The organism is Phenylobacterium terrae (assembly GCF_042681205.1).
Taxonomy (GTDB): Bacteria; Pseudomonadota; Alphaproteobacteria; order Caulobacterales; family Caulobacteraceae; genus Phenylobacterium; species Phenylobacterium terrae.
The window spans coordinates 1819189-1873126 of the sequence record NZ_JBHUEY010000001.1 but is presented as its reverse complement, the minus strand read 5'-3'; the positions used below and the strand labels follow the sequence as shown (position 1 = coordinate 1873126).

Sequence of the window (53938 nt, the reverse complement as noted above, 5' to 3'; positions counted from 1 at the left end):
CAAGATCGGCGGCAAGCCGGCCGCCGAGGTGATCGGCGACGAGGCCTGGCTGAAGAACGAGTTCCTGCCCACCGTCGGCAAGCGCGGCGCGGCGATCATCGAGGCCCGCGGCCAGAGCTCGGCCGCCTCGGCCGCCAACGCCCTGATCGACCACGTCCGCGATCTGGCGACCCCGGGCGTGGTGCACGCCGTGGCCGTCCCGTCGACCGGCCAGTACGGCTTCGCCGAAGGGGTCTGGGCCGGCATGCCGGTGCGCTCCACGGCGAGCGGCTACGAGATCGTCACCAGCTACGAGATGGACGATTTCGCCAAGTCGAAGATCGCCATCACCAACGACGAGCTGGTCGGCGAGCGCGACACCGTCAAGGAGATGCTGGGCTAAGGGGCTCGGTTCACCCCACAGACCGCTCACCCCGGCGAAGGCCGGGGCCCAGATGGCGGGCGCGGACGCGGGCTCCAGCTGGCTCTGCGCTCGTCCATCCGAATCTGAGTCTGGGATCTGGATCCCGGCCTTCGCCGGGACGAGCGGACTGAGGGAGGCGTCTGCTACTCGTCCGCGAATTCCGGCGGCGGGATGAAGATCTCCTCCGGCGCCTCGAAGCCCTCGTCGGCGGCGAACGCCGGGTCGGGGATGGACTCAGGCTCGATGCGGGGCGCTGCGGCTTCCTCGGCCCGTTCGGCCGGCTCCGGCGGCGGGGGCTCCCGGCGCGTGCTCTCCGCGCGCGGTTCAGGCCCCCTCGTCACGACCACCGTTGGGGCGTCGGCGCCCGGCGGCAGGGTCTGCAGCGGGGCCGGCTGGACGGGGCCGCCGGGCACGACCGGCGCGCGGCCGGGCCCGACCTCGATCTGCACCATCTCGTCCGGCTTCAGCCCCAGGCCGTCGTCGTCGGCCACATCCGGCTTGGCGAACAGGCCGAACGCCACGCCCAGCACGGCGGCCGCGGCGACGCCGCCCATCAGGATCTTGCCGGCCCGGCTCCCGGCTCCGCGGCGCAGGTTCCGCACCGGGGCGGAGAAGCCGTTGTAGACCCCGGACGGGATGGGGCCTCGCTGGCCTTCGATCGACATTCGCTATGTCCTTTGACAAGTCCCGCCGTCGGAATGGACGAGCCGACTCCGCGGTTGCAAAGGCTCAGGCCAGATGTGATCGGCAGAGGTCTCCGCCGGGCCCGCTAGAAGCCTTCCTGGGCCTCGATGGCCATGTCGTTCAGCTCGGCGGTGCGCTGCTCGTAGATGTCGGCGACCGCGCCCGGCGAACGGCGGGCGGCCTGCTCGCGGATCGCCAGCCAGTCGTCCTGCTCGGCCCGAAGGTAGCGGCGCGGCACGCCGGCGGCGACCGCCCGCTCGTAGGCCCTGGCCAGGCGCCGGTCGGCGGCGGCCAGCTGCGGGTCGGAGCAGACCATCTCTTCGGAGAGGCTGCCGGCGTAGCGGCAATCGAAGCTGGGGCGCACGCGCGGCGGCTCGGGCTCGGTGCGGGTCGCGAGGCGCGGCTCGGGCGGCGGGCTCTCGGCGCGGGGCGGCGTCGCCGGACGGGCCGGCGCGATCGCCACCTGGGCCGGCGGGCCGAGTCTGGGCGCCGGCGGCTCGGCGGCCGGCGCGGCGGGCGCGGGCGGCGCGGGGACCGCCGCGAGCTGCGAGTCGGATGGTTCCGCCGGCGGGCTCGCGGGCGGCGGCGTGGCCTCGCCCTCCGGCTCGTCGCGCACCATCACCTGCATCTGGGGGACGGTGATCGCCGGCGCCTCGGCGGGGGGCCGGGCCGCCTGCATCTTCTGCGGCTCGCCGACAAGTTCGGGGCGGGCCACGACGCCGAGCACCGCGCCCAGCGCCACCGCGCCGGCGACGCCCAGCCACAGGGTCTTGCGCGAGCCCTTGCGCCGCGGCTCGCGGGACAGCGGCAACGGCTCCTCCGCCTGCGGCGGCGGCGGGGGCGGCCCGGCGGACGGCCGGTCCTTGGACGCCAGTTCGAAGACCAGCATCCGGTCGCCTTCAGGATTGTCCTTCGGGATGAAGTCGCGGGGTTGGTCGGCCATGGTCGAAGCTGCCTTGATCGCTTGGGCCCGGCGGGAGAGGGTCGGGAACTTGTCTCCCACCCTGCCGCGGAGCGCCTGAATTGGACCTGAACGCATGAGCCTGGGCCCGACGCTCACCACCGAGCGGCTGATTCTTCGCCCGCCCGCCGCAGACGACTTCGAACCCTGGGCCGCGTTCGCCGGGGACCCGGAGGCCGCGGAGTTCCTCGGCGGGGCCCAGCCCCCGGAGGCCGCCTGGCGGGTGATGTGCACCATGACCGGCGCCTGGACGGTGGCGGGCTTCTCCATGTTCTCGGTAATCGAGAAGGCGACCGGCCGCTGGGTCGGGCGGCTGGGCCCCTGGCGGCCGCTCGGCTGGCCGGGGACCGAGGTCGGCTGGGGCATCGCCCGCGAACACTGGGGCCGCGGCTACGCCACCGAGGGGGCGGCGGCGGCGATCGACTGGGCGTTCGACGAACTCGGCTGGACCGAGGTGATCCACTGCATCGATGCGGCCAACTTCAACTCCCAGGCGGTGGCGAAGCGGCTCGGCTCGCGGGTGCTGCGCCAGGCGGTGCTGCCCCCGCCGCTGTCCGTCCCCGTCGAGGTCTGGGGCCAGACGCGCGAGGAGTGGCGCGAGCGCCGCGGGAGGTGACGGGTAGGCCTTGCCGCCAACCAGTCACCGGCGGGCTCAGATCCAGCCCTTCTCCCGAAGCTCGCGGGCATAGGTCCGGCTGACCGGGACCTCCGACCCGTCCTTCAGCGTCAGCGTCGCGCGGCCGTCGTTACGCCGGGCGTCGACGATGGCGTCCCTCGCCACCCACCAGGAGCGGTGGACCTGCGCGCCCTCAAGGCCCTGCAGTTCGTCGACGGCGTCGGAGAGGCGCAACAGGATCAGGTCCTGCCCCTTGGAGGTGTGCAGGCGCAGGTAGTGGTCCTCGGCCTCCACGGCCCATACCTCGGCGCCGCGCAGCTTCAGCGGCAGGCGCTCGAGGAACTTCGGCGGGGCCGGCGCGGGCGCGGCGTCCTGGGCGCGGGGACCGGAGATCAGCACATTGAGCGCGGTCATAGCGCCCGAGATCGCCGCCACCGCCGAGAACAGCCACGGGAGCCGCGCGAGCGGCATCCGCTCGCCCAGGACCACGGCGGTCGCGAGCGCGACGACGCCCGTGAGGGTGGCGGCGAGCACCAGGGCCACCGCGATCACCCGCAGCCAGACGCCTTTCCGCGGCTCGCCGGGCCGGAAGAACAGCCTCGAGACGAACGGCCCCCAGAGCGCGCCGATCAGCAACAGCCCCACCCAGTAGGGGTAGCGGCGCGCGGCCGGCGCCTCGCCCGTGCCGAAGGCGCCGGAGAAGGCCAGGAACAGGCCGACGGCGGCGGCGATCGCCAGGCCCCGCACCCAGCCGGCAGGGCTGTCGTACGGGCTCCAGCGCCTGTCTGCGTCCTCGTTCGCCACGCCGATTCCCTTAGAGCCGGCGCTCAGATTGGCCGCCGTTCGCGAAGCGTCAACGGCAGGCCGCCCCGCCTGACGCAGGCGCCGCGGCGGTTCGTGAAGACGCTGCGGCGGGACGCAGGGGCCGGCGGCATATGGAGCGCGCTTCCTCCCCGGAGACGACCCATGACCTCGATTGAGCATTCCCCGCCCGCCGCCGCCTGGCCCGTCCGGGCCTCGCTGGCCGGCGCCGCCGCGCTGACCCTCGCGGCGGTCGCCGGCGCCCTGACCGGCCGCCCGCCCCGCCTCGAGCTGATCGCGCAGGCCGGACCCGCGATCCAGATCCACCTGGCCGCCGTCGTGCTGGCGCTGGCCGTCGGCGCCTGGCAGTTGCTCGGGCCCAAGGGCACGACGACGCACCGCGCCCTGGGCTGGACCTGGTCGCTGGCGATGATGGCGGCGGCGGGCAGCTCCTTCTTCATCCGCACGATCATCGACGGCTGGTTCAGCCCGATCCATCTGCTGTCGGTGATCACCCTCGTGGGCCTGCCGACCGCGATCTGGGCCGCGCACCGGCACGACGTGCGCCGTCATTCCAGGATCATGACCAGCATCTACCTGGGCGGGATGGTGGTGGCCGGCGGCTTCGCCTTCCTCCCCGGCCGGCTGCTCTGGCGGGTGTTCTTCGGGTAGCCTTGTTTCTTATTGTCAAGCGCAGTTGCCACCCGGTGACGGGGCGCCTATAACGCGCCCCGCTCGCCAACGAGGGCGGGCCATCCCCTCATTCGCAACCCCGCGGCCTCATGAACATTCACGAGCACCAAGCCAAAGCCGTTCTCGCGGAGTTCGGCGTAGCGGTCCCGCGCGGCTATCCGGCCTTCACCCCCGAGGAGGCCGCGCAAGCGGCGGAGAAGCTCGGCGGGCCGGTGTACGTCGTGAAGAGCCAGATCCACGCCGGCGGCCGCGGCAAGGGCAGGTTCGAGGGCCTCGGCCCCGACGCCAAAGGCGGGGTCCGGGTGGTCAAGTCGGTGGACGAGGTCCGCGCCAACGCCCAGGAGATGCTCGGCCGGGTGCTGGTGACCCTCCAGACCGGCCCCAAGGGCAAGCAGGTGCAGCGCCTCTACATCGAGGAAGGCGCCGACATCGCCAAGGAATTCTACCTCTCGCTGCTCGTCGACCGCGAGACCAGCCGGGTCTCGGTGGTCGCCTCGACCGAGGGCGGGATGAACATCGAGGACGTGGCCCACGACACGCCCGAGAAGATCACCACCTTCTCCATCGACCCGGCCACGGGCGTCTTCCCGCACCACGCCCGCGCGCTCTCCAAGGCCCTGGGCCTGACCGGCGGCCTGGCCAAGGAAGCGGCCACGCTGCTCGGCCAGCTCTACGCGGCGTTCGTCGCCAAGGACATGAGCATGCTGGAGATCAACCCGCTGATCGTCACGGGCGACGATCACCTGCGGGTGCTGGACGCCAAGGTCAGCTTCGATTCCAACGCCCTCTTCCGTCACCCCGACATCGTCGCCCTGCGCGATACGAGCGAGGAGGACGAGAAGGAGATCGAGGCCTCGAAGTACGACCTCTCCTACATCGCCCTCGACGGCGAGATCGGCTGCATGGTCAACGGCGCGGGCCTGGCCATGGCGACCATGGACATCATCAAGCTGTACGGCGCCGAGCCCGCCAACTTCCTCGACGTGGGCGGCGGCGCCTCGAAGGAGAAGGTCACCGCGGCCTTCAAGATCATCACCGCCGACCCGAACGTGAAGGGCATCCTGGTCAACATCTTCGGCGGCATCATGCGCTGCGACATCATCGCCGAGGGCGTGGTCGAGGCGGTGAAGGAAGTCGGCCTGAAGGTGCCGCTGGTCGTCCGGCTGGAAGGCACCAACGTCGAGCTGGGCAAGAAGATCATCGCCGAGAGCGGGCTCAACGTCGTCTCCGCCAACGACCTAGGGGACGGGGCCGAGAAGATCGTGGCCGCGGTGCGAGGCGCCGCGTGAAGCTGAGGGCCGCCGCAATCGGACTCGCGGCGGCGCTGGCGGCCGCGTCTCCCGCTGCGGCCGAGCCGCTGTTCGCCACCTTCCAGCGACTGTGCATCGCCACGGCGGCGGAATCGCAGGCCGCGCTCGCGGCCGCCGATGCGGAAGGCTGGATGCCGCTGCCCAAGAGCCTGATGGACGACCTGGACGACAGCGAGGACTTCCACCTCGATGACGGGCGCATGAAGAGCGACCGCGACGGCCTGCTGTTCATGTTGAACGGCGGCGGCGAACGGCGGATCGGCTGGGACAAGCTCGCCATCCGCATGTGCGCCATCGGGGCCATGCCGGGCGACGCCGCGCACCTGCGCCAGGCGGCCGCCGACTGGGCGGGCGTCGAGCCGAACGCCAGGCTCTCCGAAGACGGCGACATCGCCTACGTCGTCGAGGACACCGGCGCCGGCCATCGGTCGATCTCCGATCCTGACGATGCGGAAGCCAAGCGCCTCATCAAGGCCGGCAAGGTCAAGTTCATGTTCCTGAAGGCCGACGAGGAAATGGTCCTTGTCGCCTACGGCGTGCCCACCCTTTAGAGCCAGAAGAATGTCCATCCTCATCGGAAAAGAAACCCGCGTCATCTGTCAGGGCATCACCGGCAGCCAGGGCACGTTCCACACCGAACAGGCGATCGAGTACGGCACCCGCATGGTCGGCGGCGTGACCCCCGGCAAGGGCGGCACGAAGCACCTGGGCCTGCCGGTGTTCGACACCGTCGCCGAGGCGGTGAAGGAGACCGGCGCCGACGCGACGGTGATCTACGTCCCGCCGCCGTTTGCGGCCGACTCCATCCTGGAGGCCATCGACGCCGAGATCCCGCTGATCGTCACCATCACCGAGGGCATCCCGGTGACCGACATGATCAAGGTCAAGAAGGCGCTGGCCGGCTCCAAGTCGCGGCTGATCGGGCCCAACTGCCCGGGCGTGCTGACGCCGGACGCCTGCAAGATCGGCATCATGCCCGGAAACATCTTCAAGCGCGGCTCGGTGGGTGTTGTCTCCCGCTCCGGCACGCTTACCTACGAGGCCGTGTTCCAGACCTCTCAGGTGGGCCTCGGCCAGACGACGGCCGTCGGCATCGGCGGCGACCCGGTGAAGGGCACCGAGTTCATCGACGTGCTGCAGATGTTCCTGGACGATCCGGAAACGGAGTCGATCATCATGATCGGCGAGATCGGCGGCTCGGCCGAGGAAGACGCGGCCGAGTTCATCCGAAATTCACCGGTCAAGAAGCCTATGGTCGGCTTCATCGCGGGACGCACCGCGCCGCCCGGGCGGCGCATGGGTCACGCGGGCGCGATCATCTCCGGCGGCAAAGGCGGGGCCGAGGACAAGATCGCTGCGATGGAGGCCGCGGGCATCCGCGTGTCGCCCTCTCCGGCGAAGCTTGGCGAGACCCTGCTCGAGGTGCTGAAGGGCGCCTGAAGGCATTTGAGTTTTGTGAGCGGTCCGCGCTCGGCTCCTTCCCCAAGAAGCTCGCGGGCGATGGCCGCGGGATGCGGATGACATGGCGGACGACGCAGGTCTGATCAACGAGGTGCTCGCCGAGACCTCATTCCTCTACGGCGGCAACGCCGCGTTCGTGGAGGACCTCTACGCGCGCTGGGCGAGCGACCCCAATTCGGTGGAGCCGTCCTGGCGGGCGTTCTTCGCTTCGCTGCAGGAGAAGGTGGACGAGATCCGCGCCAAGCCGGCATGGACCCGGCCGCCGGTCAGCGGGCCGCGGCCCGAGTGGCTGAGCGCCATCGACGGCCTGTGGCCCGCGGTCGAGGCCAAGGTGGAGAAGGGCGTCCAGGCCCGCGCGCCGGCCGCCGCCAGCCCCGACGCGATCCGCGCCGCCACGCTCGACTCCCTGCGCGCCATCATGATGATCCGGGCCTACCGGATGCGCGGCCACCTGCGGGCCAACCTGGACCCGCTCGGCATCGCCATCACCCCCGGCGACGCCTCCGAGCTGGACCCGGCGACCTACGGCTTCACCGAGGCCGACTTCGACCGTCCGATCTTCCTCGACTACGTGCTGGGCCTGGAGACCGCGACGCTTCGCGAGATCCTGGCGATCGTGCGCCGCACCTACTGCGGCGACCTCGGCGTGCAGTACATGCACATCTCCGACCCGACCCAGAAGGCCTGGCTGCAGGAGCGGATCGAGGGCCGCGACAAGGAGATCGCCTTCACGCCCGAGGGCAAGGTCGCGATCCTGAAGAAGCTGATCGAGGCCGAGGGCTTCGAGCGCTTCCTGCACAAGCGCTTCCCCGGCACCAAGCGGTTCGGCCTGGACGGCGGCGAGGCGATGGTTCCGGCCCTGGAGCAGATCATCAAGCGCGGCGGCGCGCTGGGCGTGCAGGACATCATCATCGGCATGCCGCACCGCGGGCGCCTGAACGTGCTCGCCGCGGTGATGGGCAAGCCCTACCACATCATCTTCCACGAGTTCCAAGGCGGCTCGTCCCTGCCCACCGACGTCGAGGGCTCGGGCGACGTGAAGTACCACCTGGGGGCCAGCTCGGACCGCACCTTCGACGACAAGACGGTGCACCTGTCGCTGACCGCCAACCCGTCGCACCTGGAGATCGTCAACCCGGTCGTGCTCGGCAAGGCGCGGGCCAAGCAGGCCTTCACCCTGCGCGAGAACCCGTCGGCCGGCCGCAGCCACGTGCTGCCGCTGCTGCTGCACGGCGACGCCGCGTTCGCCGGCCAGGGCGTGGTGGCCGAGTGCTTCGCGCTCTCGGGCCTGAAGGGCTACTCCACCGGCGGGACGATGCACTTCATCGTCAACAACCAGATCGGCTTCACGACCAGCCCGAAGAACTCCCGCTCCTCGCCCTACCCGTCGGACGTGGCGCTGATGGTGGAAGCCCCGATCTTCCACGTGAACGGCGACGATCCGGAAGCTGTGACCTTCGCCGCCAAGGTGGCCACCGAGTTCCGCCAGCAGTTCGGCAAGGACGTGGTCATCGACATGTTCTGCTACCGGCGCTTCGGCCACAACGAGGGCGACCCGCCGGAGATGACCCAGCCCTTGATGTACTCGAAGATCAAGGAGCACCCCTCGACCCGCGAGCTCTACACCCGGCGGCTGGTCGAGGAGGGCGTGGTCACCACCGAACAGGTGGACCAGTGGATCAAGGACTTCGAGACCTTCCTCGACAACGAGTTCGAGGCCGGCAAGAGCTACAAGGCCAACAAGGCCGACTGGCTCGACGGCAAGTGGGCCGGCATGTCGCCGCGTCCGGACGAGCGCAAGGGCCGCACCAGCGTGCGCCCCGCCCGCCTGCTCGACCTCGGCCGCAAGATCACCGCCCTGCCCGAGCATCTGAACGTCCACCCGACCGTCAAGCGGGTCATCCAGGCCCGGCGCGATGCGATCGAGAAGGGCGAGGGGATCGACTGGGCGACCGCCGAGCACCTGGCCTTCGCCTGCCTTCTCGACGAAGGCTATCCGGTCCGCCTGTCGGGCCAGGACTCGATCCGCGGCACCTTCGTGCAGCGGCACGCCGGCATCGTCGACCAGAAGACTGAAGAGACCTACTTCCCGCTGCGCAACATCCGGCCCGGCCAGGCCCACTTCGAGGTGCTGAACTCGGCCCTGTCGGAAGAGGCGGTGCTGGGCTTCGACTACGGCTTCTCGCTGACCGACCCCAACACCCTGGTGCTCTGGGAAGCCCAGTTCGGCGACTTCGCCAACGGCGCCCAGGTGGTCATCGACCAGTTCATCTCCTCGGGCGAGCGCAAGTGGCTGCGGATGAGCGGCCTCGTCATGCTGCTGCCGCACGGCTACGAGGGCCAGGGGCCGGAGCACTCCTCCGCCCGCCTCGAGCGGTTCCTGCAGCTCTGCGCCGAAGACAACATGCAGGTCGCCAACTGCACCACCCCGGCCAACTACTTCCACATCCTGCGCCGGCAGGTGCTGCGCGAGTACCGCAAGCCGCTGATCCTGATGACGCCCAAGAGCCTGCTCCGGCACAAGAAGGCGGTCTCGTCGCTGGACGACTTCACCCCGGATTCGTCGTTCCACCGGGTGCTGCTGGACGATGCGGAAACCGGCCGCAACACCGAGATCAAGCTCAAGGGCGACGACAAGATCCGCCGCGTCATCCTCTGCTCGGGCAAGGTCTATTACGACCTGCTGGAGCGCCGCGAGGAGAAGGGGATCGACGACGTCTACATCCTGCGCCTGGAGCAGTTCTATCCGTGGCCGGTGAAGTCGCTGTCGAACGAGCTGAAGCGGTTCCAGAACGCGGACCTGGTCTGGTGCCAGGAGGAGCCGAAGAACATGGGCGGCTGGCAGTTCGTCGACCCGTGGCTGGAGCTGACCCTCGAGCGCCTGCCGGTGAACGCCAAGCGCGCCCGCTACGTCGGCCGCCCGGCCTCGGCCTCCACGGCCGCCGGCCTGATGAGCCGGCACCTGAAAGAACTCGACACCTTCCTCACCGAAGCCTTCGCTTAAGATCCACCGTTTGAGAGACCAGGAGCCCCGTTAGTCCCATGGCCGACATCATGACCCCCGCCTTGGGCGAGTCCGTCTCCGAGGCGACGGTGGCGCGCTGGGCCAAGAAGGCCGGCGAGGCGGTCCGCAAGGACGAGATCGTCGTCGAGCTGGAGACCGACAAGGTCAGCCTGGAAGTCGCCGCCCCGGCCGACGGCGTGCTGGAGCTGATCGCCGCCGAGGAAGGCGCCACCGTCGAGCCGGGCGCCCTGCTGGGCCGCGTGGCCGAGGGCGCCGCCGCCAAGCCGGGCGCGGCCGCGGCCAAGCCGGCCGCCGCCCCTCAGACCGCCGCCAAGTCGACCCCGCCCGCGGTCCCGGCCGGCGAGCTGCAGCCCGAGCCCACCGCCGGCAAGGCGCCGCCGACCTCGGCCCCGCTGGCCGACTACTCCGCCTCGCCCGCGGCCAAGGGCGAAGCGCCGATCATGGCCCCCTCCGCCCAGCGGATCGCGGCCGAGAACAAGCTGGAGCCGGCGGCCATCGAAGGCACCGGCCGGGGCGGCCGGATCACCAAGGGCGACGCCCTTGCGGCCCTCGAGGCCCGCGCCAAGGCCCCGCCGCCCGCCCCCGCGCCGTCGGCCCCGCGCGAGGTCCACGCGCGCGAAGAGCGCGTGCGGATGACCCGCCTGCGCCAGACGATCGCCCGGCGGCTGAAGGAGGCCCAGAACGCGGCCGCCATGCTGACCACCTTCAACGAGGTGGACATGACCAACGTCATGGCGCTGCGGAACCAGTACAAGGACGTCTTCGAGAAGCGCCACGGCGTGAAGCTCGGCTTCATGAGCTTCTTCGTGAAGGCCTGCGTCGCCGCCCTGAAGCAGATCCCGGACGTCAACGCCGAGATCGACGGCACGGACGTGATCTACAAGAACCACTACGACATCGGCGTCGCCGTCGGCACCGAGCGCGGCCTGGTGGTCCCGGTGGTCCGCGACGCCGACGCCCTGTCCATGGCCGAGATCGAGAAGACCATCGGGGAGCTCGGCAAGAAGGCCCGCGACGGCCACCTCGCGCTCGAGGACCTGCAGGGCGGCACCTTCACCATCTCCAACGGCGGGGTCTACGGCTCGCTGATGTCGACGCCGATCCTCAACGCGCCGCAGTCGGGCATCCTGGGCATGCACAAGATCCAGGAGCGGCCGATGGTGGTGAACGGCCAGATCGTCATCCGCCCGATGATGTACCTGGCGCTGTCCTACGACCACCGGATCGTCGACGGCCAAGGCGCGGTGACCTTCCTGGTGAAGGTCAAGGAGGCCATCGAGGATCCGCAGCGCCTGCTGCTCGACCTCTAGCTGCAGGGCGCGCTAGCGTGCGGCCTCCACCTCGGAGCCGCACGTGGCGCTGGTCCAGATCGCCCAGTTCGACGACGTCACCGAGGCGCAGGTCGCCGCCGGCGCCGTGCGCAGCGCCGGCATCCCCGTGTTCCTGCAGAACGAGCAGTGGGGACAGGTCGAGGCCTACATGTAGCGCGCCATGGGCGGCTTTCGCCTGTGGGTGCCGGAGGAGGAGGCCGAGGCCGCCCGCGCCTTCCTCGACGAACAGCGCGCCGGCTACGAGGCGCCCGTGCGCGAGGGCGGGCTCGCGCTCTCCGGCCTGACCTTGCTCGTCACCGGCCTTCTGGGCGCCGCGCCCGCCATGCTTCTCGCCCGATTGCGCAAGCCGCTCCGCGACATCTGAGCCCGCGCGGCGCCCGCGGCCGACCGGTGACACTTGGTTAATGCGGCCGCTAGGATAACGGGGAGCGCCTGATTCCCCGCCGGCGGACCGGCCGCCCGCAGGCGCGGACACCCGCGATGCCTTCCAACGCCCAGCTCGCGCAAAGCTCCGCCGTCCAGGCGAAGGCCGCGCGGCTGGAGCGGGCCGGCGACCTGCCCGGCGCGCTGGCGGTCTACGAGGCCGGGCTGGCGGCCTCCCCGAACGACGTCGACCTCCTCGCCGGCCTGGCCGCCCTGGCGCTTCGCATGGGCATGCCGGAGGCCTCCGCCGGGCTGTGGGCCAGGGTCTGCGAGCAGGCGCCTGACCGGCTGGACGCCATCGACGCCCGCGCCGGCGCGCTGAGGGCGGCCGGCCAGTTCGAGCACGCGCTGGCGCTGCTGGGCGCGGCCCTGGACGCGCACCCGACCGACGCGCGGCTGTGGAACTCCCTGGGCGTCGCCCATACCGACAAGGGCGATGCGGCAGGCGCGCTCGCCTGCTTCGAGGAGGCGCTGCGGCTGGACGGCCGGCTGGCCGCGGCGGCCTACAACCGCGGCGGCGCCCTGTTCGACCTCGGACGGCTCGACGAGGCGCGGACCGACTTCCAGCGGGCGCGCAAACTGGCCCGCAAGCCGCTGGACGCGGTGACGATCGATTTCGCCGAAGCCACCCGCGCCCTGGCCGCCGGCGACCTCGGCGCCGGCTGGGACGCCTACGAGGCGCGTCTGTCCCGCGACTGGGCGAACCCGGTGGTGTTCACCGCGCCGGGGCGGCGCTGGACGCCGGAGGCCCCCCTCGCGGGCAAGCGCCTCCTGGTCCTGGCCGAGCAGGGTCTGGGGGACGAGGTCATGTTCGCCAACCTGCTGCCCGACGTCCTGGAGGCGCTGAGGCCGAACGGCCGGCTGGCCCTCGCCGTCGAGCCGCGCCTGGTCGGGCTGTTCCAGCGCAGCTTCCCCGCCGCGGACGTGAGCGCCCACGCGACCGAGGCGGCGAACGGCCGCAAGCGCCGCTTCGCCCCCGGCCTGCGCGAGGCCGCCTCCATCGATCTCTGGACGCCGATGGCCTCGCTCAACCGCCGGTTCCGCCGCACCGTGGGCGACTTTCCCGCCACGGCCGGCTACCTGCGGCCGGACCCGGAGCGCATCGCCCACTGGCGCGCCTGGCTGGGAACGGGACCCGCCGTCGGCCTGACCTGGCGCAGCGGAAACCTGCTGGGCGTGCGCCGCCGCGAATACCCGCCGCTCGAGCTGTGGACGCCGTTGCTGCGCACGCCGGGGATCCGGCTGGTCAACCTGCAGTACGGCGACTGCGCCGACGAGCTCGCGGCGATGAGCGCGGCGGCCGGCCGGCCGGTGGACGAGCCGCCGGGCCTGGACATGCGCAACGACCTGGACGACCTGGCCGCGCTCTGCTGCGCCCTCGACCTGGTGGTCAGCGTCCCGAATGCGACGGGCGCCCTCGCCGGCGCCTGCGGCGCGCCGTTGCTGATGCTGTCCGGTCCGGTCGCCTGGCCGCGCCTGGGCACGCCCGCCTACCCCTGGTACCCGCAGGCCGGCTGCCTGGCCGCGCCGCGCTACGGCGAATGGGAGCCGGTGATGGCCAGGGCCGCCGCCTTCGTCGCCGAGCTCGCCGGCGCCGGACAGGCGCGCGCCGCCGCCGGCTGAACGGCGTTGCGCCGCCCTCACATCTAGTATCTACTCTCCGTATCTACGGAGCCGCCATGACCGAGCGCCAGCGGGCCAAGCTCTTCATGCACGGAGGGAGCCAGGCCGTGCGCCTGCCCAAGGCCTTCCGCTTCGAGGGGGCGGAGGTTTCCGTGCGGCGGGTCGGCCAGGCGGTGGTCCTGGAGCCTGTCAGCCCCGACCTGGCGAGCCTTTGGGCCCGCCTCGACGACGCCGGCGCCGCCGGCTTCCCCGACCCGCCGCTCGCGGCGCCCGACCCTCCGCCGGAGTGGGACCCATGACCCTGTCGCTGAGCGCACGCGTGGTCGTCGAAGTGCTGCGTGGCGCCAGGCCCCACTACCGCCGCTTCCTGGAAGACGCCGTCGCCGCGGGCCACGACGTGCGGATCTGCAGCCTGGTGCTGAACCAGCTGGCCCAGGCGGCCCTGGCCAGCGACCGGCCGCAACAACGCATGGACCAGATCGACGCCCTGGTGGCCCACCTGGCCGTCGAGCCGTGGACCGGCGAGGACGCGCTGACGGCTGCGCGGCTCCAGGTCGAGTGGCGCCGCACCGTCGGGCCGAAGGCCCGGCCGGAAATCCGCCTGCCGGACCTGCTGACCGCCGGCCAGGCCCTGAACCGCGACTGGACGATGGCGGCCGACACGCTGGCGGAGGCGATCGGCGGCGTCCCGACCCTCCTCTGGGGCGACCCCGACGGCCCGGTGGACCTCACCGCCCCCGGGTTCAAGGATCTCGCCCGGGCCCGCCGCTAGCGGCTGATGCGCAGGTTCTCCAGAGAGGCGCCGATGGCCTCGAACGCCTTGATGAGGTCTTCGGAGCTCTCCGCCTTGAAGTAGTGGCCGGAGGAACTCGCGCACTTGAGCAGCATCTCGTGCGCGGCTGCATCGTCGATCTGGAAGCCGACCGTGTAGACCTCGATCTTGGCCTTCTTGATGTTCTCGCAGAGCTCGGCCGTGTACTGATCGGCGAGGGGTGCGGGGATCTTGTCTTCGTGCGTCCCGTTCGCCCTCGGCTGGAGCGTGTTGGCGCCGTCCGTCATCAGCACCAGGGCCTTGCGCGGCTTCTTGTTCTGCGGATCGTAGGGCGCCGCCTCGGTGAACGGGGCCGTGGGAGACAGCAGATTCCAGCCCCAGGCCAGGCCCGCGGGAATGTAGGTGTTGCCGCCGTCCTTCAGCGATTTGATGGCGCTCTCGACCGGCCCGAGCTTGTCGGTCAGCGGCGTAAGCTCGGGCGCGCAGGTTCCAAACTGAGCCGGATAGACGGTGGACGTCTTGTCCTGGACGTTCGCCGGATAGGGCGGCGAGCGCACGCATCCCTGCCATTTCTTGGTGCTGGTGCTCGGCTCCCAACAGTCCTCGATCGGCGGATCGTAGACGGTGGTCTCGTACTTGGTGCAGGTGGTGCACTTTCCCTCGTACGGCACGCCGTCGTTGTACTTGGTGCACACCTCGGTGACGGACTTCTTGCACTCCGTCTTGGACTTGATCGTCCGGCACCCGCCGGCGGTCGTGGTCACCTGATCCTCTGTGCCGGAGAGCCAGGGCTCGTTGCGGCGCTTGGCCCCCACGTTCACGTAGGTGGAGAAGGGCACGACGCCGATCTTCACGTCGGCGTCCTTGACCTTGGTGATCTTCTTGACCAGGGCGTCCGCAGCCTCCTTCAGGCTGTCGATCTTGCTGCCTTTCATCGAACCGGTGACGTCCAGCACCAGCGCCACCTCGAGCGCGCCGTCGACCTGCCGCACGACCTCCGAATCGACCGCGACATCGACCGGCCCGTTCAGGAACATGTTCAGGAAATAGGGGTCGATCCCCGCCGTCGCGGTCGCGCGGACCGTCTTGTCGCCGGGGAAGAACTGGACGACGAGGTCCTTGTAGACGCCCTGCGGCAGGTGGGCCTTCAGATAGTCGTCGCCGGCCTTTATGGCCGCCGCGTCGTCGCCCTCTCCGACCTTGGCGGCCGCCAGCGTCGCCGCGTCGACCATGTCCTGCAGCTTCATCTTCTGGCTCTGGACGTTGCCCAGGTCGAACACCGTCATCGCCGCGCACGCGATGAGCAGCAGCGCCACCCCGGTGATCAGCGCCGTAGCCCCGGACTGGTCGCGCCACAGCGCCCGCCAGTCCATTCGAGGAAGCCGAAAGCCCATCGTCGAGCCCGCCCTGTCCTGCCCCTGCTGCTAACAGCTTGGCGGAACAGGATGAAAACGACGTAAGCGGATCGAAAAAATGTTTGGTGAGCGTCCGGACACCTTGTCGGCCGCTCGCCTCCGGACCGGAACGCCTATATCAGGGCCCAGCTTTTTCACTGCTTCGAGGGATGCGCGCATGGCCGGCTACGACGTCGTCATCATCGGGGGCGGACCGGGCGGCTACAACGCCGCGATCCGGGCCGGCCAGCTGGGGTTGAAGGCCGCCTGCGTCGAGAAGCGCGGCACGCTGGGGGGTACCTGCCTCAACGTCGGCTGCATGCCCTCGAAGGCCCTGCTGCACGCCTCCGAGCTGTTCGCCGCGGCCGGCACGGAGTTCAAGACCCTGGGCATCGAGGTGCAGCCGAAGCTGAACCTGCCCCAGATGATGAAGCAGAAGGACGAGAGCGTCGCCGCGCTCACCAAGGGCATCGAGTTCCTGTTCAAGAAGAACAAGGTCGACTGGATCCGCGGCGCCGGCCGCATCGCCGGCCAAGGCAAGGTGGAAGTGACCGGCGACGACGGCCAGGTGACCACGCTGGAAGCGGCCAACATCGTCATCGCCACCGGCTCGGAGCCGACGCCGCTGCCGGGCGTGACCATCGACCAGAAGCGGATCGTCGACTCCACCGGCGCCCTGGCCCTGCCGGAGGTCCCCAAGCGGCTGCTGGTCATCGGCGCCGGCATCATCGGCCTTGAGCTGGGCTCGGTGTGGCGCCGGCTGGGCTCGGAGGTCACCGTCGTCGAATTCCTCGACCGCATCACCCCGGGCATGGACGGGGAGACCGGCAAGGCCTTCCAGCGGGCCCTGACCAAGCAGGGCATGACCTTCAAGCTGAGCTCCAAGGTCACCGGCGCCAAGGTCGGCAAGGCGGGCGTCGCCGTCACCGTCGAGCCGGTGGCCGGCGGCGAGGCCGAGACCATCGAGGCCGATTACGTGCTCGTGGCCATCGGCCGGCGGCCCTACACCGAGGGCCTGGGCCTGGAGAGCGTGGGCGTCAGCCCCGACGCGCGCGGCTTCATCGAGACCGACCACTTCCGCACCTCCGCGCAAGGGATCTGGGCCATCGGCGACGTGATCCACGGGCCGATGCTGGCCCACAAGGCCGAGGAGGACGCGGTCGCCTGCATCGAGACGATCGCCGGCAAGGTCGGGCACGTGGACTACAACCTCGTCCCGAGCGTCGTCTACACCGCCCCCGAGGTCGCCTGGGTCGGCCAGACCGAGGAGCAGCTTAAGGCCGCGGGCCGGGCCTACAAGGCCGGCAAGTTCCCCTTCACCGCCAACAGCCGGGCCAAGATCAACCACGAGACCGAGGGCTTCGCCAAGGTGCTGGCCGACGCCGCCACCGACGAGATCCTCGGCGTCCATATCATCGGGCCGCAGGCGGCCGAGATGATCGGCGAATACTGCGTGGCCATGGCCTTCCGCGCCGCCAGCGAGGACATCGCCCGCACCTGCCACCCCCACCCGACCCGCTCCGAAGCCGGCCGCCAGGCGGCCATGGGCGTCGAGGGCTGGACGATGCAGGCGTAGTGAAGACCTCTCCCCGCTTGCGGGGAGAGGGTTGGGTGAGGGGGCCCGAAGCGCAGCGAAGGGCCTTCAGCGCCTGAGCCGCGCGGCGGCCCGGCCTCCCTCACCCTACCCTCTCCCTCCGCTCGCGGAGGGAGAGGTCTCTAAGCCCTGGGATGTGCGCTGGCGTACGCCTCCAGCAGCCGCGCGGCGTCGACCTCGGTGTAGCGCTGGGTCGTCGACAGGCTGGCGTGGCCGAGCAGTTCCTGGATCGAGCGCAGGTCGGCGCCGGCGCCCAGCAGGTGCGTCGCGAAGGAATGGCGCAGGGCGTGGGGCGTGGCGCTGGCGGGCAGGCCGAGGCGACCCCGCAGCTGCTGCATGGTCGCCTGCACGTGGCGCGGCGAAAGCGGGCCGCCGCGTTTGGCGCGGAACAGCGCATCGTCCGGCCCCAAGGAAAAAGGGGCGGCGGCGAGGTAGGCCTCGACCGCCGCCCGGACAGCCGGGAGGACGGGCACCACCCGGGTCTTGGAACCTTTTCCGGTAATTCGCAGGGATTGGCCCAGCGGCGCATCGCCACGCTTCAGGCTAAGCGCTTCGCTGATCCGCAGGCCGCAACCGTAAAGCAGGGTGAGGACGGCCTCGTCGCGGGCCGCCTCCCAGTCGTCGCGGTCGGGATCGAGCCCGGGCTCGGCGAGGACGCCGCGGGCCTGGTCCTCGGTGACGGGCCGCGGGGCGCCGGGCTTCACGCGCGGCCCCCGAACCAGGGCGATCGCGGCGTTGGCCACGCCGAGGCGCCGGTCGAGAAAGCGGTGGAAGGTGCGGATCGCCGACAGCTGCTGGGACATCGATCGCGGCGACAGCGGCCGCTCGCCGCCGCGCAGGTGGGCCAGGAAGGCGCGCACCTCGGCGGCCGAGACTTCGCCGAGGACGGAAAGGCTCACCGCTTCGCCGCGGTGCTGGGCCAGGAAGGCGAGGTAGCGGCCGCCGGCGGCGGCGTAGGCCTCGCCGGTGCGCGGGCTCGCCCGGCGCTCCTGCGCCAGGTGGGTGAGGAAGGCCTGCAGGGCCTCCGCGCCGGTCACAGGACCGGCCAGCGCTCGGCGGTGCGCTCGACGACGCGGGCCAGGAACGAGACCAGCTCGTGGCCCATGTCCGGCGTGAAGCCCTCCGGATCGGACGAGGCGAAGGCGATCAGCCCCTGCCGGGCCGGCTCCCAGATGGCCATGCGGATCATCGCCATCGAGAAGACCTGGTCGCGCCGCTCGGCGAACAGGCCGAGCGCAGTGGGGGCGAAGCCCATGAAGGCCAGCTCCTGCGAGCCGCCGAGGATCAGGTCGACCTGGCCTTCGATCAGCGTGCGCCAGCCGGCCGGCGTGCGGTCCGGCCCCTCCAGGGCGACGACGCCGCCCACCAGGCCGAAGCGCATCTGGGCCAGCTCGTCGACGCGGCGGGCGAGGTCGGCGTGGTTGCGCGCCTCGAGCAGGTCGATCACCGCGCCGTGCGTCTGGGCCTGGGCGTGGAAATTCTCGCGGGCGGTCGCCTCGAGCTGCTGGCGGGCGGCCGATTCGCGCTGATGGGCCTCGTGCACCCGGGCCAGCGCCGCCGGGACGAACTCCACCACGTTGGCCGGGATGGCCTTGAGGCCCAGCTCGCCGAGGAGCTCGGCGTCCTCGGTGAGGATCTGTGGGTTTTCGAGCAGGAACCGCCGGACCGCCGCGGGCTCCAGCGCATCTGAGTTCGCCGCCGCCCGCATGTCCATGGAAGCTCCCCTACAAGATCGACTGACCCGTCTTGGCCCAGTCGGCGAGGAATTGTTGAAGCCCCTTTTCGGTTAACGGGTGCTTGAAGAGGTCCTGGAAGGTGGCCGGCGGAATGGTCGCGCAGTCGGCCCCGGCGATGGCCGCCTGGGCCACATGGCCGCTGGTGCGGATCGAAGCGGCCAGGATCTCGGTGTCGAAGCCGTAGTTGTCGTAGATGGTGCGGATGTCGTGGATCAGGCCCATGCCGTCCGCGCCGTGGTCGTCCAGCCGGCCGATGAACGGCGAGACGAAGGTCGCGCCCGACTTGGCCGCCAGCATCGCCTGGGCTGCGGAGAAGCAGAGGGTGACGTTGGTCTTGATCCCTTCGCGGGAGAAGGCCTGGGTCGCCATCAGGCCTTCGCGGGTCAGCGGCACCTTGACCGTGACGTTCTCGGCCACGCCCGCCAGCTTGCGGCCCTCGGCCAGCATGCCGTCGAGATCGGTGGCCGCCACCTCAGCGCTCACCGGCCCCTCGACGAGGCCGCAAATCTCGGCGATGACCTCCAGCATGTTGCGGCCGGACTTGGCGATCAGCGAGGGATTGGTGGTCACCCCGTCCACCAGCCCGGTGGCGGCCAGGTCCTTGATGACGGCCACGTCTGTGCTGTCGAGAAAGAGCTGCATGTCGGAAATCTCGCCTTACGGAACGGCCGGTCTTCTAGCCCGCGGGGGCCGGAACGGCAAAGGGCGGCGAGCCCGATGAGCCGCATCGCCTCCGTCCTCCTGCCCCTGCCCCTGCCCGAAGCCTTCGACTACGCCGAGCCGGAGGGGGTGGAGCTGGCCGTCGGCGACCAGGTGGCCGCGCCACTGGGGCCCCGGCTGGTTCGCGGCGTGGTCACGGCGTTGCGCGAAGGGGCCGGCGGCAACCGGCCGCTGAAGGTGATCGAGGAGCGGCTGGACTGTCCCGCGCTGCCGCCGAACACCCTGGAGTTCGTGCAGTGGGCGGCGCGCTATTCGGTGGACGCCCCCGGCGCGCCTCTGGCCATCGCCCTGCGGGGGATGCGCGCGCCCAGGCCGCGGCCCCAGCGCCGCATCGAGCTCACCGGCAAGGCGCCGGCCAGGCTCACCCCGGCCCGCGAACGCGTCCTGGCCGCCGCCGGGCAGGGCGCCGAGACCGCCGCCGACCTCGCCCGCGCGGCCGGGGTCTCCGCCGGCGTCGTGAAGGGGCTGATCGACGAGGGCGCCCTCGCGGTGACGGTGGTGGAGCCCGAGCTCGCCTTCCCCGAGCCGGACCTGGCCCGCCCCGCCCCGCCGCTGAACGCCAGCCAGGCCGCCGCCGCCGATGCGCTGAAGACGATGACCGACGAGGCCGGTTTCTGCGCCGCCCTGCTGGACGGCGTCACCGGCTCGGGCAAGACCGAGGTCTACCTCGAGCTGGTCCGCCACGTCCTGGCCAAGGACCCGACCGCCCAGGCGCTGATCCTCCTGCCCGAGATCGCCCTGACCCAGGCGGTCATCGCCCGCATCGGCGAGCGGTTCGGCGCCCCGCCCGGCGAGTGGCACTCCGACGTCGCCCCGCCCGCCCGGCGCAAGGTCTGGGAGGCGGTGGTGGCCGGCGACTGCCGGATCGTCGTCGGCGCCCGCTCGGCGCTGTTCCTGCCCTTCGCCAACCTCAAGCTCGTCGTCGTCGACGAGGAGCACGACGCCTCCTACAAGCAGGAGGAGGGCTTCATCTACCAGGGCCGGGACCTGGCGGTGCTCCGCGCACGGATCGAAGGGGCGGCCGTGCTGCTCGCCTCGGCCACCCCTTCGCTGGAGAGCCTGCGCAACGCCGAGACGGGACGGTACAGATGGCTGCGGCTGGCCGCCCGCCACGGGACCGCCCAGCTGCCGGACATCGACCTCATCGACCTGCGCGAGACCCCGCCGCAGTCCGGCCGCTGGCTGGCCCAGCCGCTGGTGAAGGCCGTCGGCGAGACGCTGGCTCGCGGCGAGCAGACGCTGCTGTTCCTGAACCGCCGGGGCTATGCGCCGCTGGTCCTGTGCCGCGCCTGCGGCGAGCGATTGTGCGCGCCCGACACCGACAGCTGGCTGGTGGAGCACCGCTATTCCGGCCGGCTGGTCTGCCACCTGACCGGCTATTCGATGCCCAAGCCGGAGCGCTGCCCCCACTGCGGCGCCAAGGACAGCCTGGCCTCCATCGGACCGGGCGTGGAGCGGGTGGAGGAGGAGGCGCGCCATCTGTTCCCCGAGGCGCGGATCGCGGTCTTCTCGTCCGACACCCTGTTCGACGCCCGCGAAGCCAGGCGGATGGTGGAGGCGATGGAGCGCGGCGAGATCGACATCCTCGTCGCCACCCAGGCCGCCGCCAAGGGACACAACTTCCCCAATCTCACTCTGGTCGGTGTGGTGGACGCCGACCTCGGCCTGCGCGGCGGGGATCTGCGAGCGGGCGAGCGCACCTACCAGCTTCTCGCCCAGGCCACCGGCCGGGCCGGGCGCCGCGACCGCCCGGGCCGGGCGATGCTGCAGACCTACGCCCCCGAGCACCCGGTGATGCAGGCCCTGAAGGCCCAGGACCGCGACGCCTTCATCGCCGCCGAGATGGAAGGCCGGATGTTCGCCGGCCTGCCGCCGTTCGGCCGGCTGGGGGCGGTCATCGTCTCCGGCGAGGACCCGCGCAGCCTGGAGGCGTTCGTCAAGGACATGGCCGCCGCCGCGCCCAACGCCGAGGGGGTCGACGTCTACGGGCCGGCCGACGCGCCGCTGAGCCTGGTGCGCGGCCGCCGGCGAAAGCGCTTCCTGGTCCGGGCCGAGCGCAACGTCGACCTCTCCGCCTACCTGGCCACCTGGCGCGCCCGCGTGAAGCCCACCGGGTCGCTCCGCGTCGTCATCGACGTGGATCCCTACAGCTTCCTGTAGCGCCCCCTAGAACTCCTCCCAGCCCTCTTCCTGCGCGGCCAGCGCGGTGGCGCCGATGGCGCGGGCGAGGGTGCGCTGCTGGGCCCGGGCGCCGGTGACGGCGGGGCGCGCCGGCGCGGCGGGGGCGGCCGCCTGATCGGAGATGCGGAACTGGGCCATCAGCCGGCTCAGCTCGCGCGCCTCCTGCGAGAGGGCGTGGCTGGCGGCGGTGGTCTCCTCGACCATGGCCGCGTTCTGCTGGGTCGCCTGGTCCATCTGGCTCACCGCCACGTTGACCTGGGTCAGGCCGGTGGACTGCTCCTGGGCCGACGAGGCGATCTCGCTGACGATGGTGGTGATCTCGGCGACCTGGGCGGCGATGCGGTTCAGGGCCTCGCCCGTCTCGCCCACCAGCCCCACGCCCTCGCCGACCTGGGCCGAAGACGCGCCGATCAGGGTCTTGATCTCCTTGGCCGCCTCGGCCGAGCGCTGGGCCAGCGCGCGGACTTCCGAGGCGACGACGGCGAAGCCGCGGCCGGCCTCGCCGGCGCGGGCCGCCTCGACCCCGGCGTTCAGCGCCAGCAGGTTGGTCTGGAAGGCGATCTCGTCGATCACTCCGATGATCTGGCCGATCTCGGCTGCGGACTTTTCGATCGCCCCCATGGCCGCGACGGCGCGGTTCACCACGACGGCGCTCGCCTCGGCGTCGGTCTTGGCCTTGGCGACGACCGCCCGGGCCGTGCCCGCCCCCTCGGCGGTCTTGCGGACGGTGACGGTGATCTGCTCCAGCGCCGCGGCGGTCTCTTCCAGCGTGGCGGCCTGCTGTTCGGTCCGCTTGGAAAGGCTGTCGGCCGCCTGGGTCATCTCGCCGGCCCCGGCGGTGATGGTGCGGGCGTTGCCGACGATGACGCCCATCGTGTCCTGCAGCCGGCCCATCGCCTGGTTGAAGTCGGCGCGCAGCTGCTCGTACTCGGGCGCGAACGGCTGTGCGACGCGCACCGTCAGGTCGCCGCGGGCCAGCTCGCGAAGGCCGTTGGCCAGGGCCTCGACGACCCGCGCCTGCTCGCGCGCGGCCTCGGCCCGCTCGGCTTCGTTGCGCGCCCGTTCGGCCTCCGCCTCGCGGCGCTGCTCCACGCTCTGGCCCTCGAGCCGCAGCTTCTCGATCGCCGCCTGCTGGAAGACCAGCACCGTCTTGGCCATCTCGCCGATCTCGTCGCGCCGGTCGGTCGCCGGGACCTCGACGCCGTTGTCGCCGCCGGCCAGCTTGCGCATGACGGCGGTCAGCGCGCCGACCGGCCGGGCGACGCCCCGCGCCAGCAGCCATCCGGCCGCCGAGGCGACCAGCACGGCGATCACCCCGCCGACCCACAGCGCGAGCATCGAGGTGCGAACCGCGGCCGCATGCTCGGCGGTCCGCGCGTCGTAGAGCTTGTCCTCGGCGGTCGCGATCTCGCCGTAGAGGTCGCGCACGGCGCCGAGCCGGTGGGTGGAGACCATCTGCTGCGCCTGCGGCAGGGTGGCCGGGTCCTTGGCGAGGGCGATCTGCGTCTCGTTCGCCTCGCGCCACTTCGAGACGGCGTCGTCGAACGCGGCCAGGCGCTGCGCCCGCGCCTCGTCGCTCGCGGCCTGGCGGTAACGGTCCATCGCCGCCACGTAGGCCGCCTGTTCCTCGGCGTAGGTCTCGAGGAATGTGGGCGCGCTGGTGCTCACGAAGCCGCGGACGGCGTTCTGCTGCTCGACGACGGCGGCGAACATGTCGTCGGCGGCGTTGATGACCGTCTTGCTCTGGTCCTTTGCGGCCGCGTCCCGCGCCAGGGTGTTCAGGTTAAACTGCACCGTCAGGCTCACGGCCACGAACACGGCGATGACCGCCGCAAAGCTCACGACGAGCTTGGCGGAAAGCTTCAGATTCTTCATGGCGCCCCAGCAACCGAACTCACCGGCCGGGAGGAGGTTCTGCGCCGCTGAAGAATGGATTAACCCGGCGTCTTCGCCGCACCTGCAGCCGCGCTGGAGAACGGCGTCGCCCGAGTTCTCCAGCCGATTCAGGCGCCGCGGCCGCGCCGTCGGTTCGCGCCCGCCGTGCGGCGTCTCGCCGCGCCCTACTCCTCGGGACTGGCGGTCGCCCCCTGCGGCGGCGCGCGCACGGGCGGGCCGACCGGCCGCTCGCGGAGCGGCGCCACCGGAATCATCAGCATCAGGACGAAGCCCACCGCCAGGATCGAGACCGAGAAGATCATCCCGTGAACGATGGCGGTGGAGAAGCTCTCGCGGACCACGCGGTCCATCGCCCGGGCGGCCGGGTCGGCGGCGCGGGCGGCGGCGAGCTCGGGATGGGCGTCGCGTTCGATGGCCATCCGCTGCAGGTCCGACATCTCCAGCTGGCGGGCCTCGACGCCCGGGGGCGTATGGCGGGCGAGCTCGGACGCCAGGCCCGCCGTCAGCAGGGCGCCGAAGAAGGCCACGCCCAGGGTCGAGCCGATCTGGCGCACGAACTGCCCGGACGAGGTGGCGACGCCGATCTGGTGGAAGGGCACGCTGTTCTGCACCGCCAGGCCGAACAGGCTCTGCCCCGGCCCCAGGCCGATGCCGACGATCAGCAGCCGCCAGGCCAGGTCCGTGGTCGAAGTATCGGGGCCGATGAAGCAGAGCAGCAGTATGCCGGTGATCAGCACGATCCCGCCGCCGATCATGAACGGCTTGTACTGGCCGGTCTTGGTGACCAGCTGCCCGTTGATCGTCGACGAGGCGATCATCCCGCCCATCAGCGCCAGCATGGTGAAGCCGGACGTGGTCGCCTTCACCCCCTGCCCCACCTGCATGAACAGGGGCAGGAAGCTGGTCACGCCCATGAAGGCCATGGAGTAGACGAAGGCCGCGCCGTTGGCGGTGGTGAAGGTCTTGTTCCTGAACAGCTCCAGCGGGACGATCGGGTCGCGCACCGCCTTCTCCACGACGATGAAGGCGGCCAGGCACACGGCGGCGAACACCAGCATCCCGATGATGGTCGGCGAGGCCCAGGGGTAGTCCCGCCCGCCCCAGGTGATGGCCAGCAGGAAGGGCACGAAGGCCAGAATGATCAGGCCCGCCCCCAGGAAGTCGATCTTCTGCCCCGGCCGGTTGGGCAGGCTGGGCATCCGGAAGAGGATGGTCAGCACCGCCAGGGTCGCGAACGGCACGTTGACGTAGAAGACCCAGCGCCAGCCCTCGATGACATGGCCGGCGAACTCGACCGTGCCGTGGTCGGTGAAGAAGCCGCCGATCACCGGTCCGAAGACCGAGGAGACGCCGAAGACCGAGCCGAACAGGCCCGAGAACTTGGCCCGCTCCCGGGGCGCATAGAGGTCGGCGATGATGGCGAAGGCGGTGGTGAACAGGCCCCCGCCGCCGATCCCCTGGATCGCCCTGGCGGTGATCAGCTGGGGCATGCCGCCGCCGACCAGGGGCAGGTCGCCGAACTCGCCGGCCAGCCCCGCCAGCCATGAGCCGGCCAGGAAGATGGCGATGCAGGTGAGCAGCACCGTCTTGCGGCCCATGATGTCGCCCAGCTTGCCCCAGATCGGCACCATCACCGTCGAGGTCAGCAGGTAGGCGGTGAGCGCCCAGGAGTAGAGGTGCAGGCCCGAGAGATCGGCCACGATCCGGGGCATGGCGGTGGAAATGACCGTCTGGCTCATCGCCGACAGCAGGAAGACGATCATCACCGATATGAGCGTCAGCCGACGCTCCTGGTCGGTGTACGCGTGCGGCTCTTCTTCCAAAACGTCTCCCGCGGCGTGAAATGCGCCGCCTGTCCCTACTATCGTTATGTCGGCCTCGGCGGGTCGAGCCGCCGAGGCCGTGTAATACGTCTAGTGTCCCGTCTCGGGGTCGCTCTCGGATTTCGCCGGCGCAATCTTCCGGCTTGCCGCCCGGCGATGGGCCATGTTCAGCCCCTCGACGAGGGCCGAGAAGGCCATGGCGGCGTAGATGTAGCCCTTGGGCACGTGCACCCCGAACCCGTCGGCGATCAGCACCGCGCCGATCATCAGCAGGAAGCCCAGGGCCAGCATCACCACGGTCGGATTGTCGTGGATGAACTTCGCCAGCGGGTCGGCGGCCAGCATCATCGTCGCCACCGCGATCAGCACCGCGATCACCATGATCGGCAGGTGGTCGGTCATGCCGACCGCCGTCAGGATCGAGTCGATCGAGAAGACGATGTCCAGCAGCAGGATCTGGAAGATCGCCGCGCCGAAGTTGTTGATCACCGTCTGCTTGGTGTTCATCAGCCCTTCGGTGTCGCGCGGGTCCACCTTCTCGTGGATCTCGGTCGTCGCCTTCCACACCAGGAACAGGCCGCCGGCGATCAGGATCAGGTCGCGCCAGGAGAAGTTCAGCTCGAAGACCGGGTGGCCGGTCGTCGCATCCAGCGGACCGGTCCACGGCAGCGAGAACACCGGCTGCGTCAGGCCGACGATCCAGGCGATGGTCGAAAGCAGGACGAGGCGCATGATCAGCGCCAGCGAGATCCCGAGCCTGCGCGCCTTGCTGCGCTGATGTTCGGGAAGCTTGTTCGAAAGGATCGAGATGAAGATCAGGTTGTCGATGCCCAGCACGACTTCCATGACCACCAGGGTGACAAGGGCCGCCCAGGCCGCCGGATCGGCGGTCCAGGCAAACACGCTCTCCATTTTATAGCTCTCCCGTTGATCTCCCCGCCCCCTAGGTAGCGGAAAACGGGAACGTGACTAGGGGGCGGAAGGAACGCACCGCGATTGCCCGCGGGCCGGGCAGGCTGCACCTTGGCCGAATGAGACCCCTCGTCATGATCGGCGCCGGCGCCGGCTCGCTGCCGCGCATCATCGCCGAGGCCGCCGCCGCGGCCGGCGCGCCCCTGGCGGGCTATCTGGACGCGGACGAGGCGCCTGAGCCGCCGACGACGCCGATCCCGCGCCTGGGCGATGCGGCGCGACTGGACGATGCGGCGTTCCTCGCCGCCCACGATTTCGTGCTGGGCGTCCAGGGGCGCGGCCGGCGGGCGCTGGCCGACGCGCTCGTCGCCCGCGGCGGCCGGCTTCCGGTCCTGGCCCATCCCGCTGCGATCGTTTCGACCACCGCCACGATCGGCGAGGGGACCATCCTCTCGGCCGGGGTGATCGTGCAGTCCGACGCCCGCATAGGCCGGCTCTGCCTGCTGAACACCGCCTGCACCATCGACCACGACAACGTCCTGGGCGACGAGGTCTCCGTCGCCCCGGGGGCCCACACCGCCGGCCGGGTGACGATCCGGGACGGCGCCTTCATCGGCCTGGGCGCGGTGGTCATCAACAACGTGGTGGTCGGCGCCCGCGCCACCGTCGGCGCCGGCGCCGTCGTCACCCGCGACGTGCCGGAGGGGGCGACGGTCGTCGGCAATCCCGCGCGCGTGCTGCCGAACAAGTCTGGGTGACAGGGGCTGAACAACCCCGCTCGTCCCGGCGGAGGCCGGGATGAGCGATGAGAGACCGCCGTAACCCAATCCTCAGCATTCCCCGGCAAAGGTGAAGCTTCGCCCGGCGCGCGAGTTGCTGCTCGCCCGTCAGGGGCGTCCGAAAGGCGCCAGAACGGGACGCCGAGGCCTTCGAGAATGACCGACGCCGCACACATCCGCTCGCTGACCGCTCTCAGGTTCTTCGCCGCCTTCTGGGTGGTGATGTTCCACTACTGGCCCAAGCTGGACGCACCGGCCACGCCGATGCTGGTCCAGAAGGGCTATCTCGGCGTCGAGGCCTTCTTCGTCCTCTCCGGCTTCATCCTCTGCCACGTCTACCGGACCGATGTGGAGGAACAGCGCTTCCACTATGGCCGCTTCCTCTGGGCCCGGCTCGCGCGGGTCTATCCGCTGCACCTGGCGACGCTGATCGGCCTGGGGGGTCTCGCCGCCGCCGCCGGCCTCGCCGGTTTTGCGGTCGACGCCAACATCCTCTCCTGGGAGGCGCTGCCGGCCAACCTGCTGATGGTCCACGCCTGGGGCTTTGCGCCCGTGGCCGGCTGGAACCACCCCTCCTGGTCGATCTCGGCCGAATGGTTCGCCTACCTGACCTTCCCGGTCTTCGCCTGGGGCGCGCTGGCGCTGAAGGCCAGGCCGGGGCTGGCCGTGGGCCTGGCCGGCGGCGGCCTTGCGCTCCTCTACGCCGGCTTCGAACGCATCGCCGGCTTCCCGCTGACCCAGGCGACCATCGAGTGGGGCGCCCTGCGCATCGTGCCCTGCTTCGCCCTCGGCTGCGCCCTGCACAGCCTGTGGCGCGCGCGGCCGATGAAGGATCGGGCGAGCGCCCTGCTGGGCGCCGCTTTCTCGGGCGCCGCCGCGCTGATCACCGCCGCCGCCGGCGGTCCCGACGCGCTGATCGTGCTCGCACTGGGCGGGCTGATCTACTTCCTGGCCGGCGCCGCCCAGGCCGGATCCCAGCTATTCGGCCACCCGGCCCTCGTCTACCTCGGCGAGATCAGCTACTCCGTCTATATGATTTGCGTGCCGTGGAAGATCGTATTCGTGAATTCAGCCGCGCGGGTTCTTGAGCTTAGTGGGGAACAACTGCCCTGGCCGGTGTGGATCGTGTTCGCGTTAACGATTATTCCTCTGGCGGCGCTGTCCTATCATCTGATCGAAAAGCCTGCCCGATCGGCCATGAAGTCATGGGCGGACGCGTGGGATGCGCGGCGACCTTCGGCCGCACGAGCTTAAACCCTCTTTTCATTTCTGGGAGATACGCTAACCCTGTCGCCGCAAATCGGTCGGGAGTTGCGTTCCAACATGGCAAAACGGATGCGAACCGTCATCGGTTCCGCGCTCGTCGCGGCTGTTGTAACCCTGGCTCCGCTGAGCACGGCGGCGGCCGACACCTACTGGCAGTGCGTGCCCTTCGCGCGGCTGATCTCCGGAATCCAGATCTTCGGCGACGCCCACACCTGGTGGCGCCAGGCGATCGGCAAGTACGAGACGGGCTTCCAGCCCAAGCCGGGCGCGGTGCTCTGCTTCAAGCCGCAGGGCAAGATGCGCCTCGGTCACGTGGGCGTGGTCAGCCAGGTGCTGACCGACCGGGTGATCCAGCTGACCCACGCCAACTGGAGCCGCATCGGCGGCACGCGGGGCCAGATCGAGCGCGACGTGACCGTCATCGACGTCTCGCCCAAGGGCGACTGGAGCCAGGTGAAGGTCTGGTACGACCCGATCCGCGATCTCGGCACCACCAGCTATCCCACCTACGGCTTCATCTATCCGGACGCCAACGCCCAGAAGCTGGCCCAGAACCCCTTCAACAAGGCCGGCGCGACCGCCATCGCCATGGTGCAGGGCGCGGCCAACCAGGTGGCCTCCACCGTCCGCCCGGGCGCCGGCCCGCTGCAGATGCTGAGCCAGGCGGCGGACTCCACCGACCGCATCGCCGGCGTGATCCAATCCGCCACCGGCCAGGGCCAGCAAGAGCGCGATTGACGCCCCCGCCGGCCGGCTTCATGAGGAGCCGTCCAGCTCGATGACCAGCCGGGGGAAGGCTTGAGCGTCGTCGCCGCCTACATCTACCGCGACGGCGTCCGCGACCGGCCGATCGACATCGCCTCGCCGGCGCCGCCGACCATCGGCCAAGGTGAATTCGCCTGGATCGGCATGGTCTCGCCGTCCGCGGACGAGCTGCAGACCCTGGCCCGCTGCTTCAACCTGCATCCGCTGGCCGTCGAGGACGCGCTCAAGGCGCACCAGCTGCCCAAGCTGGACGTCTACGGCGAGCAGCTGTTCATCGTCGCCCGCACGGCCCAGTACGAGGGCGGCGCCATCTGCTACGGCGAGACCCACATCTTCGTGGGCCGCGGCCACATCATCACCGTCCGCCACGGCTCGGCCCGGGCCCACACCGAGCTGCGCCACGAGCTGGAGGCCGCGCCCCAGCTCCTCCGGCACGGCGTCGACTACGTCGTGCACGCGCTGCTGGACTTCATCGTCGACGGCTACCTGCCGATCGTCGAGGCGGTCGAGGAGGAGGTGCTGGGCATGGAGCGGCGCACCCTCGACACCTTCCTGAGCCGGGGCGAAATCACCCGCCTGTTCGTGCTGCGCCGCGAGCTGATGAAGTTCGGCCGCACGCTGGGCCAGATGCACGCCCTCTGCAGCAAGCTCGAGAACCTCGACCTGCCCGGCATCGATCCCGAGGCGCGGCCCTACTTCCGCGACGTGCTGGACCATGTGATGCGCGTGCTGGCCTCGGTCGACAGCCTGCGCGACGTCATCCGCCAGGTGTTCGACGTCAGCTCCCTGCTGGAGCAGCAGCGCCAGGGCGCCATCACCCGCCAGCTCGCCGCCTGGGCGGCCATCCTCGCCGTCCCCACGGCCGTGGCCGGCATCTACGGCATGAACTTCGAACACATGCCCGAGCTGGGCTGGCGGTTCGGCTACGCCGGCGTGTGGGTGCTGATCCTCGCCGTCTGCGTGACGCTCTACGTCAATTTCAAGCGGCGGAAGTGGCTGTGAGGCGCGGCCCCCGCTTCTGACGCATGGCCGGCTTCATGCCGCCCCCATCCTGATGAGTTCGCGCCGCCGCAACGGGCCGGGTCGCCGGGACAAGCCCGGCGATGACGAGTGTTAGAGATCGACCACCGCGCAGCCCAGCGCCTCGCGGAGCCGCTCCGCGACGATGCGGCGGTGGCAACCGGCGGCGTCGGCTTCGTAGCAGAGCAGCGCGGCGGGTCGCTCGCGGGCGATCTCCGCCGCCTGGGCGAGCTGCAGCTGGGCCGAGGGCTCGGCCAGGTGCGCCTCGTAGATCTCGTGCATCTCGGCGATCCGGCCCTTGCGGGCGGCCTCGCGCCCGGGCTTGGGCGTGCCGAGCTCGCGCAGGTGGACGTAGTCGATCCCCTCGGCCTGCAGGCTGGCGGCCAGCACCGTCTTCGAGAAGCCGGCCCGCCGCGACGAGGGCACGGCGCGGACATCGATCAGCACCGCCACGCCGGCGTCCTTCAGCTTGCCGATCACCGCCTCCTGCGTGGCCGCCTCGTAGCCGATCGTCGCCAGCCGGTTCATGTCGGGTCCCCTCGTCTGCTAAGGGTTGGAAAAGAGGGGAAGTCGCCAGGCATGGATGGGTTCGTCGTCGAAGAGCCGCGCGCGCGGCGTATCGAGCTGCCGGAACGCGGCGGGGTCATGGCGGCCCTCGAGTTCGGCCCGCCGGACAGGCCCATCGACATCGTCTTCTCCCACGCCAACGGCTTCAACGCCCGGACCTACCGCACCATCCTGGCGCCGCTTTCGCCGCCGCTGAGGATACTGGCCCTGGACCTGCGCGGCCATGGCCGCACCGAGCTGCCGACGCCGACCGAGGGGCGCACCTCCTGGGACGGCCTGGCGGAAGACCTGCTGGCGGTCCTGACCACGCTGGACGTGCGCGACGCGGTCCTCTCGGGCCACTCCATGGGCGGGACCTCCAGCCTGCTCGCCGCCGCCCAGGCGCCGGAACGGGTGAAGGCCCTGGTGCTGTTCGATCCCGTCCTGCTGCCGCCCGGGTCCTCCGAGGCCTACCGGCGCGGCCAGGCGCCGGCCTCGGCGATGGAGATCGCCGCCCGCCGCCGCCGGGCGGTGTTCGAGAGCCGCCAGGAGGCGCTGGCCGCCTACACCGGCCGCGGCGCCTTCAAGAGCTGGAGCCCCGCCCAGCTCGCCGACTACGTCGCCGACGGCTTCCGGGACCGGCCCGACGGCCAGGTGGAGCTCGCCTGCGCGCCGGAGTGGGAGGCCTCCAACTTCGGGTCGCACGGCCACGACCCCTGGCCCGCGCTGCGCGCGCCGCCCTGCCCGGTGCGGATCTTCCGCGCCGAGCAGGCCTCCACCAGCTCCAGCCTGACGCCCCACCTGGACGAACTGGCCGCCGCCGGCGTCCGCATCGAGACCGTCCCCGGCACGACCCACTTCCTGCCCATGGAGCGGCCGGACGTGGTCAGGGCGGGGCTCAGCGACATCTGACCTCTCCCTCCGCCCGCGGAGGGAGAGGGTTGGGAGAGGGAGGCCCGGCCTTACCGCAGCTTCGGCGCTGGCGGCCCTTCGCTTCGCTGCGGGCCCCTCACCCCACCCTCTCCCCGCAAGCGGGGAGAGGTCTTCAGAGCGTCAGCTCCGCGTAGGCCTCGCGGCGGATGGCCGCCTGGGCCTCGGGGGGCATCTTGATGACCTTGCGGGCGTCGAGGTCGAGGCTGATGACGATGGCTTCGGCCACGCCCCAGGGCCGCCCGGTCTCCGGGTCCAGCAGCCAGTGGATCAGCCGGCGCACCCGCTCGTCGCAGTCCGACAGGCCCGAGCGCAGCACGTAGCGGTCGCCGGCCCTCGGCCAGCCGAAGTAGAGCAGCCGGTACTCGAGCGCCGCCCCGCCGATCCGCGCGCCTTCCGGGGCGCCGTTGGCCACCAGCTGCGAGGTCGCGCCGCCGAACACCTGCGAGATGCCGTCCGACAGCTTGCTCATGAACAGTTCCGGCCGCATGCGGCCGAAGGCGTCGCAGTCGCGCACGTCGAACACCCCGCGGCCCGCACGCCGCAGGTTCAGCGCCTCGGCGCGCTGGAGGCTGGCGGCGCTTACGACCGGATCCAGACGGATGCTGCGCGGGGCGGCGTAGTCCTCGAGTTCGACCTGCAGCGCCTTCGCCCGCTCGCGGATCCGCTGCGGCCAGGGGAAGGGACGGCCCTCCTCGGCGGTCACGTGGGCCACGACCGTGTTGAAGGTGGCGCAGGGCTCGCCGTTCGGATGGAAGAGGGTCAGCAGCAGGCGCGCCTCGCACTCGCCCATCTCCAGCACGCCGCCGGTCATGAAGAGGAAGCTGCCCGGGTGGGCCTCACGCAGGAAGCGGATGTGGTGCTCGCGGACCACCAGGGTGGCCTGGGCCCCCGGCGCGAACACCCGCGGCATGCCGAGCTCGGCCGCCAGGCCCGCCAACCCGTCCATGGCCTTGGCCACATAGTACCGCACGTTCATGTGGCCCATGCGGTCGCATTCCCAGGTGTTGACCCCGCCGCCCCAGACCTCGACCGCCGCCACGTCCCCGCTCCCCGTACGCTTGCGGCGCGGACCTTAAAAAGGAGCGGCGCTGCGATCAAACCCGCGGCGCCCCGCTCCCCCGTTTTGGGGAGGCGGGCGGCTCAGGGCTTGCCTTCGACCGGATCGCCGCCCGGGCCGAGGCGGCCGTCGTTCGCCGAATGGGGAACGTCTTCGCCGTCGGTGGTGGCGTCCCCCATGCCCTCGTGCTCGTTCTGGCGCGGGGTCGAGAAGGTCCGGCCCTCGCCCGTCACCTGCTCGGACCGGCCGGTACGCTCGACGGCGTCATGCTGGTCGACCGAGGGGTAGCGTTCGGCGCCGGCGTTCTTCCTCGCGGCGTCCAGCGGCTGGGCGGCGTTCTCGTCGCGGCCTTCGCTCTGCAGCTTGTCGTTGTCGGCCATCGTCTCCTCCTGTCGGGGTCCACCGCTCTAGCGCGTCAGGCCGCCCGCCCGTTCCGGCCGCCGGATCGCGCCGGGCGCGGTTTCGTGGCAATCTCGCGCCAGGGGGAGACGACGCCATGTTCGGCCGACAACGCGCCCGCCCGCCGGTGGAGATGATCCGACGGCACAGCCTGGCCACGCGGCTGACCCACTGGACGAACGTTCTGGCCGTCCTGGTGCTGCTGCTGAGCGGCCTTCAGATCTTCAACGCCCACCCGGCCCTCTACTGGGGCGAGGCCTCGCGCTTCTCCGATCCGTGGATCGCCATGGTCGCGGCCGAGCGCGGCGGCGAGTTCGTCGGCCTGACGCGGATCGGCGATGCGGTGTTCGAGACCACTGGCGTGTTGGGCTTCTCCGGCGAGGTCCGCGGCTTTCCGGCCTGGGCGACGCTGCCCAGCTACCGCTCGCTGGCCGACGGGCGGCGCTGGCATTTCTTCTTCGCCTGGGTGTTCGTGATCAACCTGGCGATCTACCTGGCCGCCGGCTTCCTCAGCGGCCACTTCCGCCGCGACCTCCTTCCCGAACGGGACCAGGTCGGCGCCCGGCATGTCCTGCGCGAGATCGCCAACCACGCGCGGCTGCGCTTCCCCAAGGGCGCAGAGGCGCGGCGCTACAACCTGATCCAGAAGCTCACCTACCTGGTGGTGGCGTTCGTCCTGCTGCCGCTGATGCTGCTGACGGGGCTGTCCATGTCGCCGGCCTTCGGGGCGGTCGGCTACGGCCTCATCGAGCTGTTCGGCGGGCGCCAGTCGGCGCGGACGCTGCACTTCATCTCGGCCGCGCTCATCGCCCTGTTCGTGGTCGTCCACGTGGCCATGGTCTTCGCCGCCGGGGCCTGGAACAACATCCGGGCGATGGTCACCGGCCGGTTCGCCATCCGGCGGGAAGAGGAGGGGCGCGCGTGAGCGGGATCGATCGCCGCGGCTGGCTGAGGGGCGCGGCCGCCTCCGCCGGGGGCCTGATGCTCTCGGCCTGCGACCGCCTGACCCAAAGCCAGGGCGTGCAGCGGACCCTGGCCGGCGCCGAGGGGCTGACGAAGCTGGTCCAGCGGGGCCTCTTTCCCCGCACGGCGCTGGCCCCGGAGTTCGGCCCCGAGGACATCTCCCCCGACTTCCGCGCCAACGGGACCCGCAACCCGCAGGACCCCGGCTACGTCGCCCTGAGGGACTCCGGCTTCGCCGGCTACCGCCTGGTCGTCGACGGCCTGGTCGAGCGGCCGCTGGCCCTGTCGCTGCCCGAGTTGCGCGCCCTGCCCGGCCGCAGCCAGATCACCCGCCACGACTGCGTCGAGGGCTGGTCCAGCATCGGCAAGTGGACGGGGGCCCGGCTCTCGGCGGTGCTGCAGGCGGCGGGGCTGAGGGACGAGGCCCGGTTCATCGTCTTCCACTGCGCCGACAAGCTCGAGCCGACGCCGGACGAGAGCGGCCGCTACTACGAGAGCATCGACCTCGAGGACGCTTTCCACGAGCAGACCATCCTGGCCTACGACATGAACGGCGCGCCCCTGCCGGTGCCGCACGGGGCGCCGGTCCGGCTGCGCGTCGAGCGCCAGCTCGGCTACAAGCACGCCAAGTACGTCATGCGCATCGAGGCGGTGGACAGCCTCGCAAGGCTCGGCCGCGGCAAGGGCGGCTACTGGGAGGACCGCGGCTACGAGTGGTACGCGGGCATCTAGTACGCGAGGCCGAGGCCGGAGTTCGGGCTGGAACGCGGGCGGTCCTGGAAGAACCGGCTGACCATCTGCTCGCCGTCCCACAGTTCAGCGCGGACATAGTTCGGGCGCTGATGAAGCAGGTCCAGCGTCAGGCCCCTGGCCTCGGCCAGCGAGGCCTCAGGCAGGACTTCCATGTAGGGCACCTGGCCCTCGCCTTCGTAGAGATAGCATATGTAAGGCATGGCGCTCTCCAGTGTTGGGCGGGAGCGCGCGGCTACGTTGCGAGCCGCTTCGATCTCTCGTCGCCGACTTGCGGGTTACTCGTCGACGATGACGGGAGTTTACACCCAAAGGGGCGGGTACGCGAATGCTTCCCTCCCCTTCAGGGGAGGGTGGCCCGTAGCGGAGCGACGGGACGGGGAGTCCGGATCCTGCAGGGCGCAAGGTTCCCAGCGCCCTGCAGGATCGTCACTTCCCCACCCCGCCGATGCTTCGCATCGTCGACCCTCCCCTGAAGGGGAGGGATGGCGTCAGGCGGCCTTGTTGAACAGGTCCGCCCAGCGGCGCTTCTTGCGGGCCTTCCAGGAGCCGCGGTGCCAGGCGTCGGAGGCGATCAGCGGGACCACGGTGGTGGCCTCGGCGAACACCATCTGCTCCCAGGTCACGTCCACCTTGCCCCAGGAGCAGGCCTCCTTGAGGGTCGAGGACGAGCAGGCGCCGTCGCGCACGTCCGCCACCGTGATCTGGATGGCGTATTTGTGCATCTCGGCCTCGTGGCCGAGGATCTCGGCGCAGACCACGGTGTCCTGCGCAAAGTTCTTCGGCACGCCGCCGCCGACCATGAACAGGCCGGTGGTGCCGGCCGCCAGCTTGATGTCGGTCAGCTCGCGGAAGTCGGCGATGGAGTCGATGGTCAGGTACGGCTTGCCGGCCTTCATCCGCTCCACCTGGTGCTTCACGAGGCCGAAGCCGGCGGAAGAGTCGGTGAAGGCGGGGCAGAAGATCGGAACCCCCTCCTCGTAGGCGGTCTGGATCAGGCTGCCGGCCTTCTTGGCGTTCCCGGCCGCCAGCCACTTGCCCATCTCGTAGATGAACTCACGGCTGGAGTAGGGGCGCGGCTCGAGCGCGTTGGCGATCTCGTAGATCGTCGCGTCGCACGCCTGCAGCTCTTCCTCGTCGATGTAGGTGTCGTAGATGCGGTCGATGTAGAGCGCCCGCAGGTCCCGGTCGTCGACGTTGGCCTGGGCCTGGTAGTGCTTGAAGCCGAGGGCTTCGAAGAAATCCATGTCGATGATCGAGGCGCCGGTGGAGACGATCGCATCGATCATCCCGTACTTCACCATGTCCCGGTAGATGTGCATGCAGCCGCCGGCGCTGGTCGACCCGGCCAGGGTCAGCCAGTTGGAGCAGTCCGCATCCTCCAGGGCCATGGAGAAGATGTCGGCCGCACGGGCCGTGTCGCGGCTCGTGAAGCTCATCTGCCGCATCGAATCGATGATCGGACGGGCGTCGTACTGGTCGATGGCCACGTGCTCGACGGTGCGCGAGAGCAGTTCGGCCTTTTTGTTGGTCTGAACGTTAGCGTTCATCTTCGGAAGTTCCCTTCTGAGGGTGAGCGCCCGTCCAAGATAAAGGGCGCGGCCGGGACGGAGCGACCGACCGCGCCTTCAACAGATCAGCGAGGAGGTTATTTCCTCCGGCGCTTCTTCGACCGCGCACGCGACAGGCGTACGACGTTCTGCGTCTCGGCCTTCGGCACCGGGATGGACCGGCGCGCGAGGCCGTACATGGAGGCCATCGGCGCGTCTTCAACTGCGACCGTTTCGGCGTCGCCGAAGCCGTTGAAGCGCGTGTTCATGGCCACGCCGTAGGCGCCCAGCATGCCGATCTCGACGTAGTCGCCTTCGCTCACGTCTTCCGGCAGCCAGAACGGGCCCGGCATGTGGTCGAGGGAATCGCAGGTCGGCCCGTAGAAGCGAAAGGGCTTGAGGTTCCCCTCGACTTCCTTGGCTTCGCCGTCCTCGCCGCGGATGAGCTTCACCGGGAACGGCCACTTGGTGTGCGCCGCATCGAACAGGCTGCCGTAGCTGCCGTCGTTCAGGTAGAGCGCATCGCCCTTCTTCAGCTCGACCTTGGTCAGGATGGACGAGGCCTCGGCGACCAGCGCCCGGCCCGGCTCGCACCACAGCTCGGTGGTCTCGTGCACCATCATCTCGGCGAAGCCGCGGTCGATGGAGTCGAGGTAGTCGCCCAGCTGCGGCGGGACCATGCCCGGGTAGACCGACGGGAAGCCGCCGCCCACGTCGACCACGTCGGCGAGCACGCCGGCGCGGACCAGGGCGCGCGAGGCCTGGGCCAGGGCCGCCTGGAAGGCGGTCGGCCGCATGCACTGGCTGCCCACGTGGAAGGAGACGCCCATCAGCTCCTGGGTCGCGCGGCGGGCGGCGAGCAGCAGGCCGGGAGCCTGATGCGCATCGACGCCGAACTTGCCCGACAGCGAATAGGCCGCTCCGTCCGCCTGCACGCCCAACCGGACGATCAGGTTGAGGTCCTTGGCGCCGTTCGTCGCCTCGATGAGCTTGGCCAGCTCCTCGTGCGTGTCGAGCGCGAAGGTCTTCACGCCGTGGTCGAAGTAGGCCTGCGCGATGGCGCGGCGGCTCTTCACCGGGTGCATGAAGGCCATGCGCGCGCCCGGAGCGAACTGCGACACCAGCTCGATCTCGGGGACCGAGGCCACATCGAAGGACGTCACCCCGTTCGCCACCAGGGTCTCGATGACCCACGGCGAAGGGTTCGCCTTTACGGCGTAGAAGACGTCGCCTTTGAAATTATCCTGGAACCAGCGCGCCGCTACGGCCACCGCATCCGGTCGCGCAAGTGCGACAGGACGCTCCGGGGACCGCTCGCGGACCAGGTCCAGGGGCGTATGGTACCTTTGCACCTCACGCAACCCCCAACGGATTGTTGAACCCAGACCGGCGTTAGCAGCGCTTGTTAGGACATCGGGTCCGCCGGAGCCGTGCGAAATAGGGACTACGACCCGGGATGTAAAGTCTTTTTGGGATGCGGCGCATGCACGCGCGCCGCGTCTCTGGACCCCAGGGCGGCGGACGTGTCATGAAACCATCGCAAGCGGAGGCGATCAACGCGCCAGTCGTTTGCGCGTGCTCACGTTTTTGGGGGAAGCCAGGGATCCATGTCCGACGCGGCGGTGCTTTCGGTGCGCAACGTGTCGAAGAGCTTCGGTTCCCGCCGCGCCCTCGATGGGGTTTCGGTGGACGTGGCCAAGGGCGAGATGATCGCCCTGATCGGCCCGTCCGGTTCGGGCAAGTCGACGCTGCTTCGCTCGATCAGCGGCCTACAGACCATCGATCCCGGCGAGGGCCGGATCGACGCCTTCGGCGGCTCGGTGCAGGCCGCGGGCAAGCTTTCGGACAAGGTCCGCGAGGCGCGCAAGCGCATCGGCTTCATCTTCCAGCAGTTCAACCTGGTCGGCCGGCTGCCGCTGTTCACCAACGTCGCGCTGGGCTCCCTGGGCCGGATCTCGCCGCTGCGCGGCACCCTGGGCCTGTGGCCGAGCGAGACCAAGCAGGCGGTGATGCAGGCTCTCGCCCGGGTCGGCATCGCCGAATACGCCGGCCAGCGCGCGGGCACCCTGTCCGGCGGCCAGCAGCAGCGGGCGGCCATCGCCCGGGCGCTGGTGCAGCGGGCCAAGATCATCCTGGCCGACGAGCCGGTGGCGTCTCTGGACCCGGTGTCGGCCCGCCGGGTCATGGAGACCCTGCACGCGCTGAACGCCGAGGACGGTCTGACCGTCGTCGTCACCCTGCACCAGGTGGACTACGCCCTGCGCTATTGCCGGCGGGTGATCGCCCTCAAAGAGGGCAGGATCGTCTACGACGGCCCTCCCGAGGGCCTCGACCGCACGCGCCTCATCGACATCTACGGCCCCGAGTTCGAGGACGTCTTCTGGGAAGGAGCGCCCAAATGATCAGCCGACGCCTCATGCTGGGCGCCAGCTTCGCCGCCCTGGCCCTCGCCGCCTGCGAGGGCGGCGCCGACAAGGCCAAGGCCCCCGAAGGCCCGCCGAAGGTCATCAACTTCTCGATCCTGGCGACCGAGAACTCCTCCAGCCTGGAGACCTTCTGGAAGCCGATCCTGGCGGACATGGAGAAGTCCATCGGGATTCCGGTGAAGCCCTTCTATGCGACCAACTACACCGCCCTCATCGAGGCGCTGCGGTTCAAGCAGATCGACGCGGGCTGGTTCTCCAACCAGTCGGGCCTGGAGGCGGTGCGCCGCTCGGGCGGAGAGGTCTTCGCCCGCACCTTCGACCCCTCCGGCGAGGACGGCTACAAGTCGGTGCTGATCGTGCCGGCGAACAGCAAGACCACCCTGGCCGACGTGCTGAAGTGCGACCGCAGCCTCAACTTCGGCATCGGCGACGCCAAGTCGACCTCCGGCACCCTGGCCCCGATGACCTACCTGTTCGCGCCCAACGGCGTCGATCCGCAGACCTGCTTCCGGACCGTCAAGGCGGCCAACCACCAGGCGAACCTGTTCGCTGTCGCCCGCGGCCTCCTGGACGTGGCGACCAACAATTCGACCGCCATCCGCCTGCAGCGCGAGCGCGGCTCGCCGGTGCCCGACCAGGTCCGGGTGATCTGGGAATCCCCCAAGCTGCCGGAGGACCCGATCGTCTGGCGCAAGGACCTCGATCCGGCGGCGAAGGAGAAGATCCGCCAGTTCTTCCTCACCTACGGCAAGGGCGAAGGCCCCGAAGCCGAGCGCCAGCGCAAGCTGCTGTCGCAGCTGTCGATCGGCGGCTTCCTGCCGGCCGACAACGCCCACCTGATCCCCGTGCGCGAGATGGAGGCCACCGAGGCCCTGCTGAGCGCCAAGAACAGCGGCGATCAGGCCCGCATCGCCGAGGCCCAGAAGGCCTTCGACGCGATCCGCGCCGAGCGCGCCGCCCTCGAGGCCAAGACCGGCCAGCCCATCGTCGGCCAATAGCCCAGTGACAGACGCAACCTCCCAAGCCGCCGGCCTGCAGCCGCCCGCGCGCCCGCTGGGCCAGCGGGTGTTCGACATCCTGCTGTGGGGCGGCCTCGCCCTGCTGCTGCTGGTCAGCTTCGGCCCGGCCGAGATCTCCAAGCTGCCGCAGCTGTTCCAGAACACCGAGAACATGCGCCAGTACGGGCGCGAGTTCATCCGGCCGGACTGGACCGACCTGTCGCTTTACGTCCGGCAGATGTGGCTGACGGTGCAGATGGCCCTGTGGGGCACCTTCCTGGCGGTGATCCTGGCCATCCCGCTGGGCCTGCTGGGCGCGCGCAACGTCTCCCCGCCCGGGGTGCAGCTGGTCGTGCGGCGGCTCATGGACGTGCTGCGCTCGGTCCCCGACCTGGTCATCGGCACCTTCTTCGTGGCGGCTGTCGGCCTCGGCCCGTTCGCGGGCGTGATGGCCCTGGCGCTGAACACCGGCGGGGTGCTGGGCAAGCTGTTCTCCGAGGCGGTGGAGGCGATCGACCGCGGCCCGGTGGAGGGCGTTCGCGCCACCGGCGCCACCAAGCTGCAGGAGATCATCTGGGGGGTGATCCCGCAGGTGGCCCCGCTGTGGACTTCCTATGGCCTCTACCGGTTCGAATCCAACAGCCGGGCGGCCACGGTGCTCGGGCTGATCGGGGCCGGCGGCATCGGCCAGGTGCTGTTCGATTCCCTCAACAGCTTCGCCTACAGCAAGGTGGCCGCCATCGCCCTGGTGATCGTCATCGCAGTAACGCTGATCGACCTCCTCTCGCAGACCATCCGCTCACGTCTCATCTAAGCTGCACATTTGTCGCAGGACTGACGCAAAAGCTTCAACTTTGAGCAGCCGAACCTTCACACTTCGAAGGTAACCACCTGCCGCGGACGCGATCCGGCGTCCTCAGAGGGAAATGCAATGCGATCCAGGTTTTGCGCGGCCGCTCTTGCGGGCTTCGCCGTCTCGGGCGCCGCCGCCGGCCAGGCGCTGGCGCAGGACACCCCCACCATCGAATTCGGCATGCGCGCCTTCGTCGACTACGTCGAGATCGACGCCGAACGCGAGGTTGGCGATGAGTTGAACGACGACGACATCCGCCTGCGCCTGGGCCGGCTGTGGGCCGAGGGCGACCTGACCGAGAAGCTCTCCTACAAGGCCGAGATCGACTTCGGGCTGGAAGAGATCGTCTGGCAGGACGTCTTCCTGTCCTATGCGCTGAACGACACCAGCAAGGTGACCGTCGGCAACATCAAGACCCTGTCGCTGGAGAACCTCACCTCCGACGCCGTCACCACCTTCATGGAACGCGGTCCCTACAACGACGTGCTGGGCCTGGGCCGGCTCGTCTCGCTGGAAGCCAAGACCGGCGGCGACAACTGGACCGCCGCGGCGGCCGTCACCGGCGAGAGCCTGAACGACGTCGACACCCACCCCCAGGAGGTCGGGGTCAGCCTGCGCGGCACCTTTGCGCCGATCAACGAGGACCGCCAGAAGGCGCACCTGGGGGCCTGGGTGCGCCAGCGCGACCGGGACGCGCCCAGCCGCCTCAACTACCGCCTGCGCCCGAACACCAACTTCGGCCCGCGGTTCGTCAGCACCTCCTCGTTCGGCGAGGCGGACACCACCCTGGGCCTCGAGGCCGCCTATGTGCACGGCCCCTTCGCGGTGCAGGGCGAGTGGGCGCACGTCGACGTGGACGGGACCACGAGCGATGCGCAGCTCAACACCTGGTACGCCTCCGGCAGCTGGTTCCTGACCGGCCACATGCGCAACTACAGCGCCAAGAACGGCCGGTTCGAGCGGGTGAAGGTGGAGAACCCGGTCACCAAGGGCGGCCTGGGCGCCATCGAGCTGGCGCTGCGCTACGACAACGCCGACCTCTCCGAAGCCCCCGGCGGCGGCGAGTACTCGGGCTGGACCGTCGGGGCCAACTGGCACCTGACCTCCAACACCCGGGTGATGTTCAACTATACCGACTCCGAGAACGACAGCGTCGCCCCCGGCGCGGATGTCGACGCCGAGGTCGCCCAGGTCCGATTCCAGTTCGAGTTCTAGACGCCCGGCCTCCTACCTCCCCCGCCCAGCGGCGGGAGGTAGGGGCGCGGCGGAGAGCCTACGCCGGGACCGCCTGCGAGGCGAAGTACAGGCTTCGCCCGACGAGGGCGCCGGTGCGGTCGTGGATGCGCACTTCGGCTTCCCCGGAGATCTCCGCCCACTGGGCGCCCAGCTGGTGCGCCTTGCGCTCGGCTTCCCCGCCCCGGAGGAACACGAGGTGCGCAGTCCCAGGGCCGCCTTCCACGGCCCAGCCGCCGGGGACGGCTTTCACGCTGATCACGGTCATGGCTCGACTCGAACTCGCCTCTGGCGCGAGCCGTGTAGAATCATTTCACGACAGTTGTGTGCCGGCGGGGTCGGATTCTCCGTCACCGGGCTGTCATCGAACCGGGCTAGCGCAGTCGCGAAGTGAACCGCCCGGGGGTCGCCATGGCCGGCGCCGAACTCTCCTGCCGCACCGTCTTCATCTCAGATGTCCACCTGGGCACCAGGGGGTGCCAGGCCGAGCGGCTGCTGGACTTCATCCGCGACCTGGACTGCGAGCGGCTCTACCTGGTGGGCGACATCGTCGACGGCTGGAAGCTGCGCAGCGGCTGGTGCTGGCCCCAGGCGCACAACGACGTGGTCCAGAAGATCCTGCGCCTGGCCCGCAAGGGCGTTGAGGTGATCTACGTGCCCGGCAATCACGACGACCGGGTGCGCGACTTCTGCGGCGTGCATTTCGGCGGCGTGGTGGTGGCGCGCGACGCCATCCACGAGGCCGCCGACGGGCGCCGCTACCTGGTCACCCACGGGGACGAGTTCGACGGCATCGTCCAGCACGCCAAGTGGCTCGCCTTCCTCGGCGACTACGGCTACCGGGCGCTGCTGTCGGCCAACACCCTGTTCAACCGCATCCGCCGGCGGCTGGGGCTGCGGGACTGGAGCCTGTCGGCCTACGTCAAGACGCGGGTGAAGAACGCGCTGCAGTTCATCGAGAACTTCGAGGCGGCGGTGGCCGACGAGGCCCGCCGGCGCGGCGTCGACGGGGTCATCTGCGGCCACATCCACAAGGCCGAGATCCGCACCATCGACGGCATCGTCTACATGAACGACGGCGATTGGGTGGAAAGCTGCACGGCCCTGGTGGAGGACCACCAGGGCCGCTTCTCGATCGTCAGCTGGAACCAGCCGATGGCCCGCCGCCTGCCGGCGCTCGTCCCGCAGGCGGCGTAACCCTTCATCGTCATCCCGCCAGAGAGCCGGGCCCCCGTGGCGCGCCGCCCTCGGTCCCGGATCGGCCTGGCGGCCGTCCGGGATGACGAGGTGGAGAGCTAGCTCTTCGGCGCGGCCATCGGCGTCAGGTTTTGCGCCGCCGCCTGCTGGGCCTTGCGCTCGGCGTCGGGCAGCGGGATCAGGCCGCGCTCCAGCAGGTAGCCGCCACGCCCGGCCGCCGCGTCGGAGACGAAGGCGGTGACGTAGGGCTGCAGCGCCGGCTTGGACGCCACGTTGGCCTTCTTCACATAGATGTAGAGCGAGCGGGACAGCGGATAGGAGCCGTCCGAGATCGCCGCCAGGGTCGGCTGCACGCCGCCGACGGAGGCGGGCTTCACCTTGTCGAGGTTGTTCTGCAGGAACGAGAAGCCGAACACGCCGACCGAGCCCGGGGTCTTCTCCAGGGTCTGGATGATGGCGTTGTCGTTCTCGCCGGAGTCGATCCAGGCGCCGTCGCTGCGCAGGGTGTGGGCCCGCTGCTTGAAGGCGTTCTCGTCCGAGCCCTTCAGCGCCTTCAGCGCCGGGACGGTCTGGGCGCCAGGCTCCATGGCCAGCTCGACGAAGGCGTCGCGGGTGCCCGAGGTCGGCGGCGGGCCGTAGACCTGGATGCGGTCGGCCGGCAGGCTCGGGTCGACGTCGCGCCAGGTCTTGGCGGCGTTGGGCGCAAAGCCCTGGCCGGCGGGGACCTCGGCGGCGAGCGCCTTGTAGAGATGCTCGACGTTCAGGTTGTAGTCGGCGCCGTTGCGGGCGTTGGCGACCACGATGCCGTCGTAGCCGACCTTCAGCTCGACGATGTCGGTGACCCCGGCCTGCTGGCAGGCGTCCCACTCGGACTTCTTCATCTGGCGCGAGGCGGTGGCCACGTCCGGATAGTTGGCGCCGACGCCGCCGCAGAACAGCTTGATGCCGCCGCCGGTGCCCAGGCTCTCGACCTTGGCGGCCGTGCCGCCGGTGGTGCGCGAGACCTGTTCGGAGACGCGGGTCGCGAACGGGAAGACGGTCGAGGAGCCGGCGACCCAGACCTGGTCGGCGCTTCCGCCGCCGCCGCCGGCGGCGCCTTCGCCGCCCGGCGCGCCGGCCGCCTGCTTGTTCGCATCGCCGCCTTGGCCGCAGCCGGCCAGCGCGAGCGCGGCGCTCGCCGCGGCGAGGGTGGAAATCAGTCGCATGTCAGGGCTCCCATTGAGGCGCCCGCCGCCTAACACCCCTATACGACAGTTCAGCGACAGTTGGGTGACAGGTTTCACCAGTGACCACCCCATTCCGCTCATCCCGGCGAAGGCCGGGACCCAGATCCAGAACTCAGATGAGGGTGGAAGACCGCGGCGCTCGTGGAGCCCGCCTCTGCGCCCGCCATTCTGGGTCCCGGCCTGCGCCGGGATGAGCGGGACTGGGGGCGCTACGCCGCCTTCGGCCGGCGGCGCACGCGGGCCAGCCGCCGCAGCCGCCGCCAGAAGCGGGTCTTCTCGGGCTCCGGGTAGGGCTGCAGGTTGCGCAGGAAGTCCTCGGCGCAGTTCTTCCAGGAAAAGGTCTCGGCGAAGGCGCGCACCCGCCCCCGGTCGAGCGTCAGGCACTCCAGGCAGGCCTCACGCAGGCCCTCGGTGGCGGTCTTGGCCAGCACGCCGGCGCCGGAACCCGGGATGATGTCGATGGGCCCCGGGGCCGGATAGGCCGCGACCGGCGTGCCGGTGGCCATGGCCTCCAGGATCACCAGCCCGAAGGTGTCGGTGAGCGAGGGGAAGACGAACACGTCGGCGCAGCCGTAGTGGGCGGCCAGCTCGGCCCCGCTCTTGAAGCCGGTGAACACCACCTGCGGGTGCTTGAGCGCCAGCTCCTCCTTCTGCGGCCCGTCGCCGACCACCACCTTGGTCCCCGGCAGATCGAGGCCGAGGAAGGCGTCGATGTTCTTCTCCACCGCCACCCGGCCCACGTAGAGGAAGATCGGCCGGGGCAGGTGGGCGAAGATGTCCGGCTCGGTCGGCCGGCGCGGATGGAAGAGCTCGGTGTCCACGCCGCGCGACCAGGAGGAGATGTTGCGGAAGCCGTGGCGGGAGAGCTCGTCGCGCATGGTCGGGGTGGCCACCATCAGCCGGCCGGACGGCTTGTGGAACCACTTCATGTAGGCGTAGCCGGCGGCCAGCGGCACAGGCAGCCGGGCCGAGACGTATTCCGGGAAGCGCGTGTGGTAGCTGGTCGTAAACGGCAGCTTCCACTCCACGCAGATGCGCCGGGCCGCCAGGCCGATCGGCCCTTCGGTGGCGATGTGGATGGCCTCGGGCTCGAAGGCCTTGAACCGCTCCTGCACCGGCTCGTAGACGCCGATCGCCACCTTGATCTCAGGATAGGTGGGCAACGGGAAGGTCTTGAACTGGTCGGGACTGACGACCTCCACCTGATGGCCCATCGCCTTCAGCTCTTGCACCACGCGGGTCAGCGTACGGACCACGCCGTTGACCTGCGGCTCCCAGGCGTCGGTGGCCAGCAGGATGCGCATGGGCTTGTGGGTGTCGGCGTGGGGGACCAGGGTCTCCTTGGCCGGCTGGACGGGCGGCTTTTCGCGGGCCACCGCCTGGGTCTGGATCCAGGCCCAGAAGGCGCCCAGCAACGCTTCCTTAGTCGGGAAGTGGCGATAGACCGTCCGCTCGCCGACCTTGGCCTCGGCGGCGATCTCGGCGAAGGACAGATCCTCGAGCGAAGTGGTCTCCAGCCGCCGGCCGACGGCGCGCAGGATCTCGTCACGGGTGGCCGCCTTCTGCCGGTCGCGCAGCGAGGGGCCCGAAGGGGCGTCGTTCATGACAGCCGCACTGTCATGAGTTCGGCTCTGCTGTCAACCGGTTCAGAACCCGATTCGCATAACGGCGGATTGCCGGATGGGCGACATTGTGGGTCGCCAGCGCCACTTTTGCGGGCGAATTTGCGATCCCACCAACAAAAGTGAAGCTCGCCCCTGGCGCCCCGCCGTGGACGAGCATAGGTAGGCCACCACCAAGCGCCTCCCCGTCGCCATGGACATTCGAACCTATCCCGCCAAAGAGACCCCGAAGTCTCGCCGGACCCGCGCGCGCATCCTCGATGCGGCCATGCGGCTGTTCGCCGAGGTGGGCTACCACGCCGCCACCAACGCGCTCATCGCGGAGGCGGCGAACCTGACGCGCGGAGCCATGCTCTACCACTTCCCGAGCCGGGAGGAGCTGGTCGAGGCCGCCATCGCCCACATCGAGGTCGAGCGGGCGCGTCTGTTCGAGGACGCCGCCGCCAAGCCGGCGCTGCCGGGGATCGACTCCGCCGAGCACGCCATCGACGCCTATTGGGCGCTGCTGCACACCACCCCCTTCATCGCCTTCGCCGAGCTGGAGGCCGCGGCCCGCACCGACCCGATGCTGCGCGAGCGGCTGGCCGGCGCGCAGAGCGCCTTCGACCACAACCAGGTCGGCGACCGCTTCCTGGCGCTGGCCCAGGCCGGTGAGGACCCCAGGTTCCAGACCAGCCGCGACCTCGGCCGCTTCCTGCTGGAGGGCCTGGCGCGCGGCTCGATGACCTACGACGAGGAGGCCCGCCGGGCCCGCCTGCTGCAGGTCGTCAAGCGCGCGGTGCGCGTCCTCAACCGCAAGGGCGACATCCACGACCTCTGGCCGGAGTGAACCTCCCTCCCCTTCATGGGGAGGGTCGGCGATGCGAAGCATCGACGGGGTGGGCAAGTGTGGGACCGCCATGACGCTGGCCGGATAACTCTCAGCTGACACGTGATGTCCCCACCTGGCCCTCGCAGCGCTCGGGTCCGCCCTCCCCATAAAGGGGAAGGGAAGCTAAGCCGCCTTCTTCGTCTTCTTCTTCGCGGCCTTGTCGCGCTTCTTCTCGGCCTTCTCGACCTTCTCGGCCTTGGCCGGCCGCTCGCCCGACAGCAGACCCGTGAGCATCTCCAGGAACGCCGCCCGGCGGCCTCGGCCGCCGACGCGCTTCAGCAGGCGCTCGTCGGCGGCGCTCATCCGGGCGCGGGCCTCGGCGAGGGCCTCGCGTCCGGCCTCGGACAGATGTACCGCGTTGGCCCGCCCGTCGGTCTCCGACCGCTCGCGGACCAGCAGGCCCTTGACGATCATCCGGCTGGTGAGCTCGGCCAGGGTGGAGCGGTCGATGCCGGTGAGCTGGACGAGCTCGGACTGCGCCGCGCCCTCCTTGGCCTCGACAGCGGCCAGCAGGGCGAACTGGCGCTGGGTCAGGCCGCCCGCCCCGAACGTCTCGGCGTGGAGGTCGTCGGCGAGCTGGACGGCCCGGTGCAGCAGATGGCTGACGGAGCTTTCGAGCGCCGCCACGCCAGCCTTTTCCTCGGACTTGGCCTTCGCCATGCGGCGGCCCGCTCCCGCTGATTCGGCCAAGCTTTAGCCGCCAAACGCGTCAGTTTGACGACAAAGCTCCGTGCACGGCGGATCCCTACTCGGTCGGCGGCGGGGCCGGCTCGTCCTCGTGATGCTTCATCATCAGCGGGATCTGGGTGAACGAGAAGACCAGCGCCAGGATCTGCAGGCCGGGGAAGCGGAAGGCGACCCACACCGCCTCCGGCTGGGTGCGCCAGACGATCTCGTTGAGCACCGCCACGCAGGCGAAGAATATCCCGTAGCGCAGGGTCAGCGTGCGCCAGGCCGCGTCCGGCAGGCGGAAGGCCTCGCCCAGCAGCGCCTTCAGCGGATTGCGCTTCAGCGCCATGCCGCCCAGCAGGAAGGCGGCGAAGCCGAGGTTGATCACCGTCGGCTTCACGTAGATGAAGCGCGGATCCTTGAAGACCAGGGTCAGGCCGCCGAACAGCAGGGCCGCCCCGCCGGCCACCAGCGGCATGGGGGCGATCCGCTTCTCGACCACGAAGCCGACCACCAGGGCGACGGCCGAGCCGGCCACCAGCGCCGCCGTCGCCTTGACGACGTCGCGGGTGACCAGGAAGGCCAGGAGGAACAGCAGCGGGCCGAAGTAGTCGACGAAGGCGCGCACGCGCCGCTGGGTCTTGCTGGCGCTCATGCGTCCTCCAGGCCGACGAGCGAGCGGGCGAAGGCCCGGGCCCGGAACGGCTGCAGATCGTCGATCCCCTCGCCCACCCCGATCAGCTTGATCGGCGAGTCCGAGGCCTGGGCGACCGGCACCAGCACCCCGCCGCGGGCGGTGCCGTCCAGCTTGGTCATGACGATGCCGGTGACCCCGATCTGGTTGCCGAAGATGTTCTCCTGCGCCAGCGCATTGCGCCCGACGGTGGCGTCCAGCACCAGCAGCACCTCGTGCGGCGCCTCCGGCTCCACCTTCTTCACGACGCGGATGATCTTCAGCAGCTCGTCCATCAGCCCCTGCTTGTTCTGCAGCCGGCCGGCGGTGTCGATCAGCACCACGTCGTAGCCTTCGGCCTTGGCCCTCTCGACGGCGTCGTACGCCAGACCCGCCGCGTCGGCCCCGGTGGGGCGGCTCATGAAGTCGGCGCGGGCGCGATCGGCCCAGACCTTCAGCTGCTCCACGGCGGCGGCCCGGAAGGTGTCGCCGGCGACGATCAGGACCTTGGCCCCGCGCGAGGTGAGGTCGGCGGCGATCTTGCCCAGCGTCGTCGTCTTGCCCGAGCCGTTCACGCCGATGAACATCACCACGTAGGGCCGGACGCCGGAAAGCGGCTCGAAGTCGCCTTCGCGAGCGGCGAGCTCGTCGCCGATGGCCGCGGCCAGGGCCTCCTTGATCTCCCGCTCGTCGGCGCTCTTGCCGAAGCGCTCCTCGGCGAAGCGGTTGCGGATCCGGGCCGCCGAATAGGGCCCGAGGTCCGCCTCGATGAGCATCTCCTCGAGCTCGTCGAGCCTCTCCTCGTCCAGCGGCTGTTTGCTGAAGCTCCCGACGACCTGGTCGGTCATCGCCTTGGAGGAGCGGGACAGGCCGTCGGCCAGCCGCTGGAACCAGCCCTTCTTGGGTTCGGTCATGGAGGCGCCTTCTAGCTGTCCGCGATCAGGCCGTCACCCTCGCCCGCGCGGGCGGGCCCGCTTAAGGTCCGCGGCATGGACGCGCTGCAGAGCACCCTGGCCCTCCTCGACTTCGCGGCGGTCTTCGTCTTCGCCGCCACCGGCGCGCTGGCGGCGGCGCGGCGCAAGCACGACATCGTCACCTTCGGCTTCTTCGCGGCCATAACGGGCGTCGGCGGCGGCACGCTCCGCGACCTCCTCATCGATGCGCCGGTGTTCTGGATCGACCGCCCGTCCTACCTCGTGGTCTGTCTGGCGGCCGGGACCGCGGTCTGGGTGTTCGGCCAGCGCAGGTTCCGCGCCCGCCTGCTGCTCTGGCTCGACGCCCTGGGCCTGGCCGCCTACGCCGTCGTCGGCGCGGCCAAGGCCTCCGCGTTCGGCGTCCCGCCCCTGCCGGCCATCGTCATGGGCGTGCTGACCGCCACCTGCGGCGGCATCATCCGCGACGTGGTGGCCGAGGAGCCGTCGGTGCTGCTGCGCCGCGAGATCTACATCACCGCCGCCTTGCTGGGCGCGGCCGTGTTCGTGGGCCTGCAGCTCCTCGGGATCGCCGCCCTCCCCGCCGGCCTCGCCGGCTTCGCCGCCGCCCTGGCCCTGCGCGCCTGCGCCATCGTGTTCAACTGGTCCATGCCGCGCTTTCCGGGCAAGGACGAGGGTTAGCCTTCCCTCCCCTTCAGGGGAGGGAGAGATCACCGCGGCGGCCACTCGGCGGTGTCGTGGTCGGGGTGCTGGTAGGAGACGATCGAGCCGTGGTGCTCGGAGAGCGTCTGCGACCCGCCGACCTCGATCCGCCGCACGTCCGGGATCTCGTGCACCCAGGGCAGGGCCCGGTCCGTCGCCAGCTGGACCTGCGGCTTGATCGGCGATGGATCGTCGAAGGCGCCGATGGCCAGGTCGATCACCTCGTCGCTGCACTCGAAGGTCAGCGGCGTGCCGCAATCGCGGCAGAAGCCGCGCCGGACCTTGTTCGAGCTCTGGAACGTCGCGCGCTCGCCGCGGGTCCAGGTCAGCTCGGCGAGCCTGACGCTGACCAGCGGCCCGTAGAAGGCGCCGAAGGCCTTCTGGCACATGCGGCAGTGGCAGATGCTGGCCCGGCCGAGGGCGCCGTCCACGCGGAACCGGACCGCGCCGCATTGGCAGCCGCCGGTGATCGGGCCGGTCACCGCACGAGTTCCGCAACCGCCCGGGCGCCGTCGCGTCCGACGATCCGCATGGCGGCGATCTCGCCGGCGGGCGTCTCGCCTGTGAAGGCGATCTCGGTGAAGTCGGCGGCGCGGGCCAGGCCCGGCCGCTCGACCAGCGCGGCGACGGTCCGCCCGACCTGACGCTCCAGGTGCCGGCTCAGCGCCGCCTCGCCCGCCTCGCGCAGCCGGGCGGCTCTCGCCTTAACCACCGGCCGCGGCAGCTGCGGCATGCGCGCAGCCGGCGTGCCGGGCCTCGGGCTGAACGGGAAGACGTGCAGGAAGGAAAGCTCCGCCTCCTCCACCAGCGCCAGGGTGTTCTCGAACATCGCCTCGGTCTCGGTGGGGAAGCCGGCGATCAGGTCGGCGCCGAAGGCCACGTCGGGACGCACCGCGCGCACCTCGCGCACCAGCTTCAGGGCGTCGGCCCGCAGGTGGCGCCGCTTCATCCGCTTCAGGATCATGTCGTCGCCGGCCTGCAGCGACAGGTGCAGGTAGGGCGCGAGTCGCTCTTCCTCGGCCAGGCACCGCATCAGGTCGGGGTCGATCTCGGCCGCATCGATGGACGAGAGCCTGAGCCGCTGCAGCTCCGGGACGAGCCGCAGGATGCGCCCGACCAGCTGGCCCAGGCTCGGCGCGCCCGGCAGGTCGGCGCCCCAGCTCGTCAGGTCGACGCCGGTCAGCACCACCTCGCGGTAGCCGTCGGCCGCCAGCCTTCGCACCTGCTCGACGATCTCGCCGGCCGGCGCCGAGCGCGAATTGCCCCGCCCGTACGGGATGACGCAGAAGGTGCAGCGGTGGTCGCAGCCGTTCTGCACCTCGACGTAGGCCCGCGCCCGGTCCTTCAGCCCGTCGATCAGGTGGCCGGCGGTCTCGCGCACGCTCATGATGTCGCCGACCCGCACGCGGCCGGGCTCGGCCTGCGGGGCGTAGGCGCCCGGCGCGGCCTTCTCCGCGTTGCCCAGCACGAGGTCGACCTCGTCCATGGCCGCGAAGGCGGCGGGGTCGATCTGGGCCGCGCAGCCGGTGACGATCAGCTTGGCGCCCGGCCGCTCGCGGCGGGCCTTCCGGATCGCCTGCCGCGCCTGGCGGACCGCCTCGCCGGTCACCGCGCAGGTGTTGAACACCACCGCGTCGGAGAGCCCGTCCTCCGCCGCCCGCGCCCTGATCTGCTCGCTCTCGTAGGCATTGAGGCGGCAGCCGAAGGTGACGATGTCGACCGCGCTCACGGCAGCGTCCCCTCGTATTCCAGCACGGCGGGGCCCGTCATCAGCACGTGGTCGTCCTCGGCGCGCCACTCGATGACGAGTTCGCCGCCGTCCAGCTCCAGGGTCGCCTTGCGGTCGGTCAGGCCCCGCCGGTGGGCCGCCACCAGGGCCGCGCAGGCGCCGGTGCCGCAGGCGAGCGTCAGGCCGGCGCCCCGCTCCCAGACCCGCAGGCGGATGCGGTCGCGGGCCTTGATTTGCGCGAAGCCCACGTTGACGCCTTCGGGGAACAGCATGTGCCGCTCGATCAGCGGCCCAACCTCGCGCACCGGCGCGGCCTCGGCGTCCGGCACGAAGAAGACCACGTGCGGGTTGCCCATGGAGACGCAGCCCGGCGTGTGCAGGATCGGATCGTCGATCGGCCCGACCTGCAGCTCGACGCCGCGGGTGTCCATGTCCTCGGCCAGCGGGATCTCGTCCCAGCGCAGGCGGGGCCGGCCCATGTCGACGGTCACCAGGGCGCCCGACCGCACGGCCGAGAGCAGGCCCGCGTCGGTCTCCAGAACGGCGGCGTCCTTGCCCGTGCGGTCCATCACCCACTGGGCGACGCAGCGCGAGGCGTTGCCGCAGGCGCCGACCGCCTCGCCGTCGGCGTTCCAGAACCTGACCCGCACGTCGGCTTGCGCGGAGGGCTCGAGCACCACCAGCTGGTCGCAGCCGATGCCCCGCCCGCGGTCGGCGAGCGCGCGCACCTCGTCCGCCGAGGGGGCGAACGGCGCGGAAAGGGCGTCGACCACGACGAAGTCGTTGCCGAGCCCGTTCATCTTCAGGAACGGACGGCTCATGGACTTGCGCATATAGGGAAAAAGCCGCGCCCGCGCACGCGGCGGCTTTCGGTGACTGGTTGCCGCGCAGCGGCTACCTGTCACCAGCTCGGCGACGGGTGACAGGTAGCGCCGGCTGGCGCAACCAGTCACCGGACTCTATCAAGCCCGCATGAAGTCAGTTATTTCGGGCCTGGCCGCCCTCATGCTCACCGCCGGAGCCGCCTCGGCCCAGGACGATCCCTTCGCCTGGCTGGAGGAGGTCGACAGCCCCAGGGCCATGGAATGGGTCCAGGCCCAGAACGCCAAGGCGCGGGCGAGGCTAGAGGGTGATGCGCGCTACCAGACCTATCTCGCCGAGGCCCGGGCGATCTTCACCGCCAAGGACCGGATCCCGATCCCGCGCCTGCGGGCCGGCGGGGTGGACAACCTGTGGCAGGACGAGGCCCACCCGCACGGGCTGTGGCGGCACGCCAGCCTTTCCTCCTACAGGAGCGCCGAGCCGCAGTGGCGGACGCTGCTGGACATCGACGCACTCGCCAAGGCGGAGGGCCGCAACTGGTTCTTCCACGGCGCGGACTGCCTGAAGCCCGCCGAGACCCGCTGCCTCGTGCGGCTGTCGGACGGCGGCGGCGATGCGGTGGAGATCCGCGAGTTCGACGCGGCCGCGGGGCGGTTCGTGGGCGGCGGCTTCCGCTTTCCCGAGGGCAAGCAGGACGCCGAGTGGCTGGACGCCGACACGCTGATCGTCGGCCGCGAGTGGACCACGGGCGAAGTCACCACCTCCGGCTATCCGTACGTGCTGAAGTCCGTCCGCCGCGACGGGACCGCCACCGAGGTGTTCCGGGGCGAGAAGACCGACGTCTCGGCCAGCGCCATCATGCTGCGCGGCGAGGGCGGGACGGTGGACGCGGTGCTGGTCAACCGCGGCGTCACCTTCTTCGAGAGCGAGTACAGCCTGCTGACCGAGGCCGGGCCGCTGAAGCTGCCGCTGCCGCGCAAGGCGAGCTATCAGGCCTACGTGGACGGCCGGGCGGTCTTCACCCTGCAGGAGCCGTTCGACGGCTTCTCCGCCGGCGCCCTGGTCGGCCTGCCGATCGCCGAGTTCAAGCGGAACCCCACGTCGGCGAAGCTGGAGCTGATCTTCCAGCCGAACGCGCGGCAGGCGATCACCGAGACGGCTGAGACCAAGGGCGCGCTCGTCGTGGCCCTGCTGGACGAGGTGAAGGGCGCCGTCGACGTCTGGCGGCGCGAGGGCGGCCGCTGGGCCTCGAAGCGCCTGCCGCTGCCGAAGGACGCCTCGGTCGACCTGGTCAGCGCCTCGTCCAAGGACGAGACGCTGTTCGTGATGACGGAGGGCTTCCTCTCGCCCGACGCCCTGTGGCTGGCGGACGCCGGCGCCGCCCGCGCCGAGACGGTGAAGACCCTGCCGGCCAGGTTCGATGCTGCGCAGCATCGGGTGCAGCAGTTCTGGGCGACCAGCGCCGACGGGACCAAGATCCCCTACTTCGTCGTCTCCCGTAGGGACCTGAAGCTGGACGGCGCCACGCCCACGCTGATGTACGGCTACGGGGGCTTCGAGGTCGCCGAGACGCCCGCCTACCGGCCCGAGCTCGGCAA

At 70.6% G+C, this 53938-nt stretch carries 55 protein-coding genes and 1 pseudogene (2 of these 56 running past the window's edge); 30 read left to right on the top strand and 26 right to left on the bottom strand.

Annotated features, from left to right (window positions below; genetic code table 11):
• On the top strand, positions 1-382 hold the final stretch of the coding sequence (locus ACFSC0_RS09415; protein WP_377283197.1) for a malate dehydrogenase. Its footprint begins 605 nt before the window's first position; 382 of the gene's 987 nt are visible here — the last part of the coding sequence; its start codon lies beyond the left edge, outside the window; it ends in the stop codon at positions 380-382.
• 164 nt (positions 383-546) lie between these two features.
• On the opposite strand, the gene ACFSC0_RS09410 is transcribed toward ACFSC0_RS09415, so the two are convergent.
• Together ACFSC0_RS09410 and ACFSC0_RS09405 are read right to left on the bottom strand one after the other, a co-directional pair.
• Complete coding sequence (locus ACFSC0_RS09410; RefSeq protein WP_377283198.1) at positions 547-1068, bottom strand: hypothetical protein; 522 nt, start codon at positions 1066-1068, stop codon at positions 547-549.
• A 104-nt stretch (positions 1069-1172) separates the two neighbouring features.
• Positions 1173-2030, bottom strand: a complete 858-nt coding sequence (locus ACFSC0_RS09405) for a lysozyme inhibitor LprI family protein (protein WP_377283199.1) — start codon at positions 2028-2030, stop codon at positions 1173-1175.
• 94 nt (positions 2031-2124) lie between these two features.
• Here ACFSC0_RS09405 and ACFSC0_RS09400 point away from each other — a divergent pair, with 94 nt between their 5' ends.
• Entirely contained in the window at positions 2125-2664 is a 540-nt protein-coding gene (locus ACFSC0_RS09400) for a GNAT family N-acetyltransferase (RefSeq protein WP_377283200.1), read from the top strand.
• A gap of 36 nt (positions 2665-2700) precedes the next feature.
• Here ACFSC0_RS09400 and ACFSC0_RS09395 read toward each other — a convergent pair whose 3' ends face one another.
• Complete coding sequence (locus ACFSC0_RS09395) at positions 2701-3468, bottom strand: LytTR family DNA-binding domain-containing protein (RefSeq protein ID WP_377283201.1); 768 nt, start codon at positions 3466-3468, stop codon at positions 2701-2703.
• 162 nt (positions 3469-3630) lie between these two features.
• Here ACFSC0_RS09395 and ACFSC0_RS09390 point away from each other — a divergent pair, with 162 nt between their 5' ends.
• The 11 genes from ACFSC0_RS09390 to ACFSC0_RS09340 all read left to right on the top strand — a co-directional run bounded on the left by ACFSC0_RS09390 (position 3631) and on the right by ACFSC0_RS09340 (position 14103).
• Complete coding sequence (locus ACFSC0_RS09390) at positions 3631-4137, top strand: DUF2306 domain-containing protein (RefSeq protein WP_377283202.1); 507 nt, start codon at positions 3631-3633, stop codon at positions 4135-4137.
• A gap of 110 nt (positions 4138-4247) precedes the next feature.
• Positions 4248-5447 (top strand): ADP-forming succinate--CoA ligase subunit beta, encoded by a 1200-nt coding sequence (gene sucC / locus ACFSC0_RS09385; protein ID WP_377283203.1) that lies wholly within the window; start codon positions 4248-4250, stop codon positions 5445-5447.
• Complete coding sequence (locus ACFSC0_RS09380; protein ID WP_377283204.1) at positions 5444-6019, top strand: hypothetical protein; 576 nt, start codon at positions 5444-5446, stop codon at positions 6017-6019. The genes sucC and ACFSC0_RS09380 overlap by 4 nt, the downstream gene beginning before the upstream one ends.
• A gap of 10 nt (positions 6020-6029) precedes the next feature.
• Complete coding sequence (gene sucD / locus ACFSC0_RS09375; protein WP_377283205.1) at positions 6030-6908, top strand: succinate--CoA ligase subunit alpha; 879 nt, start codon at positions 6030-6032, stop codon at positions 6906-6908.
• Between the two features lie 82 nt (positions 6909-6990).
• A complete protein-coding gene (locus ACFSC0_RS09370) occupies positions 6991-9933 on the top strand; it encodes a 2-oxoglutarate dehydrogenase E1 component (protein WP_377283206.1) in 2943 nt (980 codons plus the stop codon).
• A gap of 38 nt (positions 9934-9971) precedes the next feature.
• Entirely contained in the window at positions 9972-11264 is a 1293-nt protein-coding gene (gene odhB, locus ACFSC0_RS09365) for a 2-oxoglutarate dehydrogenase complex dihydrolipoyllysine-residue succinyltransferase (protein WP_377283207.1), read from the top strand.
• A 43-nt stretch (positions 11265-11307) separates the two neighbouring features.
• Entirely contained in the window at positions 11308-11439 is a 132-nt protein-coding gene (locus ACFSC0_RS09360) for a hypothetical protein (protein ID WP_377283208.1), read from the top strand.
• A 6-nt stretch (positions 11440-11445) separates the two neighbouring features.
• Positions 11446-11649, top strand: coding sequence for a hypothetical protein (locus tag ACFSC0_RS09355; RefSeq protein WP_377283209.1), 204 nt, complete (start codon positions 11446-11448; stop codon positions 11647-11649).
• A gap of 116 nt (positions 11650-11765) precedes the next feature.
• A complete protein-coding gene (locus ACFSC0_RS09350) occupies positions 11766-13331 on the top strand; it encodes a tetratricopeptide repeat protein (RefSeq protein ID WP_377283210.1) in 1566 nt (521 codons plus the stop codon).
• A gap of 56 nt (positions 13332-13387) precedes the next feature.
• A complete protein-coding gene (locus ACFSC0_RS09345) occupies positions 13388-13630 on the top strand; it encodes an antitoxin (RefSeq protein WP_377283211.1) in 243 nt (80 codons plus the stop codon).
• Positions 13627-14103 (top strand): PIN domain-containing protein, encoded by a 477-nt coding sequence (locus ACFSC0_RS09340; RefSeq protein ID WP_377283212.1) that lies wholly within the window; start codon positions 13627-13629, stop codon positions 14101-14103. Before ACFSC0_RS09345 ends, ACFSC0_RS09340 begins: the two co-directional genes overlap by 4 nt.
• Here ACFSC0_RS09340 and ACFSC0_RS09335 read toward each other — a convergent pair.
• Positions 14100-15476, bottom strand: a complete 1377-nt coding sequence (locus ACFSC0_RS09335; protein WP_377283213.1) for a VWA domain-containing protein — start codon at positions 15474-15476, stop codon at positions 14100-14102. The two genes, ACFSC0_RS09340 and ACFSC0_RS09335, sit on opposite strands and share 4 nt — an antisense overlap.
• Positions 15477-15675: 199 nt before the next feature.
• Between ACFSC0_RS09335 and lpdA the strand changes: the two genes are divergently transcribed.
• Positions 15676-17073, top strand: coding sequence for a dihydrolipoyl dehydrogenase (lpdA, locus tag ACFSC0_RS09330; protein ID WP_377283214.1), 1398 nt, complete (start codon positions 15676-15678; stop codon positions 17071-17073).
• A gap of 140 nt (positions 17074-17213) precedes the next feature.
• Here the strand turns inward: lpdA and ACFSC0_RS09325 are convergent, their stop codons facing one another.
• From ACFSC0_RS09325 to fsa, 3 genes are read right to left on the bottom strand one after another with little or no spacing between them, the layout of a single operon-like run.
• Entirely contained in the window at positions 17214-18128 is a 915-nt protein-coding gene (locus ACFSC0_RS09325; RefSeq protein WP_377283215.1) for a tyrosine recombinase XerC, read from the bottom strand.
• Positions 18125-18805: a DUF484 family protein gene (locus tag ACFSC0_RS09320; protein ID WP_377283216.1), complete on the bottom strand. Its 681-nt coding sequence runs from the start codon at positions 18803-18805 to the stop codon at positions 18125-18127. The genes ACFSC0_RS09325 and ACFSC0_RS09320 overlap by 4 nt, the downstream gene beginning before the upstream one ends.
• A gap of 10 nt (positions 18806-18815) precedes the next feature.
• Positions 18816-19469, bottom strand: coding sequence for a fructose-6-phosphate aldolase (gene fsa / locus ACFSC0_RS09315; protein ID WP_377283217.1), 654 nt, complete (start codon positions 19467-19469; stop codon positions 18816-18818).
• A 75-nt stretch (positions 19470-19544) separates the two neighbouring features.
• Here fsa and ACFSC0_RS09310 point away from each other — a divergent pair, with 75 nt between their 5' ends.
• Positions 19545-21707 carry a primosomal protein N' gene (locus ACFSC0_RS09310; protein ID WP_377283218.1) on the top strand — a complete coding sequence of 721 codons (2163 nt, stop codon included), beginning with the start codon at positions 19545-19547 and terminating at the stop codon, positions 21705-21707.
• A 6-nt stretch (positions 21708-21713) separates the two neighbouring features.
• Here ACFSC0_RS09310 and ACFSC0_RS09305 read toward each other — a convergent pair whose 3' ends face one another.
• The 3 genes from ACFSC0_RS09305 to ACFSC0_RS09295 all read right to left on the bottom strand — a co-directional run bounded on the left by ACFSC0_RS09305 (position 21714) and on the right by ACFSC0_RS09295 (position 26359).
• Complete coding sequence (locus ACFSC0_RS09305; protein WP_377283219.1) at positions 21714-23603, bottom strand: methyl-accepting chemotaxis protein; 1890 nt, start codon at positions 23601-23603, stop codon at positions 21714-21716.
• Positions 23604-23788: 185 nt separating this feature from the next.
• A complete protein-coding gene (locus ACFSC0_RS09300) occupies positions 23789-25447 on the bottom strand; it encodes an MDR family MFS transporter (protein WP_377283220.1) in 1659 nt (552 codons plus the stop codon).
• Between the two features lie 90 nt (positions 25448-25537).
• Positions 25538-26359: a TerC family protein gene (locus ACFSC0_RS09295; protein WP_377283221.1), complete on the bottom strand. Its 822-nt coding sequence runs from the start codon at positions 26357-26359 to the stop codon at positions 25538-25540.
• A gap of 119 nt (positions 26360-26478) precedes the next feature.
• On the opposite strand from ACFSC0_RS09295, the gene ACFSC0_RS09290 reads away from it, so the two are divergent.
• The 4 genes from ACFSC0_RS09290 to ACFSC0_RS09275 all read left to right on the top strand — a co-directional run bounded on the left by ACFSC0_RS09290 (position 26479) and on the right by ACFSC0_RS09275 (position 30171).
• Entirely contained in the window at positions 26479-27117 is a 639-nt protein-coding gene (locus ACFSC0_RS09290) for an acetyltransferase (RefSeq protein WP_377283222.1), read from the top strand.
• A gap of 177 nt (positions 27118-27294) precedes the next feature.
• Positions 27295-28392 (top strand): acyltransferase family protein, encoded by a 1098-nt coding sequence (locus ACFSC0_RS09285; protein ID WP_377283223.1) that lies wholly within the window; start codon positions 27295-27297, stop codon positions 28390-28392.
• Between the two features lie 69 nt (positions 28393-28461).
• Complete coding sequence (locus ACFSC0_RS09280; protein WP_377283224.1) at positions 28462-29142, top strand: CHAP domain-containing protein; 681 nt, start codon at positions 28462-28464, stop codon at positions 29140-29142.
• A 60-nt stretch (positions 29143-29202) separates the two neighbouring features.
• Positions 29203-30171, top strand: a complete 969-nt coding sequence (locus tag ACFSC0_RS09275; protein WP_377283225.1) for a magnesium and cobalt transport protein CorA — start codon at positions 29203-29205, stop codon at positions 30169-30171.
• Between the two features lie 111 nt (positions 30172-30282).
• On the opposite strand, the gene ACFSC0_RS09270 is transcribed toward ACFSC0_RS09275, so the two are convergent.
• The gene (locus tag ACFSC0_RS09270) at positions 30283-30717 is read right to left on the bottom strand and encodes a DUF488 domain-containing protein (protein WP_377283226.1); all 435 of its coding nucleotides are present in this window, start codon (positions 30715-30717) and stop codon (positions 30283-30285) included.
• Between the two features lie 51 nt (positions 30718-30768).
• On the opposite strand from ACFSC0_RS09270, the gene ACFSC0_RS09265 reads away from it, so the two are divergent.
• Positions 30769-31647: an alpha/beta fold hydrolase gene (locus ACFSC0_RS09265; RefSeq protein ID WP_377283227.1), complete on the top strand. Its 879-nt coding sequence runs from the start codon at positions 30769-30771 to the stop codon at positions 31645-31647.
• 133 nt (positions 31648-31780) lie between these two features.
• On the opposite strand, the gene ACFSC0_RS09260 is transcribed toward ACFSC0_RS09265, so the two are convergent.
• On the bottom strand, positions 31781-32707 hold the full coding sequence (locus tag ACFSC0_RS09260) for a thioesterase family protein (protein ID WP_377283228.1): 927 nt from the start codon (positions 32705-32707) through the stop codon (positions 31781-31783).
• Between the two features lie 101 nt (positions 32708-32808).
• A complete protein-coding gene (locus tag ACFSC0_RS09255; RefSeq protein WP_377283229.1) occupies positions 32809-33105 on the bottom strand; it encodes a hypothetical protein in 297 nt (98 codons plus the stop codon).
• A gap of 116 nt (positions 33106-33221) precedes the next feature.
• On the opposite strand from ACFSC0_RS09255, the gene ACFSC0_RS09250 reads away from it, so the two are divergent.
• Together ACFSC0_RS09250 and ACFSC0_RS09245 are read left to right on the top strand one after the other, a co-directional pair.
• Positions 33222-34049, top strand: a complete 828-nt coding sequence (locus ACFSC0_RS09250) for a cytochrome b/b6 domain-containing protein (RefSeq protein ID WP_377283230.1) — start codon at positions 33222-33224, stop codon at positions 34047-34049.
• The gene (locus ACFSC0_RS09245) at positions 34046-34819 is read left to right on the top strand and encodes a molybdopterin-binding protein (protein WP_377283231.1); all 774 of its coding nucleotides are present in this window, start codon (positions 34046-34048) and stop codon (positions 34817-34819) included. Before ACFSC0_RS09250 ends, ACFSC0_RS09245 begins: the two co-directional genes overlap by 4 nt.
• On the opposite strand, the gene ACFSC0_RS09240 is transcribed toward ACFSC0_RS09245, so the two are convergent.
• The 3 genes from ACFSC0_RS09240 to ACFSC0_RS09230 form a co-directional block, all read right to left on the bottom strand.
• Entirely contained in the window at positions 34816-35040 is a 225-nt protein-coding gene (locus ACFSC0_RS09240) for a hypothetical protein (protein WP_377283232.1), read from the bottom strand. The two genes, ACFSC0_RS09245 and ACFSC0_RS09240, sit on opposite strands and share 4 nt — an antisense overlap.
• A gap of 288 nt (positions 35041-35328) precedes the next feature.
• On the bottom strand, positions 35329-36387 hold the full coding sequence (locus tag ACFSC0_RS09235) for a 1,9-bis(guanidino)-5-aza-nonane synthase (protein WP_377283233.1): 1059 nt from the start codon (positions 36385-36387) through the stop codon (positions 35329-35331).
• A 98-nt stretch (positions 36388-36485) separates the two neighbouring features.
• The gene (locus ACFSC0_RS09230) at positions 36486-37739 is read right to left on the bottom strand and encodes a type III PLP-dependent enzyme (RefSeq protein WP_377283234.1); all 1254 of its coding nucleotides are present in this window, start codon (positions 37737-37739) and stop codon (positions 36486-36488) included.
• Between the two features lie 255 nt (positions 37740-37994).
• Between ACFSC0_RS09230 and phnC the strand changes: the two genes are divergently transcribed.
• From phnC to ACFSC0_RS09210, 4 genes are all read left to right on the top strand, one after another.
• Positions 37995-38789 carry a phosphonate ABC transporter ATP-binding protein gene (gene phnC, locus ACFSC0_RS09225; RefSeq protein WP_377283235.1) on the top strand — a complete coding sequence of 265 codons (795 nt, stop codon included), beginning with the start codon at positions 37995-37997 and terminating at the stop codon, positions 38787-38789.
• Positions 38786-39811: a phosphate/phosphite/phosphonate ABC transporter substrate-binding protein gene (gene phnD, locus ACFSC0_RS09220; RefSeq protein ID WP_377283236.1), complete on the top strand. Its 1026-nt coding sequence runs from the start codon at positions 38786-38788 to the stop codon at positions 39809-39811. The genes phnC and phnD overlap by 4 nt, the downstream gene beginning before the upstream one ends.
• 4 nt (positions 39812-39815) lie before the next feature.
• Positions 39816-40625 carry a phosphonate ABC transporter, permease protein PhnE gene (phnE, locus tag ACFSC0_RS09215; RefSeq protein WP_377283237.1) on the top strand — a complete coding sequence of 270 codons (810 nt, stop codon included), beginning with the start codon at positions 39816-39818 and terminating at the stop codon, positions 40623-40625.
• A gap of 117 nt (positions 40626-40742) precedes the next feature.
• The gene (locus ACFSC0_RS09210; RefSeq protein ID WP_377283238.1) at positions 40743-41879 is read left to right on the top strand and encodes an OprO/OprP family phosphate-selective porin; all 1137 of its coding nucleotides are present in this window, start codon (positions 40743-40745) and stop codon (positions 41877-41879) included.
• Between the two features lie 58 nt (positions 41880-41937).
• Here ACFSC0_RS09210 and ACFSC0_RS09205 read toward each other — a convergent pair whose 3' ends face one another.
• A complete protein-coding gene (locus tag ACFSC0_RS09205; protein ID WP_377283239.1) occupies positions 41938-42165 on the bottom strand; it encodes a hypothetical protein in 228 nt (75 codons plus the stop codon).
• Positions 42166-42308: 143 nt separating this feature from the next.
• Between ACFSC0_RS09205 and ACFSC0_RS09200 the strand changes: the two genes are divergently transcribed.
• Positions 42309-43094: a UDP-2,3-diacylglucosamine diphosphatase gene (locus ACFSC0_RS09200; protein ID WP_377283240.1), complete on the top strand. Its 786-nt coding sequence runs from the start codon at positions 42309-42311 to the stop codon at positions 43092-43094.
• Between the two features lie 98 nt (positions 43095-43192).
• On the opposite strand, the gene ACFSC0_RS09195 is transcribed toward ACFSC0_RS09200, so the two are convergent.
• The 3 genes and pseudogenes from ACFSC0_RS09195 to ACFSC0_RS09185 all read right to left on the bottom strand — a co-directional run.
• Positions 43193-44299: a substrate-binding domain-containing protein gene (locus tag ACFSC0_RS09195; RefSeq protein WP_377283241.1), complete on the bottom strand. Its 1107-nt coding sequence runs from the start codon at positions 44297-44299 to the stop codon at positions 43193-43195.
• A gap of 230 nt (positions 44300-44529) precedes the next feature.
• Positions 44530-45624 carry a glycosyltransferase family 4 protein gene (locus ACFSC0_RS09190; RefSeq protein WP_377283320.1) on the bottom strand — a complete coding sequence of 365 codons (1095 nt, stop codon included), beginning with the start codon at positions 45622-45624 and terminating at the stop codon, positions 44530-44532.
• Positions 45625-45735: 111 nt separating this feature from the next.
• A pseudogene (locus ACFSC0_RS09185) lies at positions 45736-45924 on the bottom strand (TetR/AcrR family transcriptional regulator); the annotation flags it as partial.
• A 211-nt stretch (positions 45925-46135) separates the two neighbouring features.
• Between ACFSC0_RS09185 and ACFSC0_RS09180 the strand changes: the two are divergent.
• On the top strand, positions 46136-46771 hold the full coding sequence (locus ACFSC0_RS09180; RefSeq protein ID WP_377283242.1) for a TetR/AcrR family transcriptional regulator: 636 nt from the start codon (positions 46136-46138) through the stop codon (positions 46769-46771).
• Positions 46772-46936: 165 nt separating this feature from the next.
• Here ACFSC0_RS09180 and ACFSC0_RS09175 read toward each other — a convergent pair whose 3' ends face one another.
• The 3 genes from ACFSC0_RS09175 to ftsY form a co-directional block, all read right to left on the bottom strand.
• Complete coding sequence (locus tag ACFSC0_RS09175; RefSeq protein WP_377283243.1) at positions 46937-47473, bottom strand: MarR family winged helix-turn-helix transcriptional regulator; 537 nt, start codon at positions 47471-47473, stop codon at positions 46937-46939.
• A gap of 85 nt (positions 47474-47558) precedes the next feature.
• Complete coding sequence (locus ACFSC0_RS09170) at positions 47559-48137, bottom strand: inner membrane-spanning protein YciB (protein ID WP_377283244.1); 579 nt, start codon at positions 48135-48137, stop codon at positions 47559-47561.
• On the bottom strand, positions 48134-49069 hold the full coding sequence (ftsY, locus tag ACFSC0_RS09165) for a signal recognition particle-docking protein FtsY (RefSeq protein WP_377283245.1): 936 nt from the start codon (positions 49067-49069) through the stop codon (positions 48134-48136). Before ftsY ends, ACFSC0_RS09170 begins: the two co-directional genes overlap by 4 nt.
• A 75-nt stretch (positions 49070-49144) precedes the next feature.
• Between ftsY and ACFSC0_RS09160 the strand changes: the two genes are divergently transcribed.
• On the top strand, positions 49145-49768 hold the full coding sequence (locus tag ACFSC0_RS09160; protein ID WP_377283246.1) for a trimeric intracellular cation channel family protein: 624 nt from the start codon (positions 49145-49147) through the stop codon (positions 49766-49768).
• A gap of 29 nt (positions 49769-49797) precedes the next feature.
• On the opposite strand, the gene ACFSC0_RS09155 is transcribed toward ACFSC0_RS09160, so the two are convergent.
• Genes ACFSC0_RS09155 through dapF form a run of 3 tightly spaced genes read right to left on the bottom strand, consistent with a single transcriptional unit; the run spans position 49798 to position 52339 of the window.
• The gene (locus ACFSC0_RS09155; protein ID WP_377283247.1) at positions 49798-50271 is read right to left on the bottom strand and encodes a GFA family protein; all 474 of its coding nucleotides are present in this window, start codon (positions 50269-50271) and stop codon (positions 49798-49800) included.
• Positions 50268-51587 (bottom strand): tRNA (N(6)-L-threonylcarbamoyladenosine(37)-C(2))-methylthiotransferase MtaB, encoded by a 1320-nt coding sequence (mtaB, locus tag ACFSC0_RS09150; RefSeq protein WP_377283248.1) that lies wholly within the window; start codon positions 51585-51587, stop codon positions 50268-50270. Before mtaB ends, ACFSC0_RS09155 begins: the two co-directional genes overlap by 4 nt.
• Positions 51515-52339 (bottom strand): diaminopimelate epimerase, encoded by an 825-nt coding sequence (dapF, locus tag ACFSC0_RS09145; protein ID WP_377283249.1) that lies wholly within the window; start codon positions 52337-52339, stop codon positions 51515-51517. Before dapF ends, mtaB begins: the two co-directional genes overlap by 73 nt.
• Positions 52340-52490: 151 nt before the next feature.
• Between dapF and ACFSC0_RS09140 the strand changes: the two genes are divergently transcribed.
• Positions 52491-53938: the 5' portion of a prolyl oligopeptidase family serine peptidase gene (locus ACFSC0_RS09140; RefSeq protein WP_377283250.1), read on the top strand. The gene runs 619 nt beyond the window's last position; 1448 of the gene's 2067 nt are visible here — the first part of the coding sequence; the start codon lies at positions 52491-52493; its stop codon lies off the right edge, out of view.

Excerpts from the sequence above, each read along its gene's own strand:
- phnD (WP_377283236.1), top strand. The coding sequence starts at position 38,786 with ATGATCAGCCGACGCCTCATGCTGGGCGCCAGCTTCGCCGCCCTGGCC.
- ACFSC0_RS09170 (WP_377283244.1), bottom strand. The coding sequence starts at position 48,137 with ATGAGCGCCAGCAAGACCCAGCGGCGCGTGCGCGCCTTCGTCGACTAC.
- odhB (WP_377283207.1), top strand. The coding sequence starts at position 9,972 with ATGGCCGACATCATGACCCCCGCCTTGGGCGAGTCCGTCTCCGAGGCG.
- ACFSC0_RS09190 (WP_377283320.1), bottom strand. The coding sequence starts at position 45,624 with ATGCGCATCCTGCTGGCCACCGACGCCTGGGAGCCGCAGGTCAACGGC.
- ACFSC0_RS09235 (WP_377283233.1), bottom strand. The coding sequence starts at position 36,387 with ATGAACGCTAACGTTCAGACCAACAAAAAGGCCGAACTGCTCTCGCGC.
- ACFSC0_RS09355 (WP_377283209.1), top strand. The coding sequence starts at position 11,446 with ATGGGCGGCTTTCGCCTGTGGGTGCCGGAGGAGGAGGCCGAGGCCGCC.
- phnC (WP_377283235.1), top strand. The coding sequence starts at position 37,995 with ATGTCCGACGCGGCGGTGCTTTCGGTGCGCAACGTGTCGAAGAGCTTC.
- lpdA (WP_377283214.1), top strand. The coding sequence starts at position 15,676 with ATGGCCGGCTACGACGTCGTCATCATCGGGGGCGGACCGGGCGGCTAC.
- fsa (WP_377283217.1), bottom strand. The coding sequence starts at position 19,469 with ATGCAGCTCTTTCTCGACAGCACAGACGTGGCCGTCATCAAGGACCTG.
- ACFSC0_RS09290 (WP_377283222.1), top strand. The coding sequence starts at position 26,479 with ATGAGACCCCTCGTCATGATCGGCGCCGGCGCCGGCTCGCTGCCGCGC.
- ACFSC0_RS09255 (WP_377283229.1), bottom strand. The coding sequence starts at position 33,105 with ATGGCCGACAACGACAAGCTGCAGAGCGAAGGCCGCGACGAGAACGCC.
- sucC (WP_377283203.1), top strand. The coding sequence starts at position 4,248 with ATGAACATTCACGAGCACCAAGCCAAAGCCGTTCTCGCGGAGTTCGGC.
- ACFSC0_RS09295 (WP_377283221.1), bottom strand. The coding sequence starts at position 26,359 with ATGGAGAGCGTGTTTGCCTGGACCGCCGATCCGGCGGCCTGGGCGGCC.
- ACFSC0_RS09285 (WP_377283223.1), top strand. The coding sequence starts at position 27,295 with ATGACCGACGCCGCACACATCCGCTCGCTGACCGCTCTCAGGTTCTTC.
- ACFSC0_RS09310 (WP_377283218.1), top strand. The coding sequence starts at position 19,545 with ATGAGCCGCATCGCCTCCGTCCTCCTGCCCCTGCCCCTGCCCGAAGCC.
- ACFSC0_RS09180 (WP_377283242.1), top strand. The coding sequence starts at position 46,136 with ATGGACATTCGAACCTATCCCGCCAAAGAGACCCCGAAGTCTCGCCGG.
- dapF (WP_377283249.1), bottom strand. The coding sequence starts at position 52,339 with ATGAGCCGTCCGTTCCTGAAGATGAACGGGCTCGGCAACGACTTCGTC.
- ACFSC0_RS09320 (WP_377283216.1), bottom strand. The coding sequence starts at position 18,805 with ATGGACATGCGGGCGGCGGCGAACTCAGATGCGCTGGAGCCCGCGGCG.
- ACFSC0_RS09345 (WP_377283211.1), top strand. The coding sequence starts at position 13,388 with ATGACCGAGCGCCAGCGGGCCAAGCTCTTCATGCACGGAGGGAGCCAG.
- ACFSC0_RS09160 (WP_377283246.1), top strand. The coding sequence starts at position 49,145 with ATGGACGCGCTGCAGAGCACCCTGGCCCTCCTCGACTTCGCGGCGGTC.
- ACFSC0_RS09390 (WP_377283202.1), top strand. The coding sequence starts at position 3,631 with ATGACCTCGATTGAGCATTCCCCGCCCGCCGCCGCCTGGCCCGTCCGG.
- ACFSC0_RS09340 (WP_377283212.1), top strand. The coding sequence starts at position 13,627 with ATGACCCTGTCGCTGAGCGCACGCGTGGTCGTCGAAGTGCTGCGTGGC.
- ACFSC0_RS09410 (WP_377283198.1), bottom strand. The coding sequence starts at position 1,068 with ATGTCGATCGAAGGCCAGCGAGGCCCCATCCCGTCCGGGGTCTACAAC.
- ACFSC0_RS09270 (WP_377283226.1), bottom strand. The coding sequence starts at position 30,717 with ATGAACCGGCTGGCGACGATCGGCTACGAGGCGGCCACGCAGGAGGCG.
- ACFSC0_RS09335 (WP_377283213.1), bottom strand. The coding sequence starts at position 15,476 with ATGGACTGGCGGGCGCTGTGGCGCGACCAGTCCGGGGCTACGGCGCTG.
- ACFSC0_RS09370 (WP_377283206.1), top strand. The coding sequence starts at position 6,991 with ATGGCGGACGACGCAGGTCTGATCAACGAGGTGCTCGCCGAGACCTCA.
- ACFSC0_RS09210 (WP_377283238.1), top strand. The coding sequence starts at position 40,743 with ATGCGATCCAGGTTTTGCGCGGCCGCTCTTGCGGGCTTCGCCGTCTCG.
- ACFSC0_RS09280 (WP_377283224.1), top strand. The coding sequence starts at position 28,462 with ATGGCAAAACGGATGCGAACCGTCATCGGTTCCGCGCTCGTCGCGGCT.
- ACFSC0_RS09350 (WP_377283210.1), top strand. The coding sequence starts at position 11,766 with ATGCCTTCCAACGCCCAGCTCGCGCAAAGCTCCGCCGTCCAGGCGAAG.
- ftsY (WP_377283245.1), bottom strand. The coding sequence starts at position 49,069 with ATGACCGAACCCAAGAAGGGCTGGTTCCAGCGGCTGGCCGACGGCCTG.
- ACFSC0_RS09265 (WP_377283227.1), top strand. The coding sequence starts at position 30,769 with ATGGATGGGTTCGTCGTCGAAGAGCCGCGCGCGCGGCGTATCGAGCTG.
- ACFSC0_RS09200 (WP_377283240.1), top strand. The coding sequence starts at position 42,309 with ATGGCCGGCGCCGAACTCTCCTGCCGCACCGTCTTCATCTCAGATGTC.
- ACFSC0_RS09175 (WP_377283243.1), bottom strand. The coding sequence starts at position 47,473 with ATGGCGAAGGCCAAGTCCGAGGAAAAGGCTGGCGTGGCGGCGCTCGAA.
- ACFSC0_RS09195 (WP_377283241.1), bottom strand. The coding sequence starts at position 44,299 with ATGCGACTGATTTCCACCCTCGCCGCGGCGAGCGCCGCGCTCGCGCTG.
- sucD (WP_377283205.1), top strand. The coding sequence starts at position 6,030 with ATGTCCATCCTCATCGGAAAAGAAACCCGCGTCATCTGTCAGGGCATC.
- ACFSC0_RS09405 (WP_377283199.1), bottom strand. The coding sequence starts at position 2,030 with ATGGCCGACCAACCCCGCGACTTCATCCCGAAGGACAATCCTGAAGGC.
- ACFSC0_RS09250 (WP_377283230.1), top strand. The coding sequence starts at position 33,222 with ATGTTCGGCCGACAACGCGCCCGCCCGCCGGTGGAGATGATCCGACGG.
- ACFSC0_RS09305 (WP_377283219.1), bottom strand. The coding sequence starts at position 23,603 with ATGAAGAATCTGAAGCTTTCCGCCAAGCTCGTCGTGAGCTTTGCGGCG.
- ACFSC0_RS09205 (WP_377283239.1), bottom strand. The coding sequence starts at position 42,165 with ATGACCGTGATCAGCGTGAAAGCCGTCCCCGGCGGCTGGGCCGTGGAA.
- ACFSC0_RS09240 (WP_377283232.1), bottom strand. The coding sequence starts at position 35,040 with ATGCCTTACATATGCTATCTCTACGAAGGCGAGGGCCAGGTGCCCTAC.
- ACFSC0_RS09400 (WP_377283200.1), top strand. The coding sequence starts at position 2,125 with ATGAGCCTGGGCCCGACGCTCACCACCGAGCGGCTGATTCTTCGCCCG.